We start from the raw sequence: 57,637 nt of genomic DNA, 5'->3' as shown, positions 1-57,637 counted from the left end.
GGGGGTGTCGAGGGCTTCGTCGAGGGTAAAGGCGAACACGGACAGGTCCAGCCCCAGGCGTGCGGGGAAGGCGAGCTGGTAGGGGTTGGGCATGGCAGGTCCTTGCTGTGGTGGGTTGCGGTCGCGGCAGCTGCCGGGGGGCAGCTGCCGGTGGTTGGGGGTTAGCGGTTTTCTATCCAGCTATCGGAGTGGATGATGTTGCCGTCCTTGTAGGCCCAGGTAATCTTCTCGTAGCGCACGTCCACTTGTTCCAGGTGGTTGTAGCGTTCCTTGTCGATGTCCTTGATGTTGTGCATCTTGGGTTTGACGGCGACGACCTTGACGTTTTCCAGCTTCATGTTGAAGTACTCTTTTTCCTCGCCGGCATCGTCGATGCGGTACCACTTGATCTCCATGCCCTTGAGGTTTTGTCCGCTGGTGACCGCCTTGTACAGATAGGGTGAGGAGGCGTCGAACTCCTTGACGAAGGTCAGCGGGGTGTGCACGCGGGTGCCGGTGAGCTTGCCGGTATTGCCGTCGGTGGGAATGTAGACGCTATGGTCGAATTCCAGGATTTCTACCGATCCTTCACGTCCCTGCACCGTGACCGAGCCCTTGATATCGGCACCGCCGTCATCCTTGATCCACAAATACGCGGGTATGGCCATACTGTTTCTCCTTGCCGGGGCTGGCCCCGGTCGTGTTGTCCGTCCACCTGCACCGGGCAGGGGCGGTTTCGTTGACACCCTGATGTCAGCGCGTTTTGCCTGGCGGTTCGATCAGGGTGATTTCCACGCGCCGGTTTTTGCTGCGGCCGGTCGCATCGTCATTGCTGTCCAGGGGCTGGGTGTCTCCCAGCCCCTGCACGGCAAAATGGGTAATGGGGAAGGTGGTGGCGGTCACCAGCCAGCTGCGCACGGCTTCGGCACGAGCCAGCGACAGCTGCAGATTGCTGGCGGCGTTGCCGGGGTTGTCGGTATGGCCGTCGATCAATACCCGTTTGCCCGGATTGGCCTGTAGCCAGACCAGCACCGATTGCAAGGCCAGTTTGGCTTGTGGCTTGAGCACGGCCTTGCCACTGTCGAACAGGGCGGTGGTATCGAGGCGGACGACCTCGCGTTTGGGGGCGGGGGGCTGGTAGTGCCGCAGGGCCTCGTTGCTGATGCTGGCCAGGGCATGGCCCTGGTACAGCCCGAGATCCAGTCGCAGCGGTATGCCGTCGGTGGCAAGACTGTTCAAGTGGTTTTGCCAGGCTTGCAGGGTTTGCGCTGCCCGGCCGCGCAGCGGTTCCTGCGTGGGCTTGAGTATCTGGAAGGCGCGCAGCCTGGCTTCGCTTTGCTGGATGAGCAGGTGGTTGTTCCAGGCAGAGCTGGTGGCAAAGGCGGTAAAAAACAGCGCCGCCGTGGTGAGTAGCCAGGCCAGCCCTTGCAGGGAAGGTGGGCAGCTTAGCCGGGCCGGGAAACTGGCGAGCAGTGCCTCGGGCAGCGGCAGGGCCTGCGGTGGGGTCGCCGGCTGCTGCGCGCGCAGTCGCAGTTGACTGGCCTGGTTGGCAGCCTGTTGCCAGGGGCTATCGCCTGTCAGTTCGCCGGCACACATCCAGCCGATGGCATGCAGGGCGGGGCCGCCACGCGCTGACTGTTGTGGTAGCAGGGCTGGCAGGAGCTGTGCTGCCGTATGCTGCAGCAGCCATTGCAGGGCGATGCTGTTGTGCACGGCCTGCTGGCGGTTCTCTACGCTGCTGTGCCAGGTCTCGGTTTCCATGGCCCGGCCTTGCTGGGCGATGGCCTGTTGCGCGGCCGGATAGTCTGTGGCCGGGGCGATGGCGGGATTGGCTGGCTGCAAGCTACCGGCCTGGGCCGGGAAGGCCGCGATGACCAGCAAGGCCGCCGGCAGGGGGTGGCCCAGTTGCTGCTGTGCGTGTTGCCAGGCACGTTGCCAAGCTGATAGTGCCGGGTCGGTGGCAGCGGCCAGCGGCTGATCGGCATTGACGACCAGCAGCAGGCCACAGACGCGGTAGTGTCCGGCTTGCCAGCCGGCCAGCTGCTCGGGATCTGCCAGCCATAGCCACCGTTGGTGCAGGCCCTCGCGGCTGGCATGGCCTTGCATCAGGTCGGAGGCGGCTGGTCCCCCCACCAGCACGACATCGATGGTGCGGTCTGTACCGGTGTTGGCCTGCCGCAATCCGCGTTGCCACCACAGCAGCATGAGGAGCAGCCAGGGCAGGCTGAGCAGGGCGGCACTGAGCGTAGTCAGCGGTAATGAACGCCAGATCAGCAGGAGTCCGAGTGTCAGCACCATGGGGGGAAACAGCCCGTGCCAGAGTATGCGTGGCATGTTGATTCCTTAGCTGCCGAGCTGGCTGACTGCATGGTGCAGCCAGCTTTGCAGCAGGAAGTAGACGATAAGGGCCAGGGAGCAGGACAGCAGGGCCCATAGCCAGGGGGAGAAGCTGCGCCAGTGCAGGCTGCGCCGTTTGCGCTGGGCGGTTTGCACGGGGGTGTCGATCGGCCCGATGCTTTGATCCAGCTTGTGTATCAGTTGGGTGCGCTGCGCAGGATCCTGATGCTGGTATTTGCCCTGGAAGCCGAGTGCCAGCACCAGTTGCCAGCAGGCCAGCAGCCACAGGGAAGGCGCTGGCGTGGCGAGTGCCTGGCTGATTTGTTCATACACTTGTTCGCCTCCTTGCAGGGTGCCAAAGCGCTGTACCTGCAAGGGCGTGGCTTGCCATTGCAGGCGCTGGGCTTCGGGCAGGGTGCGCAGTGCGGTTTCGTCCAGCAGGCAGCTGGCGGCGTAGATCATCTGTGCCCGGTCGCTGGCAGGTGCTCCGCTTTGGGCCAGCTGTTGGTCCAGCTCGTCCAGCACGGTCAGGCAGTGGTCTTGCCACCGGTCCGGTGCCATCACCTCGGCGTGTCCGTTCAGCCGGGTGACGATGAGGGCCACATCGCGCATGTGGCCGCGTACGCTGTGGAGGATGTCGGCTGGTTTCATGGTCTGGGCACCGCATACAGCGCCAGTTGCAGTTCTGGCAGCGAGGAAGGGAAGTAAAAGGCGCAGGACTGGGCGGCCAGCATGGCGGCAAAGGCCGGGTGCTGGGCATCCAGGGCGAAATACAGGCTGTCCACCCTGCTGGGCAGGGCCGTGGGCAGACGTTGCATGGGTCGCAGCGGAATGCCGTTCAGTGCAGAGGACATGATGCGGGCGACATCCTCAGGTGCCCCGGCCTTGGAGACCTTGGGCAGTTGCTCTTGCAGCAGGTGCAGCGGCATGGCGGCGTGCACAGACAGGTAAAAATCGGCACCTTCGCGCAAACGGGGGTCTTGCAGATGGGCGATCCACAAATTGGCGCCGTCACGTTGCAAGGGGAGCAGTACCACCGGGGTGGGGATGACGGTATCCAGCAGATCGCGGATCAGGCTGTCGAGCTGACCGAAGACCGGGCCCAGCTGCTGGTGGTCATAGGCCGGGATATCGTTCAACTGGCGTTCCAGGGCAAAGGTACAAAGCATGCCGGCCAGTCGCGACAGGCACAGATAGGCGTGGTAAGGGTGTATGCCGGGTAATTGCGACAGCATGCGCAGTTCTGGCCAGCACTGCCCCAGGGTATTCATCAGCCACAGCAGGCTGATGTCGGAGAGCAGGTAGTCGGCCGCCTGCTGGGTGCGCTCGCGGCGCTGTTGCTGCAGGCTGTCCTGCCTGGCTTGCAGTAGTTCGCCAAGCTGCTGCAGGCGGTTTTGCAGTGCAGGCAGGGCATGGCAGCACAGCAGGGGGGGGATGAAGTCCGGGTCGCAGGCAAAGCGGTTTTGTGCATTGCGCTGCAGTCGGGCCAGGGGCAGCTTGCTCATGCCATCCAGTGATTCGCCATCAAACTTCAACAGCAGATTGAGCTGCTCGACGGCCAGCTCGTCTTCCTGTTCTCCCATGTGGTCGGCCACGCGGGCAAAGCTCTGCTGATACCGCCGAGGTATGTCAGCAGGCCCGACGCTGCCCTGATGCAGATTGTTTCCCATGGGGTTGAGCGCTGGCAGCGCCAGCCAGACGGTGACGCTGTCCACTGTGGCGGGCAGCTCATCCAGATGGCGTGGCGCAGGCAGGTGGCCGCTCAGTCGCTGGTCGAAGGCGCTGCCATCGGGAAAAATGCCCGCCAGGCTATCCAGCCTGACCTGTCCCTGATCCAGCGCGTGTTCATCCAGCAGGATGGCGGACAACCCCCAGGGAAAGGGGCTGGCCAGTTCGGCCAGCTGTTGGCGCTGGGCGGCTTGCATGGCTTCTTGTTGTTGAAACAGCTGTGGCAGGAGCAGGATGCCTTCGTGCCAGAGTGGTTTGTGAATGCGCAAACTGAATATCCTTCAAAAATGATGGCCTGAATGCATGGTCGCTACGGCGATCAGCCATGGCTAAACGGTTCGGGAATCAAGGTACGGTGGAGTAAGCCTGTGGGCTCCGCGCTAGCGGTGGGTCCGCAGATGGCTGCGCTGGCGCCGTCAGTAGCCGCAGGCGCACGGCCTGGTCCGGGCTGAAGTAGCTGCCAAAGCGCACCAGTCCGGCCTGTTTCAGATGGCAGACCAGCTCATAACCCAGTACATCGCTGTGCTGGGCTTCCAGCAGCTGGATATCGATGCTGTGCAGCCGCGGTTCGTATTTCAGCAGCGTGCTGGCGATGCTCTGACGCAATTGATGCGCGCTGGCAGGCAGGTGGCGGTAGATCAGTGACAGATCAGGCAGGCCGTAGTCAGGCAGATGCTTGAGCGCACCTTGCCGGCTGTTGAGAATCACCCGGATGTTGTCCATCACGCTGAGCAGCAGCTGGGTGGCATCGTCCCAGTCGTATACCGTGCTGCCATCCTGGAAGTTGCCTAACAGTTTCTCGTAGAGGGAGGGGCCGCTTTGCCGGTGGCGCATGATCATTTCCCCTTTGCTTTGCTGGCCGCGGCTGCGCTTGCGGGCTGGGGTGGCGGGCTGGCTGGTGTTTGCGGGACTGCCGCTGCTGGCTGGGGAAGCGGGTGTGGCAACTGGCTGATAAGGATCTGGCTATCCTTGACTTCCAATTTGGCCGGGGTGTCATTGTCCAGCACGCTGATGGGCAAGCCGATGCGCCAGATGGTTTGTGGTCCGTTCTGGCGAAACAGTGCGACGACCGCGATCTGCCCGGCGTTTTCGTCCAGCGGCTGGTCGAGGCTGTAGCTGCTGTCCGGTGTCAGCACAAAGTCGTGGCGTGCCAGCAGCTCATCACCCAGTATTTTCTTGTCGTCGCCGAGTATCTGTTCGTAGCTGGCGGCGCGGAATGCCTTGCCATCCCGCAGCTGATAGACGCGCACCACCACCGACAAGGAGCGCCCCTGTTCATCCGGGTTCAATGCGGCCCTGGCGGTCACATCCAGTTTTACGGTCTTGATGCGCGGATAAAACACTGCCTCGGTCAGGGCTTTGCTTCCGTCCTTGACGTATTGCCAGGCACCGCAGCCGGCAAGGCCGAGGACCAGCAGCAACAGCATGATGCGCAGGGCGTGGCGCATGGGGGGGTTCTCCTGTTTGAGCGGAATCGGGCTAGGCATGTAGCCTGCCTAGCGGAATCAGCGGGTCTCTGGACTGGGCTGCCAGCAAGGCAGGCTTCAGATGGGCATCGCGGCCAAGCCTGGCACCATGGCGTGATAGCCGCGAAGGTGGCCATGCATGACGGGGCAGGCTGGCAAACAAGGCCAGGTCCCAGCGCAGGCCCAGATAGCCGCGCAGGATGGTGCACAGCTCGGCATGGCTTGGCTGGCCTTGCTGCAGCGGGCCGAGCTGACTGCTGTCTTGCAGATGCAAGATCAGTTTGACGGTGCGCTGCACATCAAGCAGGCGTCGTCCCAGCACCAGGCTGCCCGCTGCCATCCGGCTGTCCCGGCCTAGCCGACTGGCGGGGAGCGGGACCATGCGCGGGTAAAAACAGTTGATCTCGGGCCTACTGTCCGGCAGCACATGCAGCACCGCTGCGCGCAGGCCATCGGCGGTACGGCTGCGCTGGCTCATCGGCCCGAGCAGTGCCAGCCAGCGTGCCGGGCTGAGTGCAGGCGCAGTGCCGGGAATGGCGCGGCCTGTCAGGCCAAGCAAGGCCCTGGATATCCGGTCTTGTCCTCCGGGCTGGAAGCCGACCGGGTAGTGATATTTGCGCCAGATGGCGTAATAGCGGGTGACGATGCGGTGATGGAACAGATCAAGAAAGTCTGCCAGGACCTCGTGTCCTTCCCTGCGGGTGACGAGGTCATTGCCGATATGCAGGGGCAGGATGCCATCCACGCCGGTAAGCCCGAGGAAACGGGTCTGCACGGCGGGAGCCGCTGGCCCTGCATCGCTCATGTCCTCCGGCTGATAGGCCAGTTCCGCCGTGGGAAAACCGAAACCCGGACGCGACCGGAAGCGGATGGGGTCGGCTGCGATGCTGTCGTGGCTGGCAAACCGCGCGGCATCGGGCCGGGCCAGTTCCACCAGTTCGCAGAAGCGATAAAAATTGAAGCGGCATGCCTGTTCCAGCAGGCTCTGTATCAGAGGGGAGGGCGGCTGCATGCACGGTCCTCCCCGCAGAAAATCTGCCCCGTTGGCTGGAGCAGAACGCGCAGACGGGTAAACAGGTTGAGATCGGCATAACCGGCGAGAAAGTGGTCCAGCAGGGTGGCAAACAGGTAGAGATCTCCCTCTCCGGTAAAGCCGGCCTGATCCAGGGTGATGGTGATTTCAACGCCGCTCATCACGCAGCCGCGCTCCACTTTGCGGACCAGCTGATGCGAAACATCGACAATAGCCTGCAGCCGGCGGCGGTTGAGTTCGTCGTGGGTCCAGTCATACAAGGCCAGGGTGCCGCGCAAGGTTTCCGTATTCAGCAAGGACAGGTAATTGCTGGCCATATGCGACAGGACCCGCCACTGGAAGCGGTCTTCCCGCGGCGGGTGGCAGGGCAGGCTGGGTGGAAGCAGATTGCAGATCGCCACGACCGAGGGATTGTCTTGCAGCAGGGTCAGCAACTGCGTCTGGCGCAATGCCTTGCGCGGCAGCATGCCGTTGGTGCCGGTGACCTGCAGCGACAGGGTTTCGCTGAACAGGCTGTTTTGCTGATGCCAGGCGTGCCCGCCCAGCATCAGCCAGGTGTCGTAACGTCCGCTGGCGCTTTGACGCTGGCTGCTGTGGTAATAGCGCTCGGGCGCTTCGTGGCGCAGCATGCCGCCACGGTGGCGAAAACTGCTGAATGGCAGATAGGCATGGCGTTGACCGGTATGGTGGTCAAAAGCCTGCACGCTATCCACGGAGAAGACTTCGACATGGGCGGCATCCTGTAGCCGGGGGATGACGCGATATTCGGTGGAGAGGTGGTCGACATGAATCGGCTCGGTTTCCACTTCGAACAGATTGATGGCCGGGACGCAGTTCAGTTGAAAGGCGCGCTGGTCGAAGGGCAGTCCGGGAGGAAAGCTGCTGCCGAGACTGATTTCGATGTCGAACCGGCCGTCTGTCGGCAATTGGCTGGTCTGGATGCCTTGCAGTTCGATAAAGAGGAATTTTTCCCGGAAGGCAAAGTATTCCATCAGCAAGGGATAACCGCCATGCGCAGTGGCCGGTCTGGGCCACAGCGCGTCATCCGGGTCGAAGCCGGTTTGCCGCAGGCTCAGGTCGGTGGCAATCACGGTTTCTTGCCCGCTGGGCTTGAGTGTCAGCCGGACCTGCGGCCGGGTCAGTGCGTGCAGCAGGGCAAAGGCAACCGGCGCATCGGCATTGAGAAACAAGGGCAGCCGGGACAGGTCCAGACTTTCGCGATTGGCCTGTGCTTCCAGCAGGAAACCCAGGCGGATCAGCTGGCGGCCATCGTCCTGCTCTTCCAGCTGTGCCCGCTGCAGCTGCAGCGGGAGCAATTGCAATGGCCGGGTAGTGCGGTAGTGGCAGCGGATGCCTGCCGTGCCGACCGGATCGCTTTGCACCGCGGTGCCGCTGGCCAGATGCTCTGCCTGTTGCAGCACCCCTGTGGCAGGCTGAAACGACATGACGGTCAGTGACGGTATCATGCGCAAATAATGTGGCCACAGCAGACTGACCAGGTTTTCGGTCAGCTCTGGCAGATCGTCATCCAGTTTTTGCTGCAATTTGCCCATCAGAAAGGCAAAGCCTTCCAGCAGACGCTCGACCATCGGGTCCAGATCGCCGACCCGGTCAAGGTTGAGCTGCGCGGCGCGGTCGGGATGGGCTTGGGCAAATTCCTTGCCCGCGTCGCGCAGATAGCGCATTTCGGCTTCGAAGTAATGCAGGGTTTGGTCATCCATCGGCAGTGGCTCAGCTTCAGTAGCTCGGTAAAAGCGCGCTACGCAAGGGGTTGAGCAGGCTGAGTTCCTGCTGTAAACGCTGTAACTGCAGATTCAGCTGCTGTTTGTCGTTTTCTTTCCGGCCGCGGCTGCGCAGCAATTGCTGGTAGGTGAGCTTGACTTCAAAGGCCAGTTCCGGGTCCCACTGGCAGATGGCAGGGCTGCATACCTGGCTTTCCAGTCCGCTGGCAATCCCCAGCGCAATGTCTGCCCTGCCGTTGGCTTCCGCCAGCCGGGCTGTCAGCAGCAGGCGTTCGGTCTGACCACGCATGCCGCGTGGCTGCGGCAGGGTTTGCAGCCAGGCCAGTGCGGTTTCCAGCCCTTGCTGTTCTGCCAGCAACCGGGCTTCCTGGCTGATGTCTTGCAAGGACGGGTCGCTGCCCGCGTTGGCATAGGTCGGTGTAATGGCCTCTCCGGCGCTGATGTCATGCACGACTGCATGGCTGGCCAGCCATTCCAGCGTGGTGTCGTCGGCAAAGGAGCTGCCATCGGCAAAGCGCAGCTGCTCGATATCCGGTAGGCGGTGCCGCATCAGGGCAATATCGCTCAGGGCAATGTCACGCCATTGTTGATAGTCCTGCCCCAGCTGGCCGAGTGCTTGCCAGGCCATATACTGCAAGTCCAGCCAGAAGTGATTGGCTGACTCCAGAAAGGCGGCATCGATTTTTTCCAGCAGGCCGTGCCATTGTTTTTGCAGCAGCAGGCGCTTGAGCTGCTGGCGTAATTCCGGGCGTGGTCCGGCCAGCCTGGTCAGCAGCTGACCGTTGTGTGGCGGGGGGTGCAGTACGCTATCCCAGCGCACCACCCGCGCCAGGCGAAAGGCGGCGAAGGCGCCATGAGGTTGTTGGCGCAGATAGCTGCACATGGCGCGCAGACTATCCATCAGCATCTGGCTGGAACGAATCGATTGATCCTGATAAGGGGTGTGCTGGAGCAGGCCGTCGGGCATGGCGGCGTCTCTGGCGACACTTTCCTGCGCATCCTCCTGCTGCAGTCGGGCCTGCAAGGCAGACCAGGCTGTTTGCAGTCTGGCGTCATGCCCTGCCCATGCCTCCAGCACGGCCTGCAGTTGCTGACGCAGAGCTGGTTTGAGTGGTGCAGGGGGGCTTCCTTGGGCATCCAGCCAGTCCAGTACCTTGCTGCTGCCAAGCCAGGCCAGGGTGGCGTGACGGGTTTCGTTGCGGCGCGGATGCAGTTTGTTGCCATACAGCCGGATGAGCGCTTCCAGGAATTGCAGCCCCTGCAGCAAGCCCTGCCAGCCTTGCTGGCGGATCCAGGCATACACCAGATACACCGCAGGGCGTAAATCCTTGCCTTGCTGTAACAAGACTAGACAGTCCCGCTCCAGGGCGATGCTATCGAGGCCGGAGAGCAAGGCCAGGTTTTCCTTGACCTGCAAAAACAGCTCATTGTTGCCGACATCCTCTCCGCAAGGATGCTCGGGTTGGCAGGCTTGCAGCGGTTCAGCAAAGGGCTGCTCTGCCAGGCTGGTGTTGTCCTGTCCGATCAATCGATTGAGCCAGTCCGGTTTCATGGGCTGTGGTGTTCCTGTAGTGGTCTGTGCGTGACTGCCTGCGCTGACTTTCGGGCGGCTTGCCCATCCGGGAGCAGATGGGCAAGCCGCTTGATCTCAGCGCTTGGCCCTAGCTCTTGGCCTTGGGCATTTGCGATACCAGCGACAGGCTGATATCCATGCCCTCGACCTGGAAGTGCGGCACGATGAACAGCTTGATCTTGAAGAAACCGGGGTTGTCCTCGATGTCCTCCACCACGACTCTGGCCTCCCGTAGCGGGTGGGAGGCTTGCAGTTCATCGCCGGGGTCGGTCATTTCGGTGACCAGGTTCTTGACCCAGCTGTTGAGCTCCAGCTCCAGCACGCGCCTGTCCTTGGTGGTGCCGATGTTTTCCCGCTGGATCAGCTTCAGGTAGTGGGCGATGCGCGACAGCAGGAAGATGTAGGGCAGGCGGGCATTGATGCGGCTATTGGCGGTGGCTTCCCGTGTTTCATACAGCACCGGCTTTTGTGCCGAGTTGGCCGAGAAGAAGCAGGCGTAGTCGCGGTTCTTGTAGAAGGACAGTGGTGAAAAGCCGAGATTGGCGAATTCGAACTCGCGTGTTTCCGGAATCAGCACTTCGGTGGGGATCTTGATCTGGTTGCCGGTACCCAGGTCGTACAGGTGGATGGGCAGATCTTCCACCAGGCCGCCGGCTTGCGGGCCGCGAATCTGCACGCACCAGCCATTGTGGATGAAGCTGCGCACCATATTGGCGGCAAAGGCAAACGCTGCGTTGGCCCACAGATAGCGCTGGTGGTCGGGGCCTTTTACCTGTTCGCTGTAATTGAAGCTGCGCACCGGGACAGTGTCCTGGCCGTAAGGCAAGCGTGCCAGGAAGCGCGGCAGGGTGAGGCCGACATAGCGGGCATCGTCGGTGTCGCGGAAGCTTTTCCACTTGATGTATTCGGCACGGTCAAAGTAATTGGTCACATCCTGGATGGCCGCCACTTCTTCCATGCTGTCCTTGCCGAAGAAGGCGGCACCGACCGAGGCAATGAAGGGCATGTGGGCGGCGGCTGATACTTTGGAGACATTGCGCAGCAGGGCGATGTCCTGCGGGCCGCGGTCGAATTCGTAATCGGCAATGATGGCGCCGATGGGCTCGCCGCCCGGGGTATCGTATTCCTGGATATAGGTGTGGCGGTACAGGCCGCTCTGGATGACTTCCGGGCTGTCTTCGAAATCCTGGCGCAAGGCGTCTTTGGAGACGTCCAGGATTTCAATTTTGACGTTCTTGCGGAAATCGGTACGGTCCACCAGGAATTTCAGTCCGCGCCAGGCCGATTCGGTGCGCTGGAAATCCGGGTGATGCAGCACGGCATCCAGTTGGCGGCTGATCTGGGCATCGATGCGGTCGATATGATAGTCCAGCAGGCTTTTGTCCAGCCGCTCCACTTTCATGGCTGATTCCTGCACCATTTTCAGGAATACATTGACGGCGACGGCAATGCGTTCGTCGATGGAGGATTCGGACAGGGCATCCTGGTTCTGGAACACTTCAAAAGCCGGGGCATGGCTGACCGGACTGAGTTTGATGCGTGTGCACAAGGCGCTATACACGCCGCTGTCCTGTTCCGTGTCATGTTCCAGCACGGTGCTGCTGTTTTCCTGAGGGCTAATTTCCATGATGTTTTCCTTGGTAGTCAGACTTGCGGGGTGTCTAGCGGGGCAATGTGTTCCAGCTCTGCGCGCAGGCTGCGCGACAGCTTTTCGTCCTTGAGGATTTTTTCCAGCTCACGACGGAAGGCAGCGTTGTCGAGCAGATTGGATTTGAGGTCGCGCAGCAGATTGCGCATGGCCAGCAGGGCACGCAGCTCGGGGATCTGCCGTACCACCTGCTCGGGGTGAAAATCCTTCATGGCGCTGAAACTCAGCTTGACTGGCAGCTCGGAACCATCGGCGGCCAGGGTGTTGTCCACACTGAGCTGCAAGGCAGGCTGGTAATCGGCCAGCACTGCATCAAAGTTGTTCTTATTGATGGAGTGTTTGGTTTTGTCGCTTAGCGCAGTGCCATCGTCGCGCTGGCTGAAGTCGCCCAGTACCAGCAGCTTCAGCGGGAGTTCCATTTTTTTCTGGGCACCGCCGGTATGCAGGTCCAGCGTGATATTGACGCGGGCGGGGGGGACTTCTTTCTGAAAACTCTCAGCCATGGTGTGTTTCTCCAGTGATGTACAGCAAGGTTCAGGACATTCCGCTTAAGCTGCTTATGCTGACTATTTGTAAGTCTTTGATAAAAAATAAATTTTTCTTTTCAAAACCCTATTGCATAAAAATTTTGCAAGCAATAGCCATTTGTCTTTATCTGAAAATGCTGAATGGATTGAGGCAAAAACCGGGTCGTCGACTGGGGAATTGTTGGCCTGGCTCGGATTAATACGAGGCTTGCCACCAGGTGCGGCGGGCTTGCTGGAGAAGGTGGGGCTATGGCAGACGGGAATGCCTGCTTGTCCAAGGGCTGATTTGTAACTGGTGGTGCCGACCGGCTTGGCTAGCGGTCAGGGAAGCGGGCGCAAGAGGTGACAGCCCCGTCCTGTTTCTGGACAGGGCGGGGCTTGCATGGGCTGGCAATCTGTTCGTGCTGTGCTGATGCGGCGTGCCGCCGCTCACACTAGCCCTGCACCGGTGTGACTGGCGCCAGCAGAGCTTAGTAGCTCAGGCCGGGGATGGCGTAGTCGCGCAGGCGGTAATAGAACATGCCGGCCGCCTGCAGCGGCACGCGCAGCAGCTTGCCGCCGGGGAAGTCGGGGTTGGACAGGCGCATGAACTGCTGCAGCAGGTGGCTGTCGCCGAGAATGGCATCGGCCAGTACCCGGCCCGCCGCACAGGTGGGCACCACGCCGTGGCCGGAGAAGCCTTGTGCCCAGTAGACATCGCCCCGGCAGCCGAAGTCCGGCGTGCGCGGCACGGTGATGTCGATATGGCCGCCCCAGGTGTGGGTGATGCGATAGGGGGCCAGCTGCGGAAATACCCGCAGCAGGTCCGCGCGCATGCTGGCGGTGAGATTGGCCGGGGTGCGGCCGGAATAGGTGCATTTGCCGCCGAACAGCAGGCTGCGGTCGGCCGTCAGGCGGAAGTAATCCAGAATGAACTGGTTGTCCGACACCGCCATATTGCTGGGCAGCAGTTGCCGCGTGACCTCTTCCGGCAAGGGTTCGGTGGCAATCATATAGGTGCCGACCGGCATGATCCTGCGTTCCAGCGCCGGGTCCAGCTGGTCGATATAGGCATTGGTGGCCAGTACCAGCTTGCGGCAGCGGATCTTGCCCTGTGCCGTTTGTACCTCGCAGCCATTGGCCCTGCTGGTGTAGGACAGGGCGCGGGTCTGTTCGAAGATGGCCACGCCCTTTTCTTCTGCGGCACGGGCCAGCCCCAGGATGTATTTGAGCGGGTGAAAATGGCCGCCTTCGCGGTCGATGAGGCCGGCCACATAGCGCTCCGAGCCGACATGCTGCGGCAGGTCCTTGCGCGGGACGAACTGCAGCGCCTGATAGTCGTAATGGCGGGCGGCGTGTTCCTGCCATTCCGACAGCAGGCGGATGCGCTGCCACAGCACCGAGGTCCACAAATGCCCTTCGGCCAGCTCGCAGTCGATGTGGTGATGGCTGATCTTGTGCCGGATGTCGGCAGCGGCGCCGCGCAGCAATTGCCAGATTTCCCGTGCGGTTTCCAGCCCCAGCGCCGCTTCGATGGGCGGCATGTCGCAGGAAAAGCCCAGAATGAGCTGGCCGCCATTGCGTCCGCTTGCCGCCCAGCCCACGCGGCTGGCCTCGATCACCGCCACATTCACCCCGGCATCGGCCAGATTGTGCGCGGTGTACAGGCCGGTATAACCGGCTCCCACCACCAGTACGTCGACATCCAGATCCTGGCACAGCGGAGGGCGGTCGACTTGTTCGGCCTGGCTGCTGGCGGCATACCAGCTGGGTGGGTAATGTGCGCTGGATTCAAACATGGCGTCTCCTGTGTGGTGGCGCGGGCGGGGCTCAGTGACTGGCGGTATAAGCCCACATCACCTGGGTTTCGACGGTGCCGGGGTTGCGATAGCGGTGTGGCCGGCTGCTGTGGAAGCTGAAGCTGTCGCCGGCTTGCAGCTGATGGCATTGTTGGTCCACCCATAATTCCAGTTCGCCACACAGCACCATGCCGCCCTGATCGCCGCCATGACTGAGGCTTTGCTGGCCGGAACTGGCACCGGGGGCAAAACGGGTGAGTATCAGTTGCAGGCCGCTGCCAAAGCCGGGGGACAGCAGGGCATCGCTGACGCCCTCGGCGTAGTGCAAGACCGGTCGATGTGCCTGACGCACCACCAGCCCGCGTTCGTGCCGGGGGGCCTGGCTGAAGAACACGCTGTAGGGGACGGCCAGTACGCTGGCCAGCTTGTTCAGGTCAGCCACGCTGGGCTGGCTTTTGCCACGTTCCAGCTGTGACAGGAAGCCGACGGAGCGGCCGGTGGCTTCGCTGAGCTGCTGCAAGGACAGTTGGCGCAGCTTGCGCAACTGGCGGATTTGTTCGCCCAGCCAGGCCGGATCGGGTTGGCTGTCGGGCGGGAGCGGAGCGGTATGGGCGGATGTCATGTCCGCCAGCATACGGGGGATGTGCGGATTTTGTGAAAAAATAATGCAAAATTTTCACTTATGGAAAATTTGTGTTGTATTTTTTCAGGAATGCTGGCGGCCAGTGAGTGCAGCTACCGCGCTGGCGGGGTGTGTGACCGCGGGGCAAGGTCGTGGGCTGTCGCCTTGGCCCCGCTAACAAAAAAGCTGCTGCTGCGTTGCGCCTCCTTGCCGTACTCCTGGTACTGTCTGCGTCGGCGCGCCTTGCCCCAGCGACGCTAGGCCATTTTGTCAGCCGCTCTTAAGCGCCAGCGCGTTTGACCTGGAAGCCCAGCTTTTGCAGGGTGGCAATGACGGTGGTGACATGATCGCCCTGGATTTCGATGTTGCCATCCTTGACGGTGCCGCCGCTGCCGCAGGCATTTTTCAGCTGCTTGCCCAGTGCCGTCAGGCCGGCACTGTCGCGCAGCACGCCCTTGACCAGGGTGACGGTCTTGCCGCCACGACCCTTGTTTTCGCGGCTGACGCGCACGATGCCATCACCGCTGGGCAGACTGTCTTGCTGGCAGCGACAGGCGTCGACAGGCTGGCGGCAGTCGGGACACATGCGGCCGTGCTCGGTGGAGTAAACCAGGCCGCCGGAGGAGGATTTCGATTTCATATTGCTGACAGGTAAACAAGGCAGCCGGCAGTCTAGCGCCAAATGCCGGGCAAGACGATAGCTGCCCTTTGCTTGGCGGCTGGCAGCGTTTCTGGCAAGGGGATGGGGATGCATGCGACGGGCCGGGACAGCACGCCCAAAAAAAGTGCCAACCCGGTAAGGGGTTGGCCCGAGAGTAAAGCCGAGAAGAAACAACGGAACAAGAGACAATCCAGCGCAAGCTGCTGGCTCGGGACAGATTGTCGCCTTGTTATGTGACAGCGGCTTGACGTCTCGATGAAAAAACCGCGAAGCATGCGGCGGTGTTCAGTCCGGCAGGTTGTCGAACCGCGCCAGTACCTCCTGCAGCTCGGCGCGGCTGATATCCAGCTCCAGCATGGCGGTAAGGGTGATGAACAGGCCGACAAACATTTCGGCGGAAGCCATGTCCAGCAGCTTTTGCCTGGCCTGACTGCTGCTGAGCGGGCATTTGCTGGCGATCAATTCCGCCACGGCCTGCAGCAGGGGGGGATGAGCTACCAGCTGCAGCAGGGATGAATCGGCCTGGATGGCAGGAAGGCGTGGCTCTGCCGTGATCAGGATGCTGTCCCGCTGCAGGATATGGCGGCTGGAGGCCCCGATGCGGATTTCATGCGGACCGCTGTCGACCACCCAGCTGGCATGGGCCGGGTCGTAATAGGCAAAGTCCTCGCGTTGCAGCGTGAAGTGGGCGGTGCGGCTGGCACCGGCCGGGATATCCAGTTTGACAAAAGCGCGCAGGGCCTGCGGCGGACGTGCCAGTGGTGATGGCGGCGGGGCGATGTAGAGCTGCACGATCTCCTTGCCAGCGCGCCCGCCACGATTGTGGATGTCGATGCTGACCGTGAGGGTGGCGTGTTCTGTCATGTCGTGGCTGGAGAGCTGCAGGTTCTGGTAGTCGAAACGGGTGTAGCTCAGGCCAAAGCCAAAGGGAAACAGCGGCGCCATCTGGCGCTTGTCGTAATAGCGGTAGCCGACAAACAGGCCCTCGCCATAATGATGACGGTCATTTTCACCGGGATAGTGCAGATAGGCCGGGGTTTCTTCCAGGCTGTTGGGCAGGGTGGTGGTGAGCTTGCCGCTGGGGTTGTTGTGGCCAAACAGGGTGGCGGCCACCGCATGGCCCATGCCCTGGCCGGCAAAAAAGCATTCCAGTAGCGCTGGCACCTGTGGCAGCCAGGGCATCAGCACCGCATCGCCATTGCACAGCACCACCACCAGCCTGGGCTGTACCGCGGCCAGCCTGCTGATCAGGCGGTCGTGGCTGGGCAACAGGCCAAGGTGCTGACGGTCGCCATTTTCACCGTCCATGCCGATGGGGGTGCTGACAAACACCACCGCCACCTCGGCCGCGGCGGCGATGGCGCAGGCTTGCTCTAGTGCCGCCTCATCGTCGTGTTCGTCGTCCGGCGCGCCGATGGCGTAGTCAAGGTGCAGCTCTGCCCCGGCCAGGGCGCGGATTTCATCCAGCGGGCAGTCCAGCTGCCAGGGCTGGGTGGTGGCGCAGCCCGAGCCCTGGATCACCGGCTGCCGTGCCGGTTTGCCAATCACGGCCAGCCGGCGCAGCTGCTGGCCATCCAGTGGCAGCAAGTCCTGCTCGTTTTTCAGCAATACCAGTGATGCGGCGGCGATCTGCTGCGCCAGGCGGTGATGGTCGGCAAAGTCCGCCACGGTGCCGGGGCGGCGTCCGGCATGCACCTTGGCTATCAGTTGCAGCATGTGCAGGCAGGCGCTGTCCAGCTGCGCCGCCGGAATGCGGCCCTGTTCGATGGCCGCCAGCAGTTCGGCATTGTCCAGTGCGTTTTCCGGCATGGCCAGCTCATTGCCGGCCAGCAAGGACGCCGGGCGGTCCTTGATGCCGTACCAGTCGGACATCACCAGTCCCTGATAGCCCCATTCCTCGCGCAATACCCGGGTCAGCAGCCAGTGGTGCTGCGAGGTCTGTTCGCCGTTCAGCCGGTTGTAGGAAGACATCACCGTCCATGGCTGTGCCTTGGCAATGGCGCGCTGGAAACCGTACAGGTAGATTTCGCGCAGCGCGCGCTCCTCGACGATGGAGTCCATGCGGGTGCGCATGTATTCCGAGTTGTTGCAGGCAAAGTGCTTGAGGCTGGCGCCCACGCCTTGCTGTTGCAGGCCGTTGATCAGCGCGGCGGCCAGCTCGCCGCTGAGCAGCGGGTCTTCCGAGTAATACTCGTAACCGCGCCCGGCCAGCGGCGTGCGGCGGATATTGATGCCCGGCCCCAGCAGCAGGCCCACCCCCATGGATTGGCATTCGATGGCCAGTGCGCGGCCCATTTGCTGCACCAGCTCCACATCCCAGCTGCAGGCCAGGCTGGAGCCATTGGGAAAGCAGGTGGCCGGCCGCGAGTGGCCGAACAGCGCTTCCGAGCCGCCCTTGTCGCTGCCGCCAGCCGCCTGGCCGGCGTCTTGCTGCACCACCGACAGGAAGTCGCTGATGTTCCAGCTTTCCTGCTGGTCGATCTGCGCACTGCTATAGCGCACGCCATAGGTGCCGTCGGTCATGACAAAGTCGCGGATGCCCAGCTGCGGCAGGCTGGCGCTACGCCACAGGCCACGCCCGCTCAGCAGGGTGACCTTGTCTTGCGGGCGCATGCGGGCGATCAGTTCTGTGTGGGGGTTGGTCATGTCAGGACTCCTGTGGCTGAGCGGCAGCGGGCTGCTTGCGCGCTTCGATCTGGCCCACCATGCGCAGATAGCTGTCTTCATCCAGCTGGTAGCGCAGCATGAACAGCAGCGCCAGCACGAACATGGCCGCGGGAATCAGCGTCATCATCAGCGCGATCCAGTCTTGCGCCCGCGCCGTGATATGCGCGGCATCGTAGCCGGCATATTGCAGGATCAGCCCGGCCAGGCCGCCGGCAATGGCCATGGCCACCTTGGTGATGAAGTTGAAATAGCCATAGATGGCCCCCTCGGTACGCACATGGTGTTGCCACTCGGCGTATTCCACCGTGTCGGCCAGCATGGCGTACATGCAGACAAAGATGCTGCCCATGGCGGCGCTGTACACGCAGACGCAGGCCATGATGGCCAGCCGGCTGTCGCCCGCCAGCCAGTACTGACAGGCCAGCGCCAACGTGCCGGCGCCCAGGGTGAGCAGGGTCAGTCTCTTTTTGCCGAAACGGGCAATCAGCGGTTCCGAAGCGATGGTGCCGACCAGATTGGCCACGGTCTGGATGGCGAAAAAGCTGGCGGCATAGGCTGCATCGCGCAGTACATAGTTGATGTAGTAAATGGCGGCGGCCATCCACACGCTGTAGGCGATATAGCTGAATACCGTGAACATGGACAGGTGGAACAAGGGCCGGTTGCCGGTGATGGCCTGCACCATCTGGCGCACGCCGGGGGCGGCATCCTGATCCTGAAGGATGCGTTCCCTGGTCAGGGCAAAGCAGGCGTAGAACAGCAGGGTGGCCAGCCCGGCGAACAGCGCGATGGTGAGCTGGTAGCCGGTACGCGGGTCGGCAAAGCGGCGGATCAGCTGCTCGGCATACACCGACACCACAAAATAGCCCAGGGTGGCAAACACCATGCGATAGACCGACAGCGAGGCGCGCGACATGGCGTGCTGGGTCAGCATATTGTTCATGGCCGAATAGGGCGTGTTCACCGTGGTGTAGGCCAGGCAGTACACGGTATAGCTGACCAGGGCATAGGCGAATTTGTAGCTGGTGTCCGGCGTGCTGAAACACAGCACGGTCAGCACCCCCAGTGGCAGTGCGCCATACAGCAGATAGGGCCGCAGCTTGCCATGGCGGCTGTGGGTCCGGTCGATGGCGTAACCGAGCAGGATGTTGAACAGGGCATCGATGATGCGGGCGACCAGAAAGATCAGGCTGGCTTCGCCGGCGCTCAGGCCAAAGATATTGGTGTAGAAAAACAGCAGGAACAGCGACACGGCACCAAACGACAGATTGGACGCCATGTCGCCCAGTCCGTAGCCTGCTTTTTCACGCAGGCCCAGCTTGACATCGGCGGCGGACAGGGCAGGGGCTGACATGTGGTGGTTCTCCAGAGTGAGCCGGGCTTGGCACAAGCTTGCCAGCCGCGGCGGGGATGGGCTCTACCATAGCAGCGCTGCCATGCGCGGCCCTGGTCATCCTGGTCTGGAAATTTCGTTTTCTATCCTGAGATTTGCGAGGTGACGGACAAAAAAATGCCAACCCGCACAGGAGTTGGCCGAGAGAGAGAAATCTGTAAGCCGGCTACCCTCTGCTGTGGTTTGCCGGCCTAAGGGGTTTACTGTGCCAGTGGTTTTTTCAGCAGGCGCAGCATCACGGCGGTGAGCACCGTACCCACCACCAGCGCCACCAGATAGGAACCCAGATGGGTCACCGCATTGGGGATGGGCAGTACGAACACGCCACCGTGCGGCACTTTCAGCTCCACGCCCATGGCCATGGAGATGGCACCGGTCACCGCCGAGCCCACCATCAGCGACGGAATCACCCGCAGCGGGTCGCGGGCGGCAAACGGAATCGCCCCTTCACTGATGAAGGAAATGCCCAGTACGGCAGCAGCCTTGCCCGCTTCGCGCTCGTCGCTGGTAAAGCGGTCGGCAAACAGCTTGGTGGCCAGGGCGATGCCCAGCGGCGGGGTCATGCCGGCAGCCATCACGGCAGCCATCGGGGTGTAGACCTGGCTGGCAATCAGGCCGGTGGCAAAGGCATAGGCTGCCTTGTTGACCGGGCCGCCCATGTCAAAGGCCATCATCGCGCCCAGGATGGCACCCAGCAGCAAGGCGCTGCTGCCCTGCATGCTCTTGAGGGCATCGGTCAGCATGGCCAGTACCGCGGCCACCGGCGTGCCGATGACGTAAATCATCAACAGGCCCACCAGCAGCGAACCCAGCACCGGCAGGATCAGTACCGGCTTCAGGCCATCCAGATTACGACCCAGCTGGATTTTCTTGTTGAGGAAGTCGGTGCCGTAACCGGCGATGAAACCGGCGGCAATGCCACCCAGAAAGCCGGAACCCAGGCTGGCGGCCAGCATGCCACCCACCATGCCGGGGGCGATGCCCGGACGGTTGGCAATGGAGTAGGAAATATAACCGGCCAGAATCGGCACCATCAGCGCAAAGGCCGACTTGGCACCAATCTGGAACAAGGCCCAGGCCAGCGTGCCCTTGTGCGCGTCGTCAAAGGCATAAATGCCGCCCAACGCAAAGGCCAGCGCAATCATGATGCCGCCAGCGGTAACAAAGGGCAGCATGAAGGACACACCGGTCATCAGGTGCTTGTAGGGGCCGCTGCGCTGTTCGCTCTGGGCGCTGCTGGCGGAAGCGGTGCCGGCGGTGGCCTGGCTGCTGGCAGCCTGACTGGCACCATGCGGCTGGGCTTCGGCAATGGCACGGCGTACCAGGTTTTCACCATCGTTGATGGCCGGTTTGGTGCCGCTGGAGAACAAACGCTTGCCGACAAAGCGCGACAGGTCCACCTGGGTGTCGGCGGCGATGATCACCACATCGGCCAGACGGATTTCATCTGCCGTCAGCGTGTCCTGTGCGCCGACCGAGCCCTGGGTTTCCACGCGGATGCTGTGGCCCAGTTTCTGTGCCGCCTGGCTCAGCCCTTCGGCCGCCATGAAGGTGTGGGCAATGCCGGTGGGGCAGGATGTGATGCCGACAATGCGCAACGCGCTGCTGGCAGTCTGGGCGCTCAGGCTGGCCTTGAGCTGGCCTTCGGCATCAGCCAGCACCGCTTCCAGCGAGCTGAGCAGGGTGTGGCTATTGGCAAAGCGCACATCCTGTGCCGCGGCTTCGCCAATCAGCAGCACGGCGTCAGCGTCGGCAATGGCACTGGCGCCCAGCGGCTGTTGCACGCCTTGTGCGGTATGGATTTCCACATCGATCTTGTGTTTCAGCTTGCTTGCTGCCTGACGCAGGGCCTCACCGGCCAACATGGCCTGGGTGCTGCGATCCGGAGCGGCAATTACTGCCAGCAGGTTTGCCATTGTCTTTCTCCTGTTATGTCTGCCTGTTGTTGTTGCTTTGCTGATGATCTGCCGCGTGGCGAGGGTGGGTGAGCGTTGCCCGCCCGCAGCATGATGGTTTATGGCAAGGTCTGGATTTCCACTTGCCGTGCCAGTTGTTCCACCTCTGCGCGTTCCGGCAGGTGGGGGCCGATGCGGGCCAGCTTGGCGGTGGCAAAGGCCACGGCCAGCCGGGCGCGCTCTTCACCGGCCAGCCGCTGATGGCGTGCGGCGCTGAGGCCGGCCACCAGTGCATCACCGGCACCGACGGTGCTCAGCGGGTTCTGTACCGGCAGGCGGGCCAGCAGGGCCGGGCCGTCCTCCAGTACAAACAGCGCGCCTTGTTCGCCCAGCGACACTACCACCTCGGCCACGCCGGCCTGTTGCAACTGGCGGGCGCAGGCCAGCACGTCGTCCAGGGTGGGTAGCGCTCGGCCAGCCCATTGTTCCAGTTCGTGGCGATTGGGCTTGATGCAGTCCGGCAGGCTGGCGCGGGGCGCGGCCAGTGCCGTGGCCAGCGCGGCACCGCTGCTATCCAGCAGCACATGCGCGCCCCATTGGCGCAGCTTGCCAATCAGCACCGGCAGGCGTTCCGGCTCCAGTCCTTGTGGCAGGCTGCCGGCCAGCACGATCTGGCTGCCCGGATTGACGTCAGCCGCCAGCAGGGTGAGCAGGCGTTCCCATTGCGCCTCACCCACGCTCAAACCCGGCAGGTTGATGTCGGTGGTGCTGGCATTGGCCAGGTCGGACAGCTTGATGTTGACGCGGGTGTCACCCGGCACACGGATGAAGCGGTCGGCAATGCCCTTGTCCTTGAACAGCGCTTCAAACGCTTCGCTGTTATTACGGCCCAGCAGGCCGGTGGCCAGCACCGGCAGCCCCCAGTCGGCCAGGCAACTGGCTACGTTCACGCCCTTGCCGCCGGCATTGCTGCTGCTGGACAGCGCCAGATTGACGCTGCCGGGCTGAAAATTCTGTACGCAGACGGTCTGGTCGATGGCCGGGTTCAGGGTGATGGTGATCAGCGGACTGTTCATGACAGCAGGCTCTGCAAGGCGCGCACTTCTTCGGCGCTATCGCAATCCACTGCCTGGCGGGCCAGTTCGGCCAGCTTGGCAAAGTCGCTGCCACGCAGGCGGGCCTTGACACTGGCCACATCGCGCGGGCTCATCGACAGTTCGTTCACGCCCAGACCGGTGAGCAGGGCGGCACCGAAGGGGTCGCCGGCAATGCCACCGCACACGCCCACCCAGCGGCCATGCTGGGCGGCGCCCTGCACGGTCTGCTGGATCAGGCGCAGCACCGCCGGGTGCAGGCTGTCGGCTTCGGCGGCCAGTTCCGGGTGCTGACGGTCGATGGCCAGCGCGTACTGGGTGAGGTCGTTGGTGCCGATGGAGAAGAAGTCCACATGTTCGGCCAGCTTGTCGGCCAGTGTGGCGGCAGCGGGGACTTCCACCATGATGCCGATCGGCACCACCGGGGCGTTCAGCTCGCGGCGGATGCCTTCACACAGGCCCTTCAGGCGGGTGATTTCCTTTAGCGAGGTAATCATCGGGAACATGATGGACAGCGGTTGGCCGCCACGCGCGGCGCGGTACAGCGCGCGCAGCTGCGGTTCCAGCAGGTCGCGGCGGCGCAGCAGCAGACGGGCGCCACGCATGCCGAGGAAGGGGTTTTCCTCGTGCGGCAGGTTGAGGTAGGGCACCTGCTTGTCGCCGCCGATATCCAGCGTACGCACGATCAGCGGCCGGCCTTCCAGTGCCTGCAGCATGGCCTGGTAGGTGGCGAACTGTTCTTCTTCATCCGGGCTGGTGTCCCGTTCCAGGAACAGGAATTCGGTACGCATCAGGCCCACGCCTTCGGCACCGGCGGCAATGGCGGCGGCCACCTGGTCCGGGCGGTTGACGTTGGCCGCCACTTCCACGCTATGGCCATCGCGGGTTTGGGCCGGCAGGCTGCGTTGTTCTTCCTCGCGTGCCTTGCGTGCGTTTTGCTGTGCCATCCAGTCGCGGGCGGACTTGAGGTCAAGTTCGCTCGGGCTCAGGTAAAGCCGGCCGCTCTGGCCATCCAGAATGGCCGGGGTGCCATTGGCCACGCCGAGCAGGCCGGGGCCACCGGCAACCAGCGCCGGCAGGCCGAGGGTGCGCGCCAGAATGGCGGTATGCGAAGTGGGTCCGCCCTGGGCGGTGGCCAGGCCGACCACTTTGGCGGTATCCAGCCCGGCGGTATCGGACGGCGACAGGTCGCTGGCCAGCAGAATGCAGTTGTCCGGCAGTTCGGCCAGGGTGGTGGCTTGCAGGCTGGGGTCGATCTTGCCCAGCACGCGGCGGCCCACGTCGCGCAGGTCGGCCGCACGGGCGGCCAGCAGCTGGTTGCCCAGCGCGGCCAGCCGGTCGGCCAGGCGTTCCACGGCCTGATGCCAGGACCAGGCCACGCCATGGCCTTCCACCATCAGCTGGCAGGACAGGGTGATCAGGTCGGTATCGCTCAACAGCTCGGCCTGCGCCTTGAAAATGGCGGCTTCGGCATTACCCAGGCGCTGGGCGGTGTCTTCGGCCAGCTTGGCCAGTTCGGCGCGGGTATCGGCCAGCGCGGCATGCAGTTTGTCACCGGCTTCGGCCAGGGACAGCGGGTGATCGGGAATGGCGGGCAGGCCGTGGGTCAGCACATGTACCTGACCGATGGCCAGGCCGGGGCTGGCGCTGATGCCAGCCACTTCCAGCGGGTGGCCCGGCGGCTGCCAGTTGTGTTCGCTACGCTGGGCCTGGGCTTTTTGTGCGGCCAGCGCGGCGTCGGTCTGTTCCTGCGCGGTCAGGCGGGTCATCACCCCTTGCAGGGCTTGCAGCAGGGCGGTGGCATCGCTGCCTTCGGCGGAGACCACCAGCCGGTCGCCGCGTTGCAGGCCCAGTTGCAGCAGGGAAATCATGTTCTTGGCGTCGGCCACATGGTGACCATGACGCACTTGTACCTGTGACGCGTACTGGCGGGCGGTTTCCACCCAGGCAGTGGCCGGACGGGCATGCAGGCCGTTGGGGTAGTCCACCACCCATTCAAATTTTTCTGCCAGATCGCCAGCGGCTTGTTGCGGCGCAGCCGGTGCGGCGGCGCTGTCGGACAGGGCGGCGATCAGCTCTTGCGGGTTGCTGGTGGCAAACAGCTGCTGCAGGCGGGCTTCGTCCTGCAGCAGGCGGGTGAGGCGGCGCAGCAGCTGGATGTGTTCGTCCGACTGGGCGGCAATGGCAAACAGCAGGTGGGTGGTTTGTCCCGGATTCCACTCCAGCCCCTGCGGAATCTGCAGGATGGCAATGCCAGTGCGCTTGATCAGGTGGCGGTCTTCCACCATGCCGTGCGGAATGGCCACGCCATGGCCCAGAAAGGTGTTGGCCACGGCTTCGCGGGCCAGCAGGCTGTCGATATAGGCGGCGTCGATGCAGCCAGCGCGGGCCAGCAGCTGGCCGGCCTGGCGGATGGCCTCTTCCTTGTTGGCCGGGGCCGTGGCAAGGCAAATCAGTTCCGGATGGATCAGTTCGTGCGACATCGGGAGTGGTCTCCTGGTACTGTTATTTTGCTGCATTGCACCCAACAAGGGGCTGTGCTGGCTATTGTCTGGCGTTGCGTTGATGGCATTGAAATCGATTACACAACACCTGTCAATATTGATCGTGGATCATCTTGATCAAACAACATGCAGCTTGCTGATCATCCTTGTAATTAATGGCTTGCAAAGCATTTTGACTTGATGCAGGATCACGACAATCTGACTGAAAACGATTGCAAAATGACCGTACGCATCAAGGATGTTGCCCGGGCTGCCGGTGTTTCGGTCGCCACGGTGTCACGTGCGCTGGGCGATGGCCCGGTCAGCGATGAACTCCGCAAGAAAGTGGAAGCCGCCGTGGCTGCCACCGGCTATCTGCCCAATCTGTCGGCACGGCGCTTGCGCTCGCAGCACAGCCACACCATCGGGCTGATCGTGTCGGACATCCGCAACCCCTTCTTTACCGCGGTCAGCCGCGCCGTGGAGGATGCGGCCTACGCCGTAGGCATGCGCGTCATCCTGTGCAATACCGACGAAAACCCGCAAAAGGAAGCCATGTATCTGCGGCTGATGCAGGAAGAGCGGGTCACCGGAGTGATTTTCGCCCCCACCCGTGCCACGGCGCAGAAGCTGGACCCACAGCAACTGGGCTTTCCGGTGGTGCTGATCGACCGTGCCGCACCGCCCGGTCATGCCGATGCCGTGGTGCTGGACAATGCCGAAGCCGCCAGCCTGCTGGTGGAGCATTTGCTGGCGCAGGGCTATCGCCGCATCGGCGGCCTGTTTGGCAATACCAGTACCACCGGGGCCGAGCGTCATGCCGGAGTGGTGGCCGCCATGCAGCGACATGGCTTGCAGGCCGAGGCACGCTTTATTGCCCCCACGCCGGAAGCGGCCGAGCAGGCCGTGCGCGACTGGCTGCGCGAACCGGCGCAGCCGGAAGCACTGATTGCCAGTAACGGCCTGGTGCTGCTGGGCATGTTGCGCGGGGCGCGGGCGGCGGGCGTGAGTATTCCGGCACAGCTGGCACTGGCCGGGTTTGACAATGACAACTGGACCGAACTGGCCGGCCCCGGCCTGACGGTAATCGAGCAGCCGGTGTACGACATTGGCCGCACCGCCATGAAGATGCTGCTGGAGCGGCTGGAAGACCCTGCGCGCAGCGCACGCAAGGTGGTGCTGTCCGGAAGGCTGATTGCCCGTGGTTCCACCGCGCACAACCTGGCAGCGGACGCCGGGCCGGATGGTGCAGGGCGCTGATTGCTGCCCGCATTGACCGCTACTGAGGACGTCGGGAGACGTCCTTTTTTCTTGCCGTCAGCGGCTACGGGTTTGCACTGCTTGCTGCGCTGTCGCCGCAAAATGCCGCTCCAGCCCGTCGAGCAACAGCCGGGTCTTGGTGGGGTGCAAGCTGCGATTGGGTACGAGGGCATAGGTTTTCAGTGGCGGCAGCGTCCAGTCGGTGAGGATGCGTTGCAGCTGTCCGGCCGCCAGCGCCGTAGCGGCAAAATTGCAGGACACCAGGCACACTCCGCGTCCGGCAATGGCGGCTTGCAGTCGCAGCCCGGCATTGGCCGTTTGCAGGTGCAGGCCCTGTTGCAGGGTGAATGTTGTGCCATCTGCATGCCGCATGTGCCAGGGCAGGGCGCTGGCCGCGCCCAGTAGCGGCCAATCCTCCAGGGCTGACGGGTGTTGCGGCTGACCGCGTGCAGCCAGCAAGGCCGGTGCCGCAAACAGACCCTGTTGCAGGGTGTACAGGCGCTTGCCCAGCAGGTTTGAGTCGGGCAAGGGCTGGCTGGTCATGACAAAGCTCAGGTCGTGGCCGCTGCTCAGTGGGTCGGTCTGGTTGCTGATGACATCCACTTCGATATGCAGCTCCGGATGCGCCTGCATGATGTCGCACAGCACCGGGCTCAGGTGCAGGCTGGCGAACTCGTACGGCGCGGCAATGCGCAGCGTGCCCCTGAGTGGTGCTTCGGTCTGGCCTTGCAAGTGGTCGGCTACATCTTCCAGCCGGGCAAACAGCGGGCTGATTTCTTCCAGTAAATGAAAGCCGGCCTCTGTCAGGCGCAGGCGGCGGGTGCTGCGCTCCAGCAAGCGGCTGCCCAGTTTTTCTTCCAGGCGGGCCAGACTGGTGCTGACTGTCGATTTGGGCAGTTGCAGTCGTTCGGCCGCCCGGCTGAAGCTGCCCAACTGCGCCACGCAATTAAACAGATACCAATCATTCCAGTCGTTTGTACGTGACATTGAATAATCATTTCAATTTTGACGGTTTATTCAAAATAACATGGTCTTTATAGTCAGCGCGATCCATCCACCCACAAAGCCCCTTGCCGCATGAATGCCTATCCCGTGTTATTGCAAGCCCACCCCGAGTGCCGTCCCTGGCAGGTACGGCTGTTCGGCCTGACGCTGGGCCTGGTCACCGGGGCCGACTTTGTCGCCGTCAGCATGATGGGGGTGGCGGGCGGGGCCATTCAGGGCGGGGTGGCTGCCGCGCCGCAAGAGTACCTGTGGGCGCTGACCAGCTTTGCCGTGGGCGCGGTGCTGGTCAATCTCTTGCTGGGGCGCTTTGCCACGCTGATCAGTTACCGGCGTTATACCGAGTGGGCCTTGCTGCTGTTCATGGCCGGCAGTGTGGGCTGCGCCCTGGCCGAGGGCATCACCAGCCTGACCGTGGCGCGGCTGTTTCAGGGCTTGGGTGGCGGCGGCTTGTTTACTGCCTCGCGCATCCTGCTGCAGCTGGTAGCGCAGCCCAAGGAACGCAAGCCATTGATGTATGGCTTTTTGCTGGGCCTGTTTTCCCTGTCCGGCATGGCGCCATGGTTGTCCGCCCTGCTGGTGGAGGATTGGGGCTGGCAGGCGATTTTCTGGTTACAGGCCGGTTTGGTTCCCGTGTTGTTGCTGTTGGTACAAATCAGTTATCCCCGGCATGCCGGTGCGCCCACCCGTGCCCAGGCCGGGCAGCTGGACTGGGTGGCGGTGGCAGCGCTGGGGTTGGGGGCCTTGCTGGTGTTGCATACGCTGGAGGATTTGCGTTTTTTGCGCTTTGCGGCCCGGCCCGGCATGTGGCTGGCCCTGGCTGGAGGGGTGCTGTTGCTGGGGCTGGCCTGGCGGCGCAGTCACACCCATCCCGATCCCTGGTTGCAGCTGCATGCGCTACTGCGCCGCCGCTATCTGATGGGTCTGGCCTTCTATGCCCTGTATTACCTGGGCAACGGCATCTGGTCCTACCTCTTGTCCACCTTGCTGCAACGCGGGCTGGGCTTTGATTTTGTCACCACCGGCCAGGTCATCAGCCTGGGTGGCATGGTGACGGTGGCGATGGCGCTGGTCTATCTGTATGCCAGCCGCTGGCTGAACCGTCGACACCATGTACTGGCCATCGGTTTTGCCTTGCTGGCCCTGTGCTGTCTGTGGCTGGCCGCTGCGGCCATGCCAGGCGCTGCACTGTCCAGCGTACTGCCAGCCATCTTGCTGCACGGTCTGGTGCCGGTGCTGTCGGTCTTGCAGATTGCCGCCATGACCTATGCCGAGGTGCAGGTCGAAGACTTTGCCCATGCCTATCAGCTGAAGAACATCATGCGTGAACTGGCCGGGGCCATGGGCACCGGCCTGGCCACCTTGCAATTGCAAGCGGGCGAGGCCCAGGCGCGGCTGGCGCTGCTGGGGCGGCTGGATGGGGTGACACTGCGACAGTGGGGAGAGGCGGTGGATGCGACGAGCCTGGCGCATCTGTCTGCGCAAGTGACCCAGCAGACGGTATTGATTGCCTGTGACCATGCCTTGCTGTCGCTGGCGGCACTGGCCGGCCTGGCCCTGTTGTTGTCGCTGTGGCAGCGCGATTTACGCTAGAAGCGGCATTCACCGTACAAGCCGGCCAGGCCGGCTTGTCGCGAGTGAAGGCGGATGCCGCTCAGGGGCGCAGCGGCCCGGTCAGGCGGGTGAGGGTGTCATCCTTGACGAAGCGGTGATGCCACACCGCGGCGGCGGCATGGAAGATGGCCAGCCACAGCAGCAGATTGCCCAGCGCTTCGTGAATGTCCTTGAGGTTGTGGGCGGTTTCCTTGCCGACATTGAACAAGACCGGCAGCGTGCTACCCAGCAACACCACATCCTTGCCATTACCCTGCACGATGGCGATGCCCAGCAGGGGCAGCACCAGCATCAGGCCATACAGCAGCCAGTGTGCGGCATGCGCCAGCAGCATGGCGGCCGGTTGTGGTGCCGGGGTGATGTCCGGTACCCGGTTGGCCAGTCGCCACAACAGGCGCGGCAGCACCAGCAGCAAGACGATGATGCCAGCCTGGAAATGGCCGGATTTCAGCAAGTCACGCAGCGGGCTGCCCTTGGGGGCGATGTCCTTGAATTCGATAAAGGCCAGCGCCGCGATGACAGCCAGTGCGCTCAGCCAGTGAAAGGCACGGGCCAGACGGCCGTAACTGTGTTGTGAGTTTTTCAGCATGATGGTCCCTTCAGCGTGGGGGGTGTCTGGTTTGATCTGGCCGCAGCATAGTCAGCCAGTCTTAAACCAGACTTAATCTTGCGCCGTGCTCTTGTCATGCTGCAAGGCAGCGCGAATGACGCCGCACTTGTCTGCCGGCTGCCAGCCTGCCGGTTTCAGTACCTTGCCATCAGCACGGCGCACTACCTTGCCATCAATCTGCTTGCGCAGATTGGCCTGATGAATGGCCTCGGTCATGGCTTCCAGCGGCATGCCTTGCGATAGCAGCAGGCCGGTCAGCACGTTCAGCACATCCACGCCCTCGGCGGTCAGCTCGGCCATGCGGCGTACTTGTTCTTGCGGGTCGCAGCTGGCTGATTGCTTGAATTCTTGCAGCGCATGCAGGAATTCGGCCATTTCTTCTTGCAGCATGGTTTCCCACATCGGCAGGGTGTCGCGGTAGAGGCCGGGAGTGGCGGGGGCGGGCAGGTCGAATTGCTGCATGAAGTCGCGGCGGATAGCGTAAAGATTGCTCATCTTCTTGTATGCTTTGATTTTTTGATTGCTATATATTGTGTTTTTTGTGCGGTATTGGCAATAAAAAACGCCCGCAAGGCGGGCGTGGAACCGGTATGTCGCTTACTTAGTCGTGCAGTGTGGCCAGTACTTCGAAGTAGTCCGGGAAAGTCTTGGCCACGCATTTGGGATCGTTGATGACCACCGGCACCCCCAGCAGGGAAACCAGCGAGAAACACATGGCCATGCGGTGATCGTCGTAAGTGTCTATCTCGGCATCGGCCAGCAGTTGCGCGGGCGGGGTGATGCGGATGTAGTCCTGGCCTTCTTCCACGGTGGCGCCGACCTTGCGCAGCTCGGTGGCCATGGCGGACAGGCGGTCGGTTTCCTTGACGCGCCAGCTTTCGATATTGCGCAGGGTGGTAGTGCCATCCGCAGCCAGTGCGGCGATGGCGATGGTCATGGCGGCGTCCGGGATGTGGTTCAGGTCCACATCAATCGCCTTGAGCTTGCCGCTGGCAGAGGCTTCGATCCAGTTGTCCCCCATGGTGATGGCCACACCCATCTGGCGCAGGGTGTCGGCAAACTTCACATCGCCCTGGATGCTGTTGTTGCCCACGCCCTCCACCCGTACCGGACCGCCAGCCAGTGCGCCGGCGGCCAGGAAGTAAGAAGCGCTGGAAGCATCGCCCTCAACGTGGACTTCGCCCGGCGAAATATAGTGCTGGCCACCCGGAATCACGAAACGCTGCCAGCCCTGACGCTCTACCTGTACGCCGAAACGAGCCATCAGGTTGAGCGTGATCTCTATATAGGGTTTGGAAATCAGTTCGCCCACCACTTCGATGGTGACGGTTTCACCGGTCAGCGGCAGCGCCATCAGCAAGGCGGTGAGGAACTGGCTGGAGACATTGCCCTTGACCGGAATCACCTCGCCGGCGCGCAAGCTGGCCGGGCCGATGGCCAGCGGCGGGTAGCCCGGATTGCCCCGGTAACTGATCTCTGCGCCGGCGGCGCGCAGGGCGTCCACCAGGTCGCCAATCGGCCGCTCATGCATGCGGGCCACGCCAGACAACTGGTAATTACCCTGCATCAGCGCCAGTGCGGCGGTCAGCGGGCGAAAAGCCGTGCCGGCATTGCCCAGAAACAGGTCGGCGCTCTTGACCGGAAACTCGCCCCCCACGCCTTGCACCCGGAAGTCGCGGCTATTGCCCAGCTGCTCGACCTTGACACCCAGCAGACCCAGTGCGGCCAGCATGTGACGGATGTCATCCGAATCCAGCAGGTCGCGCACCAGCGTGGTGCCGCTGGACAGTGCGGCCAGCAGCAGGGTGCGATTGGAAATGCTTTTGGAACCGGGCAGCTTGATGGTGCCGGCAAGGTGCGGAGTCGGAGTAAGGCGGAGCTGTTCCATGGCGTTGCGTCGAGTCTCTGTAGGTGTCGTGAATGGTCCGGGTATTGTCATCACGCGGGCACAGGCTGCGGCAGGCAGGGCTGGCGGGCGTTGCGGCCTATCACTGTAAAGGCCGGCGGGGTAACGTGCAAACTACAATCTTGCCGTGTTGCCGCTTCGTTCTGCTGCATTGCGCCAGAAAATCCTGCCAAAGCCGTTCCTGCCACCCGGTCACTGCGCTAAAATCAACGGTTTGACGACGGAGCAAGCCGTCGTCGTGTGCTACAGGATGCAAGCCCAGCCCATGTCAGTTCCCGTGATCACCATCGACGGCCCTTCCGCTTCCGGCAAGGGTACTGTCGCCGCCATCGTCGCCCAGCGCCTGGGCTTTCATTATCTTGATTCCGGCTCGCTCTATCGCCTGCTTGCCCTGCATGCGCGCAAGCACGATGTGGCCTGGGATGCCGAACAGCCATTGGCCGCGCTGGCCGCCACCTTGCCGGCGGCTTTTGCGCAGGGGCGGGTGTGGCTGGATGGCAACGATGTCAGTGAAGACATCCGGGCAGAAGAGATCGGCATCGGCGCATCCAGAGTGGCCGCCTTGCCGGCGGTACGCAGCGCGCTATTGCAGCGACAGCGTGATTTTGCCGTGCTTCCCGGCCTGGTGACCGATGGCCGCGACATGGGTTCGGTGGTGTTTCCGCAGGCAGCGACCAAGATTTTTTTGACCGCCAGTGCCGACGAGCGTGCGGCCCGCCGCCATAAGCAGTTGATCGGCAAGGGGGAATCTGCTAACCTCCCACGGATTCTGCAGGACATTATCGATCGGGACACGCGCGATGCGGCCCGGGCGGTAGCGCCGCTGCGCCAAGAGCCGGACGCCTTTCTGCTCGACACCACGGAGCTCACCATCGACCAAGCGGTCGAAACGGTACTCCGCCGCTTCGGGCAGTCCCAGGTCTCCGGCATATGATTTTTTAAGGGGCAACGCTTGCTGCACTGCAAGAAGCGCCCTGTGTTCAACCCTAACCCCGCACGCCGCAAGGTGTGCACCGAGAGTAAGCTTGATGACTACCCTCTCCATGGAAAACTTTGCCCAGCTGTTCGAAGAAAGCCTGACCCTTCACGACATGCGCGTGGGCGAGGTGATCACTGCCGAAGTCGTTGCAGTTGATTCCAACTTCGTAACTGTTAATGCCGGCCTGAAATCCGAATCCCTGATTCCGGCCGAAGAATTCAAGAACGACGAAGGCGTTGTTGAAGTTGCCATCGGCGACTTCGTGACTGTTGCCATCGACGCGCTGGAAAACGGTTTTGGCGAAACCAAGCTGTCCCGTGAAAAAGCCAAGCGTCTGGCTGCATGGGTTGAGCTGGAAGAAGCGCTGGAAACCGGCAAGATCCTGTCCGGCCTGATCAGCGGCAAGGTCAAGGGTGGCCTGACCGTTATGGTCAACGGCATCCGCGCCTTCCTGCCGGGTTCCCTGGTTGACGTGCGTCCGGTGAAAGACACCACCCCGTACGAAAACAAGAACATCGAATTCAAGGTTATCAAGCTGGATCGCAAGCGTAACAACGTGGTTGTTTCGCGTCGTTCGGTTCTGGAAGAAACCCTGGGCGAAGAGCGCAAGGCTCTGCTGGAAACCCTGAAAGAGGGCGCCGTTATCAAGGGTATCGTCAAGAACATCACCGACTACGGTGCGTTTGTTGACCTGGGCGGTATCGACGGCCTGCTGCACATCACCGACCTGGCATGGCGTCGTGTGAAGCACCCGTCCGAAGTTCTGGCTGTTGGCGACGAAGTCGAAGCCAAGGTCCTGAAGTTCGACCAAGAGAAGAACCGTGTATCCCTGGGCCTGAAGCAACTGGGCGAAGATCCGTGGGTTGGTCTGTCCCGTCGCTACCCGGCCAGCACCCGTCTGTTCGGCAAGGTAACCAACCTGACCGACTACGGCGCATTTGTTGAAATCGAACAAGGCATCGAAGGTCTGGTACACGTGTCCGAAATGGACTGGACCAACAAGAACGTACACCCGTCCAAGGTCGTTCAGGTTGGTGACGAAGTTGAAGTCATGATCCTGGAAATCGACGAAGACCGTCGTCGTATCTCCCTGGGCATGAAGCAGTGCCTGGCCAACCCGTGGAACGAGTTTGCCGACAACTTCCACAAGGGTGACAAGCTGAAGGGCGCCATCAAGTCGATTACCGACTTCGGTGTGTTCGTTGGCCTGCCGGGCGGTATCGATGGCCTGGTTCACCTGTCCGACCTGTCCTGGAACGAAACCGGCGAAGATGCCGTGCGCAAGTTCAAGAAGGGTGACGAGGTTGAAGCCGTTGTTCTGTCCATCGACGTGGAAAAAGAACGCATCTCCCTGGGCATCAAGCAACTGGAAGGTGATCCGTTCAACAACTACGTTGCCATGAACGACAAGGGCGCTCTGGTCAAGGGTACCGTGAAGGCTGTTGATGCCAAGGGTGCCGTAATTGCCCTGGACATGGACGTTGAAGGCTACCTGCGTGCTTCCGAGCTGTCCCGCGACCGCGTGGAAGATGCCCGTACCCTGCTGAAGGATGGCGAAGAAGTGGAAGCCGTGATCATTGCCGTGGATCGCAAGTCCCGCAATATCAGCCTGTCCATCAAGGCCAAGGATGCTCAGGAAGACAGCACCGCCATGAAGAACCTGTCGGTTGACAGCGCTTCGGCTGGTACTACCAACCTGGGTGCTCTGTTGAAGGCCAAGCTGTCCGGCTCCAACGAGTAATTGCATCATGACCAAGTCTGAGCTGATCGCGCGGCTGGCAGAACGTCTTGCCGAGCGCAATTCTCAGTTGGTCTACAAAGATGCTGAGCTGGCCGTCAAAACCATTCTGGATGCGATGGCCAGCAACCTGGCACAGGGTAGCCGCATTGAAATCCGCGGCTTCGGTAGCTTCGACCTGAACTACCGTCCGCCCCGTGTGGGCCGTAACCCGAAATCAGGTAGCAGTGTCTCGGTTCCTGAGAAATATGTGCCGCATTTCAAGGCCGGCAAGGAATTGCGCGAACGGGTGGATCTGTCCCTGCTGGAGCAGACCCAGGCCTGATTGTTGCGAATCCCGGTCTAGCAAGCCAAATCAAAGCGCCGCTTTTGCGGCGCTTTTTCTTTGTTTGACCTTCCTCTGGCTTGGGTTGCAGCACACTATCGTTTAAACTTGCACTCCGGTAACCCTCTCCGAGTAAAGAGCATGCGCTACATCGTGCGTATCATCGAATTGGCCCTGCTGGTTTTCCTGATTGCCGTCACCGTGCAAAACAGCCACATGGTCGAGTTCAAGCTGTTCTTCGGCCAGTCCTGGTCGGCACCGCTGATCGTCTTCCTGCTGGTGTTCTTTGCTGCAGGCGCTGCTGTCGGATTGCTGGCCACCTTCTCCTACTATCTGCGCATGCGCAAGGAGCTGTCCCAGCTCAAGAAGGAATTGCGTAATCGCCCGCCCAGCAGCAAGGTCGCCGTCGATCCCAGCGACGCACTGGCCGATTAGGCCTGTTCTGTCAGGTCCCGCCACCATGCGCGCGGGGCCGGCCTCTTACTCCCCTTGAAGGAAGCATTCTTTGGAACTGGATTTGTGGTGGCTGCTGTTATTCCCGGCCTTTTTCGGTCTGGGCTGGCTGGCCGCGCGAGTAGACATGCGCACGGTATTGAAGCAGGCCAAGTCGGTGCCCACCGGCTTTTTCCGTGGCCTGGATGCTCTTGTGGACGACAAGACGGATATTGCCGCTCAGGCGCTGGCCGAGGTGTCGCGCCAGCAGGGATCGGCACCGGAACTGCAGTTGACATTGGGCAAGCTGTATCGCAAACGCGGCGAGAACGACCGCGCCATTCGCCTGCATCAGCGCATGCTGGAATCGTCCGACCTGCCTGCCGAACAGCGCGACATCGTGCGTAACGAGCTGGCGCAGGATTTCCGCAAGGCCGGTCTGGTGGATCGCGCCGAAGAAATCTTGCTGAAACTGTTGGGCGGCAATATGGCGCTGGCGGCGCGACGTCAGCTGCTGGATATCTACCAGCAGGATCGCGACTGGAAAAAAGCCATTGAAACCGCCAAGGAACTGCGCAGTGATGCCCATTCCTTCCAGCATGAAGTGGCGCAGTTTTTCTGCGAACTGGCGCAGGGGGAGCTGTACCGCTCCAATTACCCGGCGGCCCGCACCCTGGTAGCCGAGGCCATGCAGGCCAATCGCAAATGTGTGCGCGCCAGCCTGATTCTGGGTGATATCGAATTTGCCGAAGGCAAAATCGAAGCGGCCATTGCGGCATGGCAAAACATCGAGAAACAGAATTACGAATACTTGTCGATGGCGGCCGAGCGCTTGTTCGACGCCTACGAGAAACTGGACAAGCCACAGGAGGGCATTGCCCTGCTGCAGGGTTACCAGAAGACTTTCCCGCAACTGGAGCTGACCGACCTGCTGTATCAGAAGCTGTCAGCCTACGAAGGCGAGGAGCGGGCGCTGGAAGTGGCCCGTCAGTCGGTACACGCCCGTCCCAATCTGATGGGCGTTTACCGCCTGATCGAAGCACAGATGGACGAGCTGTCGCCAGAAGGGCGCATGGATGCCGAAGTGGCCCGTGCCCTGATCCAGAAACACGCGGCGCGCCTGACGGTGCACCGCTGCAAGTGTTGCAATTTCCGCTCGCGGGCCTTCTTCTGGCATTGCCCCGCCTGCGGCGAGTGGGAAAGCTTTACGCCCAACCGCTCGGAAACTCATTGATCGCATTCAGGAGAAAACATGAATCCGCTAATTGCCGCCGGTCAGGACCTGCAACCGGCATCTCCTGTCGTTGTGGCGCTGGATTTTGCCGATGCGCCGTCGGCTCTCGAATTTGCAGCCCGTCTCGACCCGCAGCAGTGCCGGCTCAAAGTGGGCAAGGAATTGTTTACCTCCACCGGGCGTGGCCTGGTGGAAAGCCTTGCCGCGCGAGGCTTTCAGGTATTTCTTGATCTGAAATTCCATGACATTCCCAACACCGTGGCCCATGCCTGCAAGGCTGCCGCCGAGGCCGGCGTGTGGATGGTGAATGTGCATGCCTCCGGTGGCCGCCGCATGATGGAAGCCGCGCGCGAGGGGCTGGCGCAATACAGCCAGCGTCCGCTGCTGATTGCCGTCACCGTGCTCACCAGCATGGAAGCGGCCGATCTGGCGGAAATCGGCATCACTGTCTCGCCGCAGGAGCAGGTGTTGCGCCTGGCCACCCTGACCCGCGACTGCGGCCTGGATGGCGTGGTGTGTTCGGCACAGGAAGCGCCGATGCTCAAGGCCGCGCTGGGCAAGGAGTTCCAGCTGGTCACGCCGGGCATCCGCCTGGCAGATAGCGCTGCCGACGATCAGCGCCGGGTGATGACCCCGGTGGCCGCACTGGAGGCCGGTGCCGATTATCTGGTGATCGGTCGCCCCATCACGCGCGCCGATGAGCCGCTGGATGTACTGCGCAAGATCAACCGCGATATCGCACTTTACCGGGCAGAACAGGCATGAAGATCACCGTTGTTGGTTCCGGCTATGTTGGCCTGGTCACCGGTACCTGCCTTGCCGAAGTGGGCAACCATGTGCTGTGTCTCGATGTGGACCCGGCCAAGATTACCACCTTGCAGCAAGGCGGCATTCCCATTTACGAACCTGGCCTGGATGACATGGTGCGGCGTAATGTCGAGGCTGGCCGCCTGTCCTTTACCACGGATATCCCCGCCGCCGTCGCCTTTGGCGAGGTACAGTTCATTGCCGTGGGTACTCCGCCGGATGAAGATGGCTCCGCCGACCTGCAATATGTGCTGGCTGCCGCGCGCAATATCGGCCTGTACATGACCGAGCCCAAGGTGGTGGTGGACAAATCCACTGTACCGGTCGGGACGGCCGACAAGGTCAAGGCGCAGATTGCCAGCACGCTGGCCGAACGCGGTGCCGACATTGCTTATAGCGTGGTGTCCAATCCCGAGTTCCTGAAAGAAGGTGCGGCCATCGAGGACTTCATGAAGCCCGACCGCATTGTGGTCGGTGCCGAAGACGAACGCGCCATCGAGCTGATGCGCCGCCTGTACGCTCCCTTCCAGCGCAATCACGACCGTATCCTGTTCATGGATGTACGCTCGGCCGAGCTGACCAAATACGCGGCCAACGCCATGCTGGCCACCCGTATTTCCTTCATGAACGAGCTGGCCAATCTGGCGGAAGATCTGGGCGCAGACATCGAGCTGGTACGCCGTGGTATCGGCTCCGATCCGCGCATCGGTTATCACTTCCTGTATCCGGGTGCCGGCTATGGCGGCTCCTGCTTCCCGAAAGACGTCAAGGCGCTGGTGGCCAGTGGTCGCGAGCAAGGCCACGCCATGCGCGTGCTGACGGCGGTGGAAGAGGCCAACGAAGCGCAAAAGCGCCGGCTGGTGGACAAGCTGGTCAAACGCTTTGGCGAGGATCTCAGCGGTCACCATTTTGCCTTGTGGGGTCTGGCGTTCAAGCCGAATACCGACGATATGCGTGAAGCCTCCAGCCGTGTCATCGTCGCCGAACTGACCCGTCGTGGCGCCACGGTGGCAGCTTATGATCCGGTCGCCGCCGATGAAGCGCGCCGCGTCATGGGTGACAATCCGGCACTGCAGTTTGCCGATGACATGATGGCTGCCCTGCGCGGAGCGGATGCCTTGCTGATTGTCACCGAATGGAAGATGTTCCGTGCGCCGGACTTCGACGCCATCAAGGCCAGCCTCAAGCACCCGGTGATTCTGGATGGCCGCAATATGTATGATCCGGCCTGGCTGCGTGAGCTGGGTTTCGACTATCAGGCGATAGGACGCTAAAACCGTATGAATCTGTTGCATGAACTGGGGCTGGACCGTGCCACGCTGAGCACCGATCTGGCCCGTGCCCGTGTGCTGGTGGTGGGCGATGTGATGCTGGACCGTTACTGGTTTGGCGATGTTTCACGCATTTCACCGGAAGCACCGGTGCCGGTGGCCCGTATCGGCCGCATGGAAGAACGCGCCGGTGGTGCGGCCAATGTGGCGCGTAATATCGCCAGTCTGGGAGGCAAGGCCTCCATCCTGTCGGTGGTGGGCGATGACGAAGCAGCCACTGCACTGGAGCGACTGATGCTGGCAGATGGCATCACCACCTTGCTCAAGCGTGATGCCGCCATTTCCACCACCATCAAGTTGCGCGTGGTAGCGCGTCAGCAGCAATTGATCCGGCTGGATTTCGAAGATGCACCCAGCCGGGAAATCCTGGCGGACAAGCTGGAGCAATACCAGGCGGTACTGGCCGAGCACGATGTGGTGATTCTGTCCGACTACGGCAAGGGTGGCCTCACCCATGTGGCACGCATGATCGAGCTGGCACGGGCTGCCGGCAAACCGGTGCTGATCGACCCCAAGGGCGATGATTATGCCAAATATGCCGGTGCCACCCTGCTGACGCCGAACCGCAGCGAGTTCAAAGAGGTGGCTGGCAGCTGGCATAGCGAGGAGCAGCTGATTGCCAAGGCCCAGGCACTGCGCAGCGAACTGCAGCTGGATGCCCTGTTGGTGACCCGTAGCGAAGAGGGCATGACCCTGTTCCGTGCCGAAGGCGCCTTGCACCAGCCGACTTTCGCCCGCGAGGTTTACGATGTATCCGGCGCGGGGGATACCGTGATCGGCACCATGGGTCTGGCCCTGGCGGCCGGGCTGTCGCTGCCGCTGGCCATGAGTCTGGCCAATGCCGCGGCGGGCATCGTGGTCGGCAAGCTGGGCACGGCTGTGTGCACCCAGCAGGAATTGTTCGCAGTTTGACTGTGGCCGCAGGGCTGGGGATGCACATGACAACAGTGCTGGACGAGGTGGTGCAATGCTGGTTTGGTGGTGCAGAGCCCGCGCTGATGCAGCAGCCGCAAGCCAAGTGGTTTCGCAAGGATGCTGAATTCGACCAGCTGTTGCGCCAGCGCTTTGCCAGTGGCTGGCAAGCAGCCATGAGCGGGCAGCTGGCCATGCCGTCAGTGGCCGAGCCGCTGGCGCTGCTGGGCTATATCGTCCTGACGGATCAGCTGTCACGCAATATGTATCGCGACAGCGCCCAGGCTTTCGCCAGCGATGCGCTGGCCTTGGCTGCGGCACGCCAGCTGGTCGACGCCGCCGCGGATCAGGCACTGCCGCCGATGGCGCGGGTGTTTGTCTATCTGCCTTTCGAACACAGCGAACAGCTGGCCGACCAGGATGTGTCCGTCGCGCTGTTCCAGACGCTGGCAAGCTACCCGCACAGTGCGGAATTCATCGACTACGCCCAGCGGCATCGCGACATCATCCGCCGTTTTGGCCGTTTTCCCCATCGTAATGCCCTGCTGGGCCGCCCCAGCACACCGGAAGAGCTGGCCTTTTTGCAGCAGCCCGGCTCCTCCTTCTGAAAGGACGCACAATGACTATCGTGGTGACCGGCGCCGCCGGCTTTATCGGTTCCAATATCGTCAAGGCGCTGAACCAGCGCGGTATGACCGACATCATCGCCGTGGACAACCTGACCTCCGGCGACAAATTCCGCAATCTGGTCGACTGTGAAATCGCCCACTACCTGGACAAGCATGATTTCCTCAATCTGCTGCTGGAAGGCGAGTTCGAGGGCGAGATCAGCGCCATCCTGCATCAGGGTGCCTGCTCCGACACCATGAACCACGACGGCAAGTACATGATGGATAACAACTATCAGTACACACTGGCGCTGTTTGATTACTGCCAGCACGAGGAAATCCAGTTCCTGTTTGCCTCCAGCGCGGCTACTTATGGCAAGGGCACTATCTTCAAGGAAGAGCGCCAGTACGAAGGCCCGCTCAATGTGTATGGCTACTCCAAATTCCTGTTTGACCAGGTGTTGCGCCAGCGCATGAAGGAAGGCCTGTCCGCGCAGGCCGTAGGCTTCCGCTATTTCAATGTCTATGGCCCGCAAGAGCAGCACAAGGGACGCATGGCCTCGGTGGCCTTCCACAACTTCAACCAGTACCGCGAACACGGCAAGGTCAAGCTGTTTGGCAGCAATGATGGCTGGGGCAATGGCATGCAAAGCCGTGACTTTGTCTCGGTGGAAGACGTGGTCAAGGTCAATCTGTATTTCCTGGATAACCCGGGCAAGAGCGGCATTTTCAACCTGGGCTCCGGCCGCGCCCAGCCTTTCAACGATGTGGCGGTGTCCACCGTCAATGCCTGCCGCCGCCACGAAGGCAAGCCGGCACTGAGCCTGGACGAACTGGTGGCCCAGGGCATCATCGAGTACATCGATTTTCCGGAAGCGCTCAAGGGCAAATACCAGAGCTTTACCCAGGCCGATATCGGCAAGCTGCGCGATGCCGGCTACAGCGCCCCCATGCTGACGGTGGAGCAGGGCGTGGACCGTTATGTGGACTGGCTGATCAGCCGCTAAGTCTCCGGCCATTCGCACCAGCCGCCATGCCTGAGGCTTGGCGGCTTTTTTATTGCCATTGCCATGGCGCTTGCTGCTTGGTTATTTGATTAGAAATAACGGTTCGACTGCCTGTTAGCACCAGGTCGTATAATGGCGCTCTGCCAAGGAGACTCACTCGTGTACAAGTATCTGGAAGACTTCGTCGGCCATACGCCGCTGGTTCGGCTCAAGCGTATGCCGGGGGATAGCAGCAATGTGCTGCTGCTCAAGCTGGAAGGGAATAATCCGGCCGGTTCGGTCAAGGACCGCCCCGCGCTGTCGATGATCCGCCGGGCCGAGGCACGTGGCGATATCAAGCCGGGGGATACCCTGATCGAGCCGACCAGTGGCAATACCGGCATTGCGCTGGCCATGGCGGCGGCCATGATGGGTTACAAGATGATCCTGCTGATGCCGGAAGGCTCCAGTACCGAACGCGTGCAAACCATGCGCGCCTATGGTGCCGAGGTGATTCTGACTCCGAAAGAAGCTTCCATGCCGGGGGCCATCGACGAAGCACACCGCATGCAGCGTGCCGGGCTGGGGGTGATTCTGGACCAGTTTGCCAACCCGGATAATCCGCTGGCGCACTATGAAGGAACCGGGCCGGAAATCTGGGCCGATACCCAGGGCAAGATCACCCACTTTGTTTCCAGCATGGGGACCACCGGCACCATCATGGGCAATAGCCGTTATCTGAAAGAACAGAATCCGGCCATCCAGATCATCGGTGTGCAGCCGGAAACCGGTAGCCAGATTCCCGGCATCCGCAAATGGGAAGACGAGTACCTGCCCAGGATCTGTGATTTCAGCCGTATCGATCAGCTGATTCATGTGTCGCAGCAAGAGGCGGAAGACACCGCCCGCCAACTGGCGCGAGAAGAAGGCATTCTGGCCGGTCCGTCTTCCGGTGGCGCCCTGGCGGTGGCATTGCGGCTGAACCGGCAGCTGGAAAACGCGGTCATCGTATCCATCGTGTGTGACCGTGGCGACCGCTACCTGTCGACGGGCCTGTTTCCTCTGTAGGACGAACAGTTCAATACAAAAAGCCGTTTCCATCAGGAAACGGCTTTTTGTATTGGTGGGCGCGGTGTCTGTTCAGCGATGAATATCGTGGGTCACGCAGGAGTTGGCCGCATCCGGCATGTCCAGCCAGCCGGGGCGCTGCAGGCTGTTGCGAATGTCCTGATAACCGCTGTGCCAGTGCTGGCGCATGGTTTGCAGGCCAAATTGGTAGTCTTTGTAATGATCATCGTAAACCTTGTCCTGATAAATCAGATGGATGACATTTAGCCGCTGGCTACTGGCGGCCTGCTGCGCAGCCAGGAATATTTTCTTGTCGTGATGCTCGGCAGGAACCAGCTCCATCAGCTCGGACAGCATCTCGCGAAAGTGCAGTTCGTGGCGCAGTACATCGGTCATCATGCGGGTGCGGCTGGAGTACTGGATGTCTTTTTGGCGCATGGCCACTTCCTTCATATTGCCGGGCAGGTCGCCACGCGCACTCCACAGGTCTACCTGGAAGGCCAGGGTATTGTTGCGTTCATCGGCACCAATCAGCTGCCCCAGCGGGGTATTGGACACCACACCACCATCCCAGTAGAACTCACCGTCGATTTCCACCGCAGGAAAGCCCGGAGGCAACGCACCTGAGGCCATGAAATGCTCCGCTCGCAGCTTTTGCCGTGTGTTGTCGAAATAGACAAAGTTGCCGGTACGCACATTGACCGCGCCAACCGACACCCGCATCAGCCGGCTGTCATTGAGGCGGTCGAAATCCACCAGTTGTTCCAGTGTCTGCTTGAGCGGGCTGGTGTCGTAAAAACTGATCTCCGCCGGTGTGCTGTACTGGTGAAAGCTCCAGGGCAGGCGCGGCCGATAGAAGCCGTTCTGACCTTCCAGTAGCGAGCGCCAGGCTTCCCAGCCGGCCAGCATGTGCTGCATCGGGTCTGGCCATTGGCTGGTATCCAGATGACTCAATGGCGTTGCCGGAAGTAATGGCGGCTGACAGATGGTTTCCCAGAAGCGGCGCAGTTGGTCCACCCGTTTGTTGGGCGGGTTGCCGGCAATGATGGCTGCATTGAGCGCCCCGATGGAAATGCCGGCCACCCAGTTGGGGTGCAGGTCGGCCTCGGCCAGGCCCTGATAGACGCCAGGCTGGTAGGAACCCAGCGCGCCGCCACCTTGCAGCAACAGGGCGACGACATGGTATTGATGGCCGGCCGGCAGGCTGGCGCTTTGATAAAGCTGGTGTTGCGGATCGTAGCCAACGCTCATGCAATACTCCGTTTGCACATCGCTGTGCGGCTGGTTGCTGGTATGCCAGGGAAGGGAGCCAGCCGCCAAGGGGGCGGCTCCCTTCATTATCCGCTGCGGCCTGAAGCGGCTCACTGCGTGGTGCGGCGTCTCAGGGACTGCGCAGCCGATGCAGACCGGCCAGGGCCAGAAGGCATGGCTGCGGCAGCGGTAGTGTCAGCCTTTTATTGCATGTACCAGCCATGGCTGACCACAATCGACTGGCCGGTCAGGGCATTGCTGGGGAAGGAGGCCAGGTAGAGTGCCGTCTGGGCGATATCATCCACGGTGGTGAAGACGCCATCGACGGTGTCACCCAGCATCACGTGCTTGATGACTTCGTCTTCGGAGATGCCCAGGGTCTTGGCCTGTTCGGGGATCTGCTTTTCCACCAGCGGGGTGCGCACGAAGCCGGGGCAGATCACATTGGAGCGGACATTGTATTCCGCCCCTTCCTTGGCCAGTACCTTGCTCAGCCCCAGCAGCGCATGCTTGGCTGCGACATAGGCGGACTTGAGCTTGGAGCCTTCGTGCGAGTGCACCGAACCCATGAAGATGACGGTGCCACCGCGCTTGTCCTTGTACATGTGGGGCAGGGCGGCCTTGGTGGTGAGGAAACCACCATCGACATGAATGGCTTGCAGCCTTTTCCAGTCGGCAAAGCTGAAATCCACCAGCGGGCTGATGATCTGGATGCCGGCATTGGATACCAGGATATCCAGCTGGCCAAAGGCATCCACCACGGCCTGGGTGCCGGCATTGACCGCCTCTTCATTGGTGACATCCATGGCCACGCCCATGGCTTTGCCGCCTGCGGCGATGATTTCCTTGGCCGTGGCCTCGGCTGCGGCCAGATTGATGTCGGCAATGGCCACCGCAGCGCCCTCGCGGGCATAGGTCTCGGCAATGGCGCGGCCGATGCCGCTGGCGGCGCCGGTAATCAGGGCAACTTTTCCTTGCAGTTTCATGCTTCTTCTCCTTTGGTCAGCGCAGATAATCGAATTCAACTTTGCCAAGGCCCAGAGTCAGGTCGGCAACATAATGTTTGGCACCCAGTATTTCCAGCACCGGTAAATCCGCCACCGGTGCCAGTGCATGGGGGGAGAGTGACAAGGCGGCAGGTCCAGTCCAGGCGCCATGCACTTCGACATCCAGCATGGGGAAGCTCACCAGTTCGCAGATGCGCGCCGTGCCATCGACATGAGGGATGATTTTCAGCAGGTAGTTGGGGGTGTCGCGCAGGCTTTGGGCTATGACGGCGCGGTCCAGTTCCCGGTGCTTGTAGCCCATGCTGCCGGTGGCCACGCGTACCGGGCCATAGTTCAGCTCGCCCACCAGGGTGTCGGTATGCACTTTCAGCTGGGGGGAGGCCATTTTCTTCGGAAAGCCCCACAACTCGCGGCCGCCGGCGGTGGGCGGGTGGTCATTCAGATACATGGCGTGGGTGTAGTTGCCCGCTTTGCCCTGGTAGGAAACCGGAATCACCTGGCCGCTTTCGGTGTAGTCGCCAAAGCCGGTGGAGTCCGGCATGCGGATGAATTCGAAATTGACCACCGGCTCGATCATTTGCAATGGTTCGGGAATCACCGCCCGCAGTTTGTCCGGGTCGGTGCGGTAGCTGATGATGAAGAATTCCCGCTGGTAAAAGCGGTAGGGGCCGGGAGGAAAGGCTGGGCTGGTCAGCGGCATGGCAAAGGCTTGCCGACGAATCTGTTCGATATTCATGAACCTACCTGTAAGGATGTCGTGCGTTGCTGGAATGCATGCCGCCATGACCGGCTGGCGGCAGCCCATTAAGAATGTCTGGCGGGAGGCTTTACAGCCAGATCGTGGTGACAGGTCTAATTGTCAGGGGCAATGGATTGCAGCAGCATGACCGACCTTGTTTTTCACTTGCCCGACAGCGCGCCGATTCGGGTTATCATGCGCTATTGATCGCCGGACGGGCAGGGCTCGCGGTATGGCTTTATTGCGCCGGTGCCAGCCTGCGCCACAACACCAACAACAGAACAGCACACATCATGTCCCAGCATACCTTTTCCCCGGATGGCAACGCCCTGACCAGCCCCAAGGCCTGGTACCAGGCCGCCAGTGAAAAGCCCGGTTTCATTCATGATGCGGCACAGGCAGCCGCCATCGAAGAGCTCGATGCCTTGTGGCATCAATTGCTGGAATTCAAGGACAAGCGCAACCGCTTTCTGGGCCGCAGCCTGCGCAGCCCGGATGTGCCGCGTGGCCTGTATTTCTGGGGGGGCGTGGGGCGTGGCAAGAGCTTCCTGATGGATGCCTTCTACGCCTGCGTGCCGTATCGACGCAAGCGCCGCATTCATTTCCACAATTTCATGGCCGAGGTGCACCGCGAACTGCGCCAGCTGGCGGGGAGCAAAGACCCTTTGCTGGCCTATGCCGACAAGATCGCCCGCGAAACCCGTCTGCTGTGTTTTGACGAATTCCATGTCAGCGACATTGCCGATGCCATGATGCTGGGCCGCCTGCTCAGCGCCTTGTTCGAGCGTGGCGTGGTGCTGGTGACCACTTCCAACTACCCGCCGGATGGCTTGTACCCGAACGGTTTGCAACGGCAGAACTTCCTGCCGACCATTGACTTGATCAAGCGCGAATTGAATGTGCTGAATGTGGATGGTGGCAATGACTATCGCCTGCGCGAACTGACCCGTGAGCCCTTGTTCATGGTGCCGGACGATGCCGCTGCCGAGGCGCGCATGGAGGCCATGTTTAGCCGCTTGAGCAGCGAGACGCTGATTGCCAAGCAGGAAATCGAGATTCTGGGGCGGCAGATTCCGCTGAAGAAACTGGCACCGGGCATGATCTGGTTTGATTTTCCGGCCATCTGTGATGGTCCGCGCGCCCAGACCGACTATCTGGAGATCGCCACCGAATTCCATACCGTGTTCATCAGCGGTATTCCCAAGCTGGCGGCCAAGGATGCCTCCATTGCCCGCCGCTTTACCTGGCTGGTGGATGTGTTTTACGACAACCGGGTGAAGCTGATTGCTTCGGCCGCAGTGCCCATCGACGATATTTATACCGACGGCGTACAGGCCAGCGAGTTTTTCCGTACCGCCAGCCGGCTGACCGAAATGCAGTCCAAGAGTTATCTGGAGCTGCCGCACCAGAGTGCCGGCCAGACCCACGACCAGCCACCGCCGGGCGTGGTGATCTGAAATACCGTGCTGTGCTGCCCACGGCCAGACAGTGTCTGGCCGTTTTGCTGTCAGGCTTGCGGAATGTCGTCGATCAGGGCAATCAGGTCGGTGATGCCGACGTCCTCGCCCAGCTGGGACAGCAAGGTGGTGGCCTGACCGCGATGATGGGTCTGGTGGTTGAAGAAGTGCAGCAGAAGGGCGTGGAAGTTCTTGCGCTGCGCGATGCCACGGGTGTTGTGATAGGCCAGCGGCTGATCAAGATCGCTGTCGTTGAGCGCGCTGCATAAGCGGATGATGACTTCGTCCAGCAGCTGTCGCCGCGCCGCTAGCGCGGGCAGCTGGTCAAACAGCAAGCCGTTCAAGGAGGTGGGCGCTGCCATGGCCTGCAGCGGCTGCAAGGCGGCAAAGTTGGCGGGGTGCTGGCCAAAGCGTTGCAGCCACAAGGTGTCGGCTACCACGATGTGATTGAGCGTACCAAACAGCGAACCAAAAAAGGCGCCGCGGTCCTGCTGCAAGACCGCTTCTGGCAAGCGGGCTGCAGCCTGGTAAAGCTTGTCATTCATCCACTGGTTGTAGCGGGCTTGCAGCGCAAGCTGTGCGAGTCGGTTCATCGTGCCCTCCTGAAAACAGCACGATAACGCAGCATTTGCCGGAATGACAGGCAAAACAAAAGCGGCCATCAGGCCGCTTTTTGCACAGCATTCAAACAAGCGATCAGGCGCGCTTCTTGAATTCGCCGGTGCGGGTGTCGATTTCGATCTTTTCGCCGGTATTGACGAAGGCCGGAACCTGTACTTCGAAGGTGGTGCCTACCAGACGAGCCGGCTTCAGAACCTTGCCCGAAGTATCGCCGCGTACGGCCGGTTCGGTGTATTCCACTTCGCGTACCACGGTGGTCGGCAGTTCCACGGAGATGGCCTTGCCATCGTAGAAGGTAACCTGGCAAACATCTTCCATGCCATCAACGATGTAGTTGAGTGCGTCGCCCAGGTTGTCGGCTTCTACTTCGTACTGGTTGAATTCGCTATCCATGAAGACATACATCGGGTCAGCAAAGTAGGAGTAGGTGCAATCCTTGCGATCCAGAACCACGACGTCGAACTTGTCGTCAGCGCGGTAAACGGCTTCAGAGCCGGTGCCGGTCAGCAGGTTCTTCATCTTCATTTTTACAACGGATGCGTTGCGGCCGGATTTGCTGAATTCGGCTTTTTGCACGACCATCGGGTCGTTGCCTACCATGAATACGTTGCCAGCGCGGAGTTCTTGTGCGGTTTTCATTGCTTGTAAAGTCCCAAACTCTTGATTGAACTCGGAAATCGGTTTCCGAAAAACGGGCTATTCTAGCTGGTTTTCTATGAATTGCACCAGCCGCATCCCCAAGTCTCCTTGCTCGAGCAACTTGTCCGGCCAGTTGCGGCTGTGCTGATGCCATTGCGGCAGGCACTTTTCCAGCTGCTGCCAGGCTGCCACCATGCCCTGGCCATGGTTCCAGGCATGGCTTGCCGCCTGCAGGGCGCTGGCGGTTTCCGCGTCAATGCCTCGGCAGTAGTGTGACAAAAAGGCATCAAGCTTCACCATGTGCGCCGCATCGTCTTGCGGATAGATATGCCAGATGAAGGGCCGGCCCGCCCATTGTGCCCGGACAAAGCTGTCCTCGCCGCGCACGAAGTTGATATCGCAAGACCACAGGGTCAGATCGTAACTGTCCTGATCGGTCATCGGCAGCACATGCACGGTCAGCGCGCCGCGTGTGGCATGCTGTCCGGCCTGCAGCGGCCGCCCCAGCACTGCCTCGACATCGGCCAGCACCTTGCCCTCCGGCACCATGCAGTGCACCGGCAGCGGGCTGCCTGTCCAGTACTCCAGCAACTCGCGTGCCGCCGGGTTTTCATAGGCAAACAGGCTGATGCGCCACTCCTCCGGCTGCTTTTCCGGAATATCGAACATCTGCCAGAAGGCGCGTTGCGCCAGCTTGTCTTGTTGCCAGCGCTGACGGGTGGCGATCAGCCCATCTTCGCACAGCAGGCCGCCGGTGCGATTGGTAAAGCCGGGAAAGAAAAAGTACTTGGTCAAGGGCAGGCGCGGGTGGGGCGAGGCCATGCCATGGCAGCCTTCCACCCAGTCTTCCGCCGACAGGTATTCCAGATTGATCCACACCGGTCTGATGTCAGCCCCTGCCATGGCTTGTTCCACGGCGTCGGGCAGGCGGCAGCCAAAGGCTTCGATCACCACCCGTGCCGGCTGGTAGCCGGCAAAGCTGTCGTGAGGCTCCCAGCGGCGGATGTCGATATCGTCCACCAGCTGTTGTGGGCTGGCCGGGTCCAGCAAGGGGGCGATGCGGGCAAAACTGGCCAGATCATCCACCCACAGCCGCACCGGGTGGCCAAAGTCATGAGCCAGCCGGCGGGCCAGTCGCCAGGCCACCCCGATATCACCGTAGTTGTCGATGACGGTACAGAAAATATCCCAGCTGAGGCGTGCGGTCTGTGGCATGGCGGCATGATGAAATGAGGGCAGGCGCAGCATAGCACGCGCTGCTGCGGCCTGTGCGGCTGTGGCTGCCGGTCAGGCGTGCCAACAACTTTGCTAACAACATGCGGGTAACACTATTTGATAAAACAGTTAAAATGAAAGCTAATGCCTACAAGAAGAACGCCATGAGCACAACTGATCAGAATTCTGGAAATCCCCCCTTGCCAGGCAAGGCTGCGCGCTGGCGGCGCTGGCTGGCCGGCCTGCTTGGCATCATCGTGCTGTGCTGGGGCTTTCTGGCGGGTATTGCGCCGGGCATCGTACAAAGCCAGGCCAGCAAATGGGCTGCCGGCATCGGTCGCCAGCTGAGCCTGGGCGAAGTGTCCATCAATCCGTGGAAAATGGCGGTGGAAATCCACCGGCTGCAACTGGCCGAGGGCAAGGGCGAACCACTGTTTGCCGCCGACCGGGTCTATGTCGATTTCGACCCCACCGCGCTGTTGCTGGGGCGCTGGCAGCTGTCGGAATTCGCGATGGACGCGCCCAGGCTATGGGTCAAGCGTGACGGGCAAGGGCAGTGGAACTGGGCGCGCTTCATCAGCGATGCCAGCGGCCCGCCCCAGCCGAAAAAACAGGACAGCACCACACCAACATTCCTGCTGCAGGCACTGGCCATCCGCAATGGCCAGATCATGGTCAATGACCAGCTGGCCGGCAGCAAGGAGCAGTTCAAGGTTTCGCCACTGAATCTGTCGCTGACGGATATTTCCACCCTGCCGGAAGCCGGTGGCTATCGCCTGCATGCTGCCCTGGGGGATGGTACCCAGCTGGACTGGAAGGGCAGCCTGCAATTGCAGCCTTTGCAATCGACCGGCCAGGCCAGCATCCGCGGCTTTACCCTGGCCAGCGTGTGGGACTACATCAAGCCGCAGTTCAATATCGCCAAGCCGCAAGGCGAGCTGTCGGCCCAGGCCAGTTATCACTTCGACATGAGTGGCAAGCGTGCCCAGCTGCAGATCAGCCCCTTCAATGCCCAGCTCAAGGGCTTGCTGATGCAGGCACCGGCCAGCCAGCACCATTTTTCCCTGCCCACCCTCAATGTCAGTGGTGGCAGCTTTGATCTGCAGGGCAGCCGCCTGGCGATCAAGCAAGTGGCGCTGGAGGGCGGCAGCCTGGATGCAATGCGCATGCAGAATGGTGTGATCGACTGGATGATGGCCTTGCCGCAACAGCCGGCCAGCGCAGCGGCCCAGCCCGCGCACCAGAATGCGCCGTCGCCATGGTCCATCACGGTGGACGATATCAAGCTGGCCAACTGGCAATACCGGCTGACCGATGCCGGTTTCACCACGCCCTTGCAGCTGTCAGCCTCCTTGCCGCTATTGCATGCCCGTTTTGCGCTGGACCCCAGACAGGGCTTCAGCGTTGACCGGCTGGCGGCCGAACTGGCTGACATCAAGCTGGGTAATGGCGAGCGGGAAGAGCAGATCAGCCTGGCCAAGGCCACGCTGCAGCCTTCGCGCATTGTGCAGCATGGTCTGCTGATCGAGCCGGGTGCGCTGGATTTGCAAGGCCTGCGCGTGGCTGTGGAACGCAACAAGCAGGGGCAGTTAAACCTGGCCCGGCTGTTTGCCCGCGGCAAGGTCAATCCGCCAGCCAGCCAGCCGGCAAGCGCCGACGGCAAGAGCCAGCCGGGCTGGCAGCTGCATTACCCCGCGGTCAAGCTGACAGATGGCCAGCTGGGCTGGAGCGACCAGACCCTGCCGCGACCGGTCAGTGCCACGCTGCGCGCGCTGAACGCCACCTTGCAGCCTGATGCTGCCGGCCAGCTGGCGCTGGAACTGGCCGGCCAGCTGGAGTCCGGCCAGCTCAAGGCCGCGTTGCAGCTGGACCCGGCCAGCGCAGCCGTCAAGGGCAAGGTGAATGCCCTGGCCCTGCCGCTGGCACCGTTTGCACCGTATGGTTTGTCCGGCACGCCGCTGCGCATGAATGGCGGCCAGCTGAATGCCCAGCTGGATGTGGAGTCGGCGAGCAAAGGCTGGAAAGTGGCCGGCACTGCCGGCATCAGCAGCCTGGCCATCATGGAGCCGGGTGAGAAACTGCCGCTGCTGGGCTGGCGCAATCTGCGGGTCAACGGTATCCGTGCCCAGAGCACCCAGGCCTTGCCGCTCAGCGTGGCGGTACAGGATGTGCAGCTGGAAGAACTGTCTGCCAGATTGATTCTGGACGCCCAGCGCCAGCTCAACTGGCAGCGTATTTTTGCCGCCAAGGCCGCGGCTGCGCCGAAAACCGCAGCGGCCGCCAAGCCAGCAGCGGCCAGCAGCATGCCGCCAGTGGAAATCCGCAGCATTCATCTGAACCGCAGCAAGGTGCAGTTTGCCGACCAGAGCATGCAGCCGAACTTTGCCACCCAGATGCACCATCTGCGCGGTTCGATCCAGGGCCTGTCCACCCGCCCCGGCCGCACCGGCACCATCACGCTGGATGGCGATGTCGACCAGTATGGTGATGTGCGGGTACGCGGCGTGCTGGCCCCGCTGGCGGTGACTGACAATACCGATGTCACGCTGTCTTTCCGCAATATTCCGCTCAACAACCTCAACCCCTACGCCACCACCTTTGCCGGCTGGCGCATCAATGATGGCCGGCTCACCGTCGACCTGCACTATCTGCTGGACCACCGCCAGATGAAGGGGCAGAACCGGGTGGTGATCAACACCATCCAGCTGGGTGACGAGGTGCCGGACTACAAGGGTACCCACCTGCCGCTGCGGCTGGCGGTGGCCTTGCTGGAGGATAGCGACGGCAAGATCGATCTGGATTTGCCGGTATCCGGCAGCCTGGATGACCCGCAGTTCAGCTATGGCCAGATCGTGTGGAAGGCGCTGGTGAATGTGCTGACCAAGGTGGTCACCGCCCCGTTCCGTGCCCTGGGTGCGTTGCTGGGTGGCGATGGCTTCGACAATGTCTACTTCATTCCGGGTGAGGCCAATGTGGCACCGCCGGAGCGCGAGAAGCTGGAAAAGGTGGCTGCGGTAATGGCCAAGCGGCCCAAGATGCAGTTGCAGCTTGCCGGCAGTTTTGATCCGGCGGTCGACAGCAAGGAGCTGGCCCGTGCCCGCATCGACAGCGCCATCCTGCAGGCCGCCGGGCGCAGCCTGTTGCCGGGCGAACCGCTGCCGCTGCCCGACATGGCCGACCCGGCCATGCTGGATGCCATCAAGACGGTGTATGCCAAGCGCCTGGGCCGTCTCAAGCTGATGGGCCATACCCTCAATCCGGGTGGTCCGGCGGGCAGTGCACTGGCCAAGCTGTTGCGTGGCGAGCTGATTGCGGCCGAGAAAGTGGACGATGCCGCCTTGCAGGCACTGGCGCAGCAACGTGCCGAAAATGCCCGCAAGGTGATGATGCGGATTGACAACACTTTGGCCGCACGCATCACACTGGGCGAAGCCGCCAAAACCCGCGCCGAACGGGACGGCATCGCCATCGGCATCAAGCTGGGCAGCAAGTAGACGCTAATTCGGCTTGATGTCCATCAATAAACGGCGTAACTACATATGGTGTAGTACGCCGTTTTCTTTTGCCACATATTGTGAGTTTTGCGTAAGAATGGGCAGCCGCCTCATCGGCAGAGCCGTGGGCGAAGGGGCGGCGTAATGCCCTGGCAGCGGTTAAACTGTCTAGTCGATGCGACTGCGGTAATCAGGACAATTCTCAAATAAATCAGGAATCGAGGGGCCGGAATGAAGCGTGAAAACAGTGCGGTCATGCTGGAGCAGGACATCTCGCGTGAGGTCTTGCTGGAAAAGTATGCCAAGGGCGATGAGCAGAGTGTCAGCGAGGTCAGACAACGGGTAGCGCGCGCACTGGCGGCGCTGGAGCAGGACCCGGCCCGCTTCGAGCCGCTGTTCTTCCAGGCACTGGACAATGGCTTCATTCCCGGTGGCCGCATCAATTCCGCCGCCGGTACCGAGCTGCGCGCCACGCTGATCAACTGCTTTGTGCAGCCGGTGGGCGATTCGGTCTCCGAACCTTCCAATGGCAAGGCCGGTATTTACGAAGCACTGCTGCAGGCCGCCGAAACCATGCGTCGTGGCGGTGGTGTGGGCTACAACTTCTCGCGCATACGTCCCAAGGGGGCACGGGTAAAAGGCACCAATAGCCGCGCTTCCGGGCCGGTATCGTATATGCGGGTGTTCGACCGCAGTTGCGAGACGGTGGAATCCGCCGGTGCCCGCCGTGGTGCGCAAATGGGTGTGCTGGATGTCAGCCATCCGGACGTGGAAGACTTCATCCACGCCAAGGACAAGGGCGACCTGCGCAACTTCAATATTTCGGTTGGTGTATCCGACGATTTCATGCGTGCGGTGGAAGCCGATGCCGAGTGGGAACTGACCCACAGTGTGGAACCGGCCACCGACGCCTTCCCCGGCCACTACCAGCGTGCCGACGGCCTGTGGGTGTACCGCAAGGTGTCTGCCCGTGCGCTGTGGCAGCAGATCATGGAATCCACCTATGACCACGCCGAGCCGGGCGTGCTGTTCATGTCCAGGATCAACCAGGACAACAACCTGTCCTATTGTGAGGTGATTGAATCCACCAACCCCTGCGGCGAACAACCGCTGCCGGATTACGGCTGCTGCGACCTGGGTTCGGTCAACCTCACCAAATACGTGCGTCAACCGTTTGGTGCCAAGCCCAGCTTTGATTTCAAGGCCTTCGAGAACGTGGTGCGCATGTCCATCCGCATGCTGGACAATGTGCTGGACCTGACCGTATGGCCGCTGAAAGAGCAGGAGCGCGAAGCGCAGTCCAAACGCCGCGTCGGTCTGGGTTTTACCGGCCTGGGCGATGCGCTGATCATGCTGAAGATTCGTTACGACAGCGAAGAAGGCCGACGTTTTGCCGCGCGCATTTCCGAATCCATGCGCGATGCAGCCTATGATGCCTCGGTGGACCTGGCTATCGAGAAGGGCGCTTTCCCGCTGTTTGATGCCGACAAATATCTGGCCGAACCGCATTGCGCCAGCCGCCTGCCGGACAGTATCAAGGCCCGTATCCGCAAGCACGGCATCCGCAACTCGCACCTGCTGTCGATAGCCCCTACCGGCACCATTTCGCTGGCGTTTGCCGATAACGCCAGCAATGGCATCGAGCCGCCGTTCTCCTGGTTCTACACCCGCAAAAAGCGCATGGCCGATGGCACGACCCAGGAATACCTAGTGGAAGACCATGCCTATCGCGTCTACCGCATGCAGGGCGGCGACACCCAGGCGCTGCCGGACTACTTTGTCTCGGCGCTGGAAATGAGCGCGCTGGACCATATGCGCATGGTGGCCGCCGTGGCCCCGTATATCGACACTGCCATCTCCAAAACGGTGAACGTGCCGGCGGATTATCCGTTTGCCGATTTCGAAAGCCTGTATCTGGAAGCCTGGCGTAATGGCCTGAAGGGCATTACCACTTACCGTCCCAACAGCGTGCTCGGTTCGGTACTGTCGGTGGAACCGGCCAAGGAAAGCGCCAAGGAAGCCCCGCAGGACCTGTCCGCCAGCCAGGATGGCGACCCGGACCGCCGCATCACCCTGAACACCGCGCCCAGCCCGGCGCTGGCCAGTCTGAAATGGCCAAACCGGCCCAAGCTGAAAGAGGGCAACCCGTCCTGGACCTATATGGTGGAAGGCCCGGCCGGTGACTTTGCCGTGGTGGTGGGGCATGTGGAAAATGGCCGCATCACGCCCTTTGAGTGCTGGGTGAATGCCACCGAAGAACAGCGTGGCCTGGGCGCGATTGCCAAGACCCTTTCGATGGACATGCGCTGCCGCGACCACGCCTGGCTGTCGGCCAAGCTGGAAGCCTTGTCGCATACCAATGGCGACAAGCGCTATGTGTTCGAGCTGGGCGAACGCACCGTCTATGCCACTTCCGCTGCCGCCGCGCTGGGGCAGGTGGTACGTCATCGCGTGGAACAGCTGGGCGCACTGATTGCTGACCAGCACGAACCCACCCCGGTGATGGATGCGCTGTTTGCCCGCAAGGAACCGAAATCCGGCACCGATGGCACCATGAGCTGGTCGGTGGATGTGGCCAACCCGCAAACCGGTGACGATTTCGTACTCTTCCTGAAAGAACTGGTATTGCCCAATGGTCAGCGCCGCCCGTACTCGGTGTGGCTGGCCGGTAATTACCCGCGCGAACTGGATGGCCTGTGCAAGATGCTGTCGCTGGACATGCGGGTGATAGACCCGGCCTGGATCGGCATGAAGCTGCGCAAGCTGTTGACCTATGCCGAGCCGCAAGGCGATTTCTTTGCCCGCATTCCGGGGCAGGAAAAATCGCAAAGCTGGCCGTCCACCGTGGCCTATATGGCGCAGCTGATGATTCACCGCTACGCCATGCTGGGTGTGCTGACCCAGGATGGGGTGCCACTGGAGGAAATGGGGGTGATGGTGCCGGAGCAGAGCGATCTGTTCAGCCCGGAAACTGCCGCGCAGCCGGCACTCAAACCCTTGTCCGGCAAGCCCTGCCCGGAATGTGGCAATCATGCGCTGATCAAGAAGGATGGTTGTGAATTCTGCACCGCTTGCGGCCATGTAGGGGCTTGCGGATAAGGTGTAGTGCTTGCGGGTGGGGCGCTCTGTAAGCTGACCTGCCTGCAGGCTGGAGCCTCAGCCATCGTCTCGATAGCGGTTTTCCGGCAGGCCCCGGTGGCCAGTGCGGATGGCCAGTACCGCACCATCCTGTGGGCCGGGCTGGCTCAGGCCGAAGCGGGCGGAAGTAATCAGCAGGGTATCCAGTCTGCTACCACCATCGGCATTGCCGAAGGTACAACTGGTCGGGTTACGCGCCGGCAGCGGGATGATGCGGTCGGTTTTACCTGTTGGTGTGGTACGCACAATGCAGCCTCCGCCAAAGCGGGCCGTCCACAGACAGCCATCCTCATCTATGGCCGAACCATCGGGAATGCCCGGCCCGCCTTGTTGCAATACCCGGCGCTGACTGATGTCGCCGGATGCCGCGTCGTAGTCCCACACCCAGATGGCATTGCGCTGGCTGTCGCCAGCATAAAAGCAGCGCTGGTCTGGCGACCAGGCCATGGTATTGGGACAGCCGAATTCGGCTGCGCTCAAGGCGATGGCTTGCTCCCCGCTGGTGCGCCACAGGCGACCGGCAAAGCTGGATGTGGCGCGTGGCTGGCCATGCTGGTCCAGATTGTTTTCCATGCTGGCCACCCAGAAACGTCCGGCCGGGTCACATTTGCCCTCGTTCAGCCGCAGCAGCGGCGCGGATTCCGGCCGGGTCAGCCAGTGGCGGATACCTTCGGCGGGTGTCCAGAGTGCAGTGCCGCTGGCGAAGGCCACCACAGCGCTGTCTCCCTGCGGGTTGAGCGCCAGTGCCGCAGGCAGTTCGGCAGTGGGAAAGCTGTCGGTACGGCCATCGGGCCAGCGGCGGCGGATGGCCTGTGCTGTCATGTCCACCGACCACAGGCAGCCGTGCCCGGCATCCCAGAACGGGCTTTCCCCCACCTGGTCGCGTTGCTCGCCCCAGATGGCTATTGTCATGGCTGTGCTTCGGCAAAGTACTGTGGAAACAGGCCCTGGGCCTGCTCCAGAAAAGAGAAGATACGCCGCAGATGCTGCTGCAGGCAGGCTTCGGCTGCAGCGCTGTCGGCACCGGCAATGGTTTGGCGAATGGCTTGGTGCTGGGTGATGACCATGGCCAGATCTTCCACCGAGGACACCGTCAATTGCCGGAAGCGGTCCATGTGTACCTTGACGCGGGCGATCTCCTCTATGATGGGGCCACAAGCGGCAAACATGGCGATATGGCGGTGAAAATCCTCGTCCGATTGATAAAAACGCTCCAGGTCGCCCACTTGCAGATAGGTGCGCTGCAGGGTGATCTCCTTGTCCAGCTGCATCAGCAGGAAGTGCCGCTCCGCAATGGCCATCACTTTGCGCAGCATGGCGGTTTCCAGTGCCTCGCGCATGAATTGCGATTTCTCCAGATCACTGCGCCGCAAGGGCAGCACGCGGCTGCCCCGCTGTGGCAGGACTTCCACCAGGCCCTGTTCGGCCAGCCTGGCGACTGCCTCGCGCACCGGGGTGCGGCTGACACCCAGGGTGGCGGAAAGGGAGGCTTCGGATATCAGCTGGCCCGGTTCCAGTTCAAAGCGACAAATCCGCTCCAGCAACAACTGGTAGAGCTGGCGCGCCAGCGGCTGGCGCAGATCCGGCACAAAGGGCTTGAGCGTGCCCAGGGCTGGGGGCTGGCTCATGACACACGCAGGCCTTGCATGAACTGACGGCGCAGCAGCACAAACAGTAGCAAGGTGGGCAGCGAGGCCAGCACGGCAGCGGTCAGCATGATATTGGGGCCGCTTTGCGCATAACTGCCCTGAAATACCAGCAAGGCATTCATGATGGAGCGGGTTTCCGGGCTATTGCCCAGCACCGAGGAAAACAGCATGTCGTTCCAGATCCAGGTGAATTGCAGCAGGAATACTGCCGACATCGGACCGCGCAGATTGGGCAGGATGATGCGCCAGAACAGTATCAACTCCGATGCGCCATCCAGCCGGGCTGCCTGGTCGATTTCCAGGCTGAGGTTCTGCATGTAATTGCGCAATACCAGTACCGGGAAAGGAATGCAGATGGCGGTGTACAGCAGGCACATGCCCAGATGGGTATCCAGCAGCTCTGCCCACTGGAAGCCGAAGAACAGCGGAATCAGATACATCTGGAAGGGAAACACCGTACCGGCAAACAGCAGCAGAAACCACAGATTGCGTAGCGGAAAACGCATGCGCGCCAGTGGATAGGCTGCCATGGCCGCCAGCAGCACCGCGAGGGCGGCACCGATGCCGGCATACAGGGTGGAGTTGAGCATGGCCTGCGCCATGCCTGCTTGCTCCCAGGCCATGCGGATATTGTCCAGCAGGGGGGCCGCACTGGCGGGCAGGGAAAGCGGTGCGCTGGCGGCGTATTCAGCGCTGGATTTGAAAATGGCCAGCAGCACATAGCTGAAGGGCAGCAGCCAGAGCAAGGCCAGGGCCAAGCCGCACAGGGTCTTGCCCCAGCGCAGCGGCGAGGGGGTGGGCGGCCTGGCCGTGGCAATCCACGCCAGCTCTTGTGGTGATAGGTTTTGCATCAGCGCACCATCCTGTCTGCACGGGCTTGCAATAGGGTCTGGAGCCAGGTAACGGCCAGCACCACGCCTCCAATCACCACGGCGGTGGCGGCGGCAAAGGCCCAGCTGTTTTTCTGGAAGGCTTCGAAGTACATGAAC

49 protein-coding genes (1 of these 49 only partly in view) are annotated in these 57,637 nt (G+C 61.8%); 16 read left to right on the top strand and 33 right to left on the bottom strand.

What is annotated here, in order from left to right:
* Positions 1–161: 161 nt before the first annotated feature.
* From DFR38_RS08660 to ptsP, 19 genes are all read right to left on the bottom strand, one after another.
* Positions 162–647 carry an Hcp family type VI secretion system effector gene (locus DFR38_RS08660; protein ID WP_059285739.1) on the bottom strand — a complete coding sequence of 162 codons (486 nt, stop codon included), beginning with the start codon at positions 645–647 and terminating at the stop codon, positions 162–164.
* An 85-nt stretch (positions 648–732) separates the two neighbouring features.
* Positions 733–2,313: an OmpA family protein gene (locus DFR38_RS08655; protein WP_110313279.1), complete on the bottom strand. Its 1,581-nt coding sequence runs from the start codon at positions 2,311–2,313 to the stop codon at positions 733–735.
* A 9-nt stretch (positions 2,314–2,322) separates the two neighbouring features.
* On the bottom strand, positions 2,323–2,967 hold the full coding sequence (locus DFR38_RS08650; RefSeq protein WP_110313278.1) for a DotU family type IV/VI secretion system protein: 645 nt from the start codon (positions 2,965–2,967) through the stop codon (positions 2,323–2,325).
* Entirely contained in the window at positions 2,964–4,313 is a 1,350-nt protein-coding gene (gene tssK / locus DFR38_RS08645; RefSeq protein WP_059285736.1) for a type VI secretion system baseplate subunit TssK, read from the bottom strand. Before tssK ends, DFR38_RS08650 begins: the two co-directional genes overlap by 4 nt.
* Positions 4,314–4,389: 76 nt before the next feature.
* Positions 4,390–4,878 (bottom strand): type VI secretion system baseplate subunit TssE, encoded by a 489-nt coding sequence (tssE, locus tag DFR38_RS08640; RefSeq protein WP_082693405.1) that lies wholly within the window; start codon positions 4,876–4,878, stop codon positions 4,390–4,392.
* 2 nt (positions 4,879–4,880) lie between these two features.
* Entirely contained in the window at positions 4,881–5,492 is a 612-nt protein-coding gene (gene tssJ, locus DFR38_RS08635; protein ID WP_059285735.1) for a type VI secretion system lipoprotein TssJ, read from the bottom strand.
* A gap of 31 nt (positions 5,493–5,523) precedes the next feature.
* Positions 5,524–6,522 carry a type VI secretion system baseplate subunit TssG gene (gene tssG, locus DFR38_RS08630; RefSeq protein WP_059285734.1) on the bottom strand — a complete coding sequence of 333 codons (999 nt, stop codon included), beginning with the start codon at positions 6,520–6,522 and terminating at the stop codon, positions 5,524–5,526.
* The gene (tssF, locus tag DFR38_RS08625) at positions 6,501–8,264 is read right to left on the bottom strand and encodes a type VI secretion system baseplate subunit TssF (protein WP_059285733.1); all 1,764 of its coding nucleotides are present in this window, start codon (positions 8,262–8,264) and stop codon (positions 6,501–6,503) included. The genes tssG and tssF overlap by 22 nt, the downstream gene beginning before the upstream one ends.
* Positions 8,265–8,280: 16 nt before the next feature.
* The gene (gene tssA, locus DFR38_RS08620; RefSeq protein WP_059285732.1) at positions 8,281–9,837 is read right to left on the bottom strand and encodes a type VI secretion system protein TssA; all 1,557 of its coding nucleotides are present in this window, start codon (positions 9,835–9,837) and stop codon (positions 8,281–8,283) included.
* Between the two features lie 109 nt (positions 9,838–9,946).
* On the bottom strand, positions 9,947–11,485 hold the full coding sequence (gene tssC, locus DFR38_RS08615) for a type VI secretion system contractile sheath large subunit (RefSeq protein ID WP_059285731.1): 1,539 nt from the start codon (positions 11,483–11,485) through the stop codon (positions 9,947–9,949).
* A 17-nt stretch (positions 11,486–11,502) separates the two neighbouring features.
* Positions 11,503–12,009, bottom strand: a complete 507-nt coding sequence (gene tssB, locus DFR38_RS08610) for a type VI secretion system contractile sheath small subunit (protein WP_059285730.1) — start codon at positions 12,007–12,009, stop codon at positions 11,503–11,505.
* A 494-nt stretch (positions 12,010–12,503) separates the two neighbouring features.
* Positions 12,504–13,811 carry an NAD(P)/FAD-dependent oxidoreductase gene (locus DFR38_RS08605; protein ID WP_059285729.1) on the bottom strand — a complete coding sequence of 436 codons (1,308 nt, stop codon included), beginning with the start codon at positions 13,809–13,811 and terminating at the stop codon, positions 12,504–12,506.
* A gap of 31 nt (positions 13,812–13,842) precedes the next feature.
* Positions 13,843–14,433: a helix-turn-helix domain-containing protein gene (locus DFR38_RS08600; protein ID WP_082693404.1), complete on the bottom strand. Its 591-nt coding sequence runs from the start codon at positions 14,431–14,433 to the stop codon at positions 13,843–13,845.
* Positions 14,434–14,713: 280 nt separating this feature from the next.
* Complete coding sequence (locus DFR38_RS08595; RefSeq protein WP_059285727.1) at positions 14,714–15,073, bottom strand: translation initiation factor Sui1; 360 nt, start codon at positions 15,071–15,073, stop codon at positions 14,714–14,716.
* A gap of 306 nt (positions 15,074–15,379) precedes the next feature.
* The gene (locus DFR38_RS08590) at positions 15,380–17,740 is read right to left on the bottom strand and encodes a beta-glucosidase family protein (RefSeq protein ID WP_110313276.1); all 2,361 of its coding nucleotides are present in this window, start codon (positions 17,738–17,740) and stop codon (positions 15,380–15,382) included.
* 1 nt (position 17,741) lies between these two features.
* A complete protein-coding gene (locus tag DFR38_RS08585) occupies positions 17,742–19,115 on the bottom strand; it encodes an MFS transporter (RefSeq protein WP_059285726.1) in 1,374 nt (457 codons plus the stop codon).
* A gap of 239 nt (positions 19,116–19,354) precedes the next feature.
* Positions 19,355–21,070, bottom strand: coding sequence for a PTS fructose transporter subunit IIBC (locus DFR38_RS08580; RefSeq protein WP_110313275.1), 1,716 nt, complete (start codon positions 21,068–21,070; stop codon positions 19,355–19,357).
* Between the two features lie 98 nt (positions 21,071–21,168).
* Positions 21,169–22,125, bottom strand: coding sequence for a 1-phosphofructokinase (gene pfkB / locus DFR38_RS08575; protein ID WP_110313274.1), 957 nt, complete (start codon positions 22,123–22,125; stop codon positions 21,169–21,171).
* Positions 22,122–24,626: a phosphoenolpyruvate--protein phosphotransferase gene (gene ptsP / locus DFR38_RS08570; protein ID WP_110313273.1), complete on the bottom strand. Its 2,505-nt coding sequence runs from the start codon at positions 24,624–24,626 to the stop codon at positions 22,122–22,124. Before ptsP ends, pfkB begins: the two co-directional genes overlap by 4 nt.
* A 240-nt stretch (positions 24,627–24,866) precedes the next feature.
* Between ptsP and DFR38_RS08565 the strand changes: the two genes are divergently transcribed.
* Positions 24,867–25,886 (top strand): LacI family DNA-binding transcriptional regulator, encoded by a 1,020-nt coding sequence (locus tag DFR38_RS08565; RefSeq protein ID WP_110313287.1) that lies wholly within the window; start codon positions 24,867–24,869, stop codon positions 25,884–25,886.
* 57 nt (positions 25,887–25,943) lie between these two features.
* Here the strand turns inward: DFR38_RS08565 and DFR38_RS08560 are convergent, their stop codons facing one another.
* Positions 25,944–26,873, bottom strand: a complete 930-nt coding sequence (locus tag DFR38_RS08560; RefSeq protein WP_082693430.1) for a LysR family transcriptional regulator — start codon at positions 26,871–26,873, stop codon at positions 25,944–25,946.
* A gap of 90 nt (positions 26,874–26,963) precedes the next feature.
* Between DFR38_RS08560 and DFR38_RS08555 the strand changes: the two genes are divergently transcribed.
* Complete coding sequence (locus tag DFR38_RS08555) at positions 26,964–28,481, top strand: MFS transporter (RefSeq protein WP_059285888.1); 1,518 nt, start codon at positions 26,964–26,966, stop codon at positions 28,479–28,481.
* Positions 28,482–28,542: 61 nt separating this feature from the next.
* Here the strand turns inward: DFR38_RS08555 and DFR38_RS08550 are convergent, their stop codons facing one another.
* The 3 genes from DFR38_RS08550 to aroA all read right to left on the bottom strand — a co-directional run bounded on the left by DFR38_RS08550 (position 28,543) and on the right by aroA (position 31,000).
* Positions 28,543–29,091 (bottom strand): cytochrome b, encoded by a 549-nt coding sequence (locus DFR38_RS08550; protein ID WP_059285887.1) that lies wholly within the window; start codon positions 29,089–29,091, stop codon positions 28,543–28,545.
* 72 nt (positions 29,092–29,163) lie between these two features.
* Entirely contained in the window at positions 29,164–29,607 is a 444-nt protein-coding gene (locus DFR38_RS08545; RefSeq protein ID WP_059285886.1) for a pyrophosphohydrolase domain-containing protein, read from the bottom strand.
* Positions 29,608–29,713: 106 nt separating this feature from the next.
* Complete coding sequence (gene aroA, locus DFR38_RS08540; protein WP_059285885.1) at positions 29,714–31,000, bottom strand: 3-phosphoshikimate 1-carboxyvinyltransferase; 1,287 nt, start codon at positions 30,998–31,000, stop codon at positions 29,714–29,716.
* Between the two features lie 283 nt (positions 31,001–31,283).
* Between aroA and cmk the strand changes: the two genes are divergently transcribed.
* From cmk to cysM, 11 genes are all read left to right on the top strand, one after another.
* The gene (cmk, locus tag DFR38_RS08535; protein WP_059285891.1) at positions 31,284–31,952 is read left to right on the top strand and encodes a (d)CMP kinase; all 669 of its coding nucleotides are present in this window, start codon (positions 31,284–31,286) and stop codon (positions 31,950–31,952) included.
* 94 nt (positions 31,953–32,046) lie between these two features.
* Positions 32,047–33,738 (top strand): 30S ribosomal protein S1, encoded by a 1,692-nt coding sequence (gene rpsA / locus DFR38_RS08530; protein WP_110313272.1) that lies wholly within the window; start codon positions 32,047–32,049, stop codon positions 33,736–33,738.
* A gap of 7 nt (positions 33,739–33,745) precedes the next feature.
* The gene (locus DFR38_RS08525) at positions 33,746–34,060 is read left to right on the top strand and encodes an integration host factor subunit beta (RefSeq protein WP_045846200.1); all 315 of its coding nucleotides are present in this window, start codon (positions 33,746–33,748) and stop codon (positions 34,058–34,060) included.
* A 141-nt stretch (positions 34,061–34,201) separates the two neighbouring features.
* Positions 34,202–34,495: a LapA family protein gene (locus DFR38_RS08520; protein ID WP_059285883.1), complete on the top strand. Its 294-nt coding sequence runs from the start codon at positions 34,202–34,204 to the stop codon at positions 34,493–34,495.
* 70 nt (positions 34,496–34,565) lie between these two features.
* Positions 34,566–35,726, top strand: a complete 1,161-nt coding sequence (gene lapB, locus DFR38_RS08515; RefSeq protein WP_059285882.1) for a lipopolysaccharide assembly protein LapB — start codon at positions 34,566–34,568, stop codon at positions 35,724–35,726.
* Positions 35,727–35,744: 18 nt separating this feature from the next.
* Entirely contained in the window at positions 35,745–36,491 is a 747-nt protein-coding gene (gene pyrF / locus DFR38_RS08510) for an orotidine-5'-phosphate decarboxylase (protein WP_059285881.1), read from the top strand.
* Entirely contained in the window at positions 36,488–37,807 is a 1,320-nt protein-coding gene (locus DFR38_RS08505; protein ID WP_059285880.1) for a UDP-glucose dehydrogenase family protein, read from the top strand. The genes pyrF and DFR38_RS08505 overlap by 4 nt, the downstream gene beginning before the upstream one ends.
* Positions 37,808–37,813: 6 nt before the next feature.
* Positions 37,814–38,776: a D-glycero-beta-D-manno-heptose-7-phosphate kinase gene (rfaE1, locus tag DFR38_RS08500; RefSeq protein ID WP_059285879.1), complete on the top strand. Its 963-nt coding sequence runs from the start codon at positions 37,814–37,816 to the stop codon at positions 38,774–38,776.
* A 26-nt stretch (positions 38,777–38,802) separates the two neighbouring features.
* A complete protein-coding gene (locus DFR38_RS08495) occupies positions 38,803–39,384 on the top strand; it encodes a DUF924 family protein (protein ID WP_193394280.1) in 582 nt (193 codons plus the stop codon).
* Between the two features lie 11 nt (positions 39,385–39,395).
* Positions 39,396–40,391 carry an ADP-glyceromanno-heptose 6-epimerase gene (rfaD, locus tag DFR38_RS08490; protein ID WP_059285877.1) on the top strand — a complete coding sequence of 332 codons (996 nt, stop codon included), beginning with the start codon at positions 39,396–39,398 and terminating at the stop codon, positions 40,389–40,391.
* A 159-nt stretch (positions 40,392–40,550) separates the two neighbouring features.
* Positions 40,551–41,438 carry a cysteine synthase CysM gene (gene cysM / locus DFR38_RS08485; RefSeq protein ID WP_420865216.1) on the top strand — a complete coding sequence of 296 codons (888 nt, stop codon included), beginning with the start codon at positions 40,551–40,553 and terminating at the stop codon, positions 41,436–41,438.
* A gap of 72 nt (positions 41,439–41,510) precedes the next feature.
* Here the strand turns inward: cysM and DFR38_RS08480 are convergent, their stop codons facing one another.
* From DFR38_RS08480 to DFR38_RS08470, 3 genes are all read right to left on the bottom strand, one after another.
* Entirely contained in the window at positions 41,511–42,689 is a 1,179-nt protein-coding gene (locus DFR38_RS08480; RefSeq protein ID WP_199052252.1) for a DUF3734 domain-containing protein, read from the bottom strand.
* A 203-nt stretch (positions 42,690–42,892) separates the two neighbouring features.
* Positions 42,893–43,675 (bottom strand): 3-hydroxybutyrate dehydrogenase, encoded by a 783-nt coding sequence (locus tag DFR38_RS08475; protein WP_059285875.1) that lies wholly within the window; start codon positions 43,673–43,675, stop codon positions 42,893–42,895.
* 16 nt (positions 43,676–43,691) lie between these two features.
* Entirely contained in the window at positions 43,692–44,432 is a 741-nt protein-coding gene (locus DFR38_RS08470; RefSeq protein ID WP_059285874.1) for an acetoacetate decarboxylase, read from the bottom strand.
* 296 nt (positions 44,433–44,728) lie between these two features.
* Between DFR38_RS08470 and zapE the strand changes: the two genes are divergently transcribed.
* On the top strand, positions 44,729–45,892 hold the full coding sequence (zapE, locus tag DFR38_RS08465; RefSeq protein WP_059285873.1) for a cell division protein ZapE: 1,164 nt from the start codon (positions 44,729–44,731) through the stop codon (positions 45,890–45,892).
* A gap of 50 nt (positions 45,893–45,942) precedes the next feature.
* Here the strand turns inward: zapE and DFR38_RS08460 are convergent, their stop codons facing one another.
* From DFR38_RS08460 to earP, 3 genes are all read right to left on the bottom strand, one after another.
* Positions 45,943–46,485, bottom strand: coding sequence for a DinB family protein (locus DFR38_RS08460; protein WP_110313270.1), 543 nt, complete (start codon positions 46,483–46,485; stop codon positions 45,943–45,945).
* A 103-nt stretch (positions 46,486–46,588) separates the two neighbouring features.
* The gene (efp, locus tag DFR38_RS08455) at positions 46,589–47,152 is read right to left on the bottom strand and encodes an elongation factor P (protein ID WP_059285870.1); all 564 of its coding nucleotides are present in this window, start codon (positions 47,150–47,152) and stop codon (positions 46,589–46,591) included.
* A 57-nt stretch (positions 47,153–47,209) separates the two neighbouring features.
* Positions 47,210–48,367: an elongation factor P maturation arginine rhamnosyltransferase EarP gene (earP, locus tag DFR38_RS08450; protein WP_110313286.1), complete on the bottom strand. Its 1,158-nt coding sequence runs from the start codon at positions 48,365–48,367 to the stop codon at positions 47,210–47,212.
* Positions 48,368–48,531: 164 nt separating this feature from the next.
* On the opposite strand from earP, the gene DFR38_RS08445 reads away from it, so the two are divergent.
* Positions 48,532–51,861 (top strand): DUF748 domain-containing protein, encoded by a 3,330-nt coding sequence (locus tag DFR38_RS08445; protein WP_110313285.1) that lies wholly within the window; start codon positions 48,532–48,534, stop codon positions 51,859–51,861.
* Positions 51,862–52,092: 231 nt separating this feature from the next.
* On the top strand, positions 52,093–54,960 hold the full coding sequence (locus tag DFR38_RS08440) for an adenosylcobalamin-dependent ribonucleoside-diphosphate reductase (RefSeq protein WP_059285058.1): 2,868 nt from the start codon (positions 52,093–52,095) through the stop codon (positions 54,958–54,960).
* Between the two features lie 57 nt (positions 54,961–55,017).
* Here the strand turns inward: DFR38_RS08440 and DFR38_RS08435 are convergent, their stop codons facing one another.
* The 4 genes in view from DFR38_RS08435 to DFR38_RS08420 are tightly spaced (each overlapping or abutting the next) and all read right to left on the bottom strand, a layout consistent with a single transcriptional unit that may run on beyond the window.
* Positions 55,018–55,911: an SMP-30/gluconolactonase/LRE family protein gene (locus tag DFR38_RS08435; protein ID WP_110313269.1), complete on the bottom strand. Its 894-nt coding sequence runs from the start codon at positions 55,909–55,911 to the stop codon at positions 55,018–55,020.
* A complete protein-coding gene (locus DFR38_RS08430) occupies positions 55,908–56,627 on the bottom strand; it encodes a GntR family transcriptional regulator (RefSeq protein ID WP_059285060.1) in 720 nt (239 codons plus the stop codon). The genes DFR38_RS08435 and DFR38_RS08430 overlap by 4 nt, the downstream gene beginning before the upstream one ends.
* Positions 56,624–57,499: a carbohydrate ABC transporter permease gene (locus DFR38_RS08425; protein ID WP_059285061.1), complete on the bottom strand. Its 876-nt coding sequence runs from the start codon at positions 57,497–57,499 to the stop codon at positions 56,624–56,626. Before DFR38_RS08425 ends, DFR38_RS08430 begins: the two co-directional genes overlap by 4 nt.
* On the bottom strand, positions 57,499–57,637 hold the 3' portion of the coding sequence (locus DFR38_RS08420) for a carbohydrate ABC transporter permease (protein WP_082693308.1). Its footprint extends 815 nt past the window's final position; 139 of the gene's 954 nt are visible here — the last part of the coding sequence; its start codon lies beyond the right edge, outside the window — the gene reads right to left on this strand; the stop codon is at positions 57,499–57,501. Before DFR38_RS08420 ends, DFR38_RS08425 begins: the two co-directional genes overlap by 1 nt.

It is taken from the genome of Aquitalea magnusonii (genome assembly GCF_003202035.1).
GTDB classification, from domain to species: Bacteria; Pseudomonadota; Gammaproteobacteria; order Burkholderiales; family Chromobacteriaceae; genus Aquitalea; species Aquitalea magnusonii.
This window is presented reverse-complemented; position numbering and strand designations above follow the sequence as displayed.

Bases quoted from the DNA above. Each gene is read 5' to 3' on its own strand.
- DFR38_RS08475 (WP_059285875.1), bottom strand. From the start codon at position 43,675: ATGAAACTGCAAGGAAAAGTTGCCCTGATTACCGGCGCCGCCAGCGGC.
- zapE (WP_059285873.1), top strand. From the start codon at position 44,729: ATGTCCCAGCATACCTTTTCCCCGGATGGCAACGCCCTGACCAGCCCC.
- DFR38_RS08600 (WP_082693404.1), bottom strand. From the start codon at position 14,433: ATGACATCCGCCCATACCGCTCCGCTCCCGCCCGACAGCCAACCCGAT.
- tssB (WP_059285730.1), bottom strand. From the start codon at position 12,009: ATGGCTGAGAGTTTTCAGAAAGAAGTCCCCCCCGCCCGCGTCAATATC.
- DFR38_RS08560 (WP_082693430.1), bottom strand. From the start codon at position 26,873: ATGTCACGTACAAACGACTGGAATGATTGGTATCTGTTTAATTGCGTG.
- aroA (WP_059285885.1), bottom strand. From the start codon at position 31,000: ATGGAACAGCTCCGCCTTACTCCGACTCCGCACCTTGCCGGCACCATC.
- tssF (WP_059285733.1), bottom strand. From the start codon at position 8,264: ATGGATGACCAAACCCTGCATTACTTCGAAGCCGAAATGCGCTATCTG.
- DFR38_RS08460 (WP_110313270.1), bottom strand. From the start codon at position 46,485: ATGAACCGACTCGCACAGCTTGCGCTGCAAGCCCGCTACAACCAGTGG.
- DFR38_RS08435 (WP_110313269.1), bottom strand. From the start codon at position 55,911: ATGACAATAGCCATCTGGGGCGAGCAACGCGACCAGGTGGGGGAAAGC.
- DFR38_RS08660 (WP_059285739.1), bottom strand. From the start codon at position 647: ATGGCCATACCCGCGTATTTGTGGATCAAGGATGACGGCGGTGCCGAT.
- DFR38_RS08430 (WP_059285060.1), bottom strand. From the start codon at position 56,627: ATGAGCCAGCCCCCAGCCCTGGGCACGCTCAAGCCCTTTGTGCCGGAT.
- DFR38_RS08525 (WP_045846200.1), top strand. From the start codon at position 33,746: ATGACCAAGTCTGAGCTGATCGCGCGGCTGGCAGAACGTCTTGCCGAG.
- DFR38_RS08470 (WP_059285874.1), bottom strand. From the start codon at position 44,432: ATGAATATCGAACAGATTCGTCGGCAAGCCTTTGCCATGCCGCTGACC.
- DFR38_RS08505 (WP_059285880.1), top strand. From the start codon at position 36,488: ATGAAGATCACCGTTGTTGGTTCCGGCTATGTTGGCCTGGTCACCGGT.
- rfaD (WP_059285877.1), top strand. From the start codon at position 39,396: ATGACTATCGTGGTGACCGGCGCCGCCGGCTTTATCGGTTCCAATATC.
- DFR38_RS08565 (WP_110313287.1), top strand. From the start codon at position 24,867: ATGACCGTACGCATCAAGGATGTTGCCCGGGCTGCCGGTGTTTCGGTC.
- DFR38_RS08580 (WP_110313275.1), bottom strand. From the start codon at position 21,070: ATGGCAAACCTGCTGGCAGTAATTGCCGCTCCGGATCGCAGCACCCAG.
- tssA (WP_059285732.1), bottom strand. From the start codon at position 9,837: ATGAAACCGGACTGGCTCAATCGATTGATCGGACAGGACAACACCAGC.
- pyrF (WP_059285881.1), top strand. From the start codon at position 35,745: ATGAATCCGCTAATTGCCGCCGGTCAGGACCTGCAACCGGCATCTCCT.
- pfkB (WP_110313274.1), bottom strand. From the start codon at position 22,125: ATGAACAGTCCGCTGATCACCATCACCCTGAACCCGGCCATCGACCAG.
- efp (WP_059285870.1), bottom strand. From the start codon at position 47,152: ATGAAAACCGCACAAGAACTCCGCGCTGGCAACGTATTCATGGTAGGC.
- DFR38_RS08555 (WP_059285888.1), top strand. From the start codon at position 26,964: ATGAATGCCTATCCCGTGTTATTGCAAGCCCACCCCGAGTGCCGTCCC.
- tssJ (WP_059285735.1), bottom strand. From the start codon at position 5,492: ATGCGCCACGCCCTGCGCATCATGCTGTTGCTGCTGGTCCTCGGCCTT.
- DFR38_RS08655 (WP_110313279.1), bottom strand. From the start codon at position 2,313: ATGCCACGCATACTCTGGCACGGGCTGTTTCCCCCCATGGTGCTGACA.
- rfaE1 (WP_059285879.1), top strand. From the start codon at position 37,814: ATGAATCTGTTGCATGAACTGGGGCTGGACCGTGCCACGCTGAGCACC.
- DFR38_RS08520 (WP_059285883.1), top strand. From the start codon at position 34,202: ATGCGCTACATCGTGCGTATCATCGAATTGGCCCTGCTGGTTTTCCTG.
- DFR38_RS08495 (WP_193394280.1), top strand. From the start codon at position 38,803: ATGACAACAGTGCTGGACGAGGTGGTGCAATGCTGGTTTGGTGGTGCA.
- DFR38_RS08545 (WP_059285886.1), bottom strand. From the start codon at position 29,607: ATGAGCAATCTTTACGCTATCCGCCGCGACTTCATGCAGCAATTCGAC.
- DFR38_RS08445 (WP_110313285.1), top strand. From the start codon at position 48,532: ATGAGCACAACTGATCAGAATTCTGGAAATCCCCCCTTGCCAGGCAAG.
- DFR38_RS08440 (WP_059285058.1), top strand. From the start codon at position 52,093: ATGAAGCGTGAAAACAGTGCGGTCATGCTGGAGCAGGACATCTCGCGT.
- tssG (WP_059285734.1), bottom strand. From the start codon at position 6,522: ATGCAGCCGCCCTCCCCTCTGATACAGAGCCTGCTGGAACAGGCATGC.
- DFR38_RS08650 (WP_110313278.1), bottom strand. From the start codon at position 2,967: ATGAAACCAGCCGACATCCTCCACAGCGTACGCGGCCACATGCGCGAT.
- earP (WP_110313286.1), bottom strand. From the start codon at position 48,367: ATGCCACAGACCGCACGCCTCAGCTGGGATATTTTCTGTACCGTCATC.
- rpsA (WP_110313272.1), top strand. From the start codon at position 32,047: ATGACTACCCTCTCCATGGAAAACTTTGCCCAGCTGTTCGAAGAAAGC.
- DFR38_RS08480 (WP_199052252.1), bottom strand. From the start codon at position 42,689: ATGAGCGTTGGCTACGATCCGCAACACCAGCTTTATCAAAGCGCCAGC.
- tssE (WP_082693405.1), bottom strand. From the start codon at position 4,878: ATGCGCCACCGGCAAAGCGGCCCCTCCCTCTACGAGAAACTGTTAGGC.
- DFR38_RS08605 (WP_059285729.1), bottom strand. From the start codon at position 13,811: ATGTTTGAATCCAGCGCACATTACCCACCCAGCTGGTATGCCGCCAGC.
- DFR38_RS08550 (WP_059285887.1), bottom strand. From the start codon at position 29,091: ATGCTGAAAAACTCACAACACAGTTACGGCCGTCTGGCCCGTGCCTTT.
- DFR38_RS08595 (WP_059285727.1), bottom strand. From the start codon at position 15,073: ATGAAATCGAAATCCTCCTCCGGCGGCCTGGTTTACTCCACCGAGCAC.
- cmk (WP_059285891.1), top strand. From the start codon at position 31,284: ATGTCAGTTCCCGTGATCACCATCGACGGCCCTTCCGCTTCCGGCAAG.
- DFR38_RS08585 (WP_059285726.1), bottom strand. From the start codon at position 19,115: ATGTCAGCCCCTGCCCTGTCCGCCGCCGATGTCAAGCTGGGCCTGCGT.
- ptsP (WP_110313273.1), bottom strand. From the start codon at position 24,626: ATGTCGCACGAACTGATCCATCCGGAACTGATTTGCCTTGCCACGGCC.
- DFR38_RS08425 (WP_059285061.1), bottom strand. From the start codon at position 57,499: ATGCAAAACCTATCACCACAAGAGCTGGCGTGGATTGCCACGGCCAGG.
- tssC (WP_059285731.1), bottom strand. From the start codon at position 11,485: ATGGAAATTAGCCCTCAGGAAAACAGCAGCACCGTGCTGGAACATGAC.
- DFR38_RS08590 (WP_110313276.1), bottom strand. From the start codon at position 17,740: ATGACCAACCCCCACACAGAACTGATCGCCCGCATGCGCCCGCAAGAC.